The following is a 56,287-nucleotide window of genomic DNA, read 5'->3' on the forward strand; positions in this document are numbered from 1 at the left end:
CGCGCCGCGGGGGGGCGGGGGGGCCCCCCCCCCCCCCCCCCGGGGGCGCCCGGCAGGGGCCGGCCCGAGTCGGCCCCTGCCGGGCTCCCGGGGTGTCGCACGGTCAGACGATGCCGAACAGGAGACCGGCGCCGAGCACCACCAGTGAGGTGAGCGCGGCCCACTTGACGGTGAACCTGGTGTGGTCGCCGAACTCGACCTTCGCCATGCCGACGAGGACGTAGACGGCCGGGACGAGCGGGGACGACATGTGCAGGGGCTGCCCGACCAGGGAGGCGCGGGCGATCTCCAGCGGGGAGACGCCGTGGGCCGCACCGGCCTCGGCGAGCACCGGGACGACACCGAAGTAGAAGCCGTCGTTCGACATGAAGTACGTCAGCGGGATGCTCAGGACGCCGGTGACGATCGCCATGTGCGGGCCCATGCCCTCGGGGATGGCGCCGACGAGCCAGTCGGCCATGTGCTCGACCATGCCCGTGCCGGAGAGGACGCCGGTGAAGACGGCGGCGGCGAAGACCATGCCGGAGACGTTGAGGACGTTGTCGGCGTGGGCGGCGATGCGGGCCCGCTGGTCGGGCATGTGGGGGAAGTTGACGGTGAGCGCGAGGGCGGCGCCGAGCAGGAACAGCACCGGGATCGGCATCAATTCCATGATCATCGCGGTGATCAGGGCGATGGTGAGGCCCGCGTTGAACCAGTACAGCCGGGGGCGCAGGGTGGGCCGGTCGGGGTCCAGGCCCTTGAAGCCCCCGTCCACGTCCTCTTCCTCGTTCCCCGCGTCCGTGCCCGTCCCGCTGCCCGCACCCGCGTCCCCGTCCGCACCTGCGCCCGTGCCCGCTCCGCCGGAGCCCTTGCGGATGCGGTCCCCGCCGGCTCCCGCCCCGACGAGCACGGCCTCCGGCTCGGTGACCGTTTCGGTGGCCGGCACCTCGTCGAGGGTGAGCGTGCCGAGCCGCTTGCGCTCGCGCCGGCCGAGCACGACGGCGAGGAGCAGCACGGCGGCCAGTCCGACGCCGAGCGCCGGGATCATCGGGACGAAGATGTCGCCCGCGTCGAGCTTGAGCGCGGTGGCGGCGCGGGCGGTGGGGCCGCCCCAGGGAAGGGTGTTCATGACGCCGTTGGCGGTGGCGGCGACACCGGTCATCACGACCAGGCTCATCCTGAGGCGCTTGTAGAGCGGATACATCGCCGAGACGGTGATCATGAACGTGGTGGAGCCGTCGCCGTCGAGCGAGACGATCGCGGCGAGCACCGCCGTGCCGACGACGATCCGCATCGGGTCGGCCTTGCAGAAGCGCAGGATGCCCCGCACGATCGGGTCGAAGAGGCCGACGTCGATCATCACGCCGAAGTAGACGATGGCGAACATCAGCATCGCGGCGGTCGGGGCCAGGTTGCCGACGCCGTCGATGACGTAGTCGCCGAGCTTCGCGCCCTGTCCGACGGCGACGCAGAACAGCGCGGGGATCAGCACCAACGCCGCGATCGGCGACATCTTCTTCGTCATGATCAGGGCCAGAAAGGTCGCAATCATGGCGAAGCCGAGGATTGTCAGCATGTGGGATACCTATCGCTCACCCTTGAACTCCCGCCGAAGTCGGCGGTGCGGATGACGTTAGGGCGCGTCTCGCAGCGTCGACAAGAGGCAGACGTGCGAGCAATACGAGCAAAACCCCAGGTCAACGCGGTGGCCACCCGATGAGCGCAACCCGGCCCCGCCCTCGCGGCTCGGTCCGGGAGCCGCGCTCAGTCCAGGAGCCGCGCCAGGTAGGCCCGCAGTAGGATGCGGGTCTCGGCGACGATGGCCGGATCGCCCGACGGGTCGCTGCGGAACGCGAGCCGGAGGACGGCGTCGGCGGCCTCGACGCAGACCAGGATGGTGCGGAGCAGCACCTCGTCGGGGGCACGGCCGAGGTGCCCGGCGAGCAGTTCGGCGAGCCGCCCCGCGACCCGGCGGTTGGCGTCGCCCGCGGGGTCGTCGACGGGGGCCGGCGCGCCGAAGTCGACGAGGGCGAATCCGGCCACGGACCGCTTCATGGCCAGGTACTCGTCCAGGACGGCGTCGATGGCGCTGCGCCAGTCGGTGGTGGGGATGGTGACCAGGCGGGCGGTGACGCGTTCGGCGTAGCTGTCCAGGTTGCGACGGGCCAGTGCGTCGGTCAGCGCGCGCTTGTTGGAGAAGAAGCGGTAGACGGAGCCGATGGGCACTTCGGCGCGCACGGCCACGGCCCGGGTGGACAGTTGCTCGTAGCCGGTCTCGTCGAGGAGTTCGGCGCAGGCGTCGAGTATCCGGGCGAGACGTTCGGCGCTGCGCTGCTGCACGGGGGCGCGGCGGAGGTTCGTGTTGGCATGGGGCACGGGCTCCATGATGCCGTGGGTCTCCTCTGCGACGGGTGGTCGGCCGGGGTCGGTTCTCACACGATGAGCAACGAGAGCCCTCCGACGGTGTACATGATCATCAGGAGCAGCAGCGGGAGCTGCCCCGCGACGGCACGGCCGGGCGGGAAGAGGCGCACGGACCGGTCGTGGGCGGCGATGACGCCGAGGACGTGGCCGAGGACGATCGCGACGACCTGGAGCGTGGCGACGCCGCCGGGGCCCAGGGGCGGATCGGGCGGGGCGGGGCCGTCGGTGCCGAATGCCATCATGACGGTACGTGGACCCTCGGTGACGAAGAGTGTGAAGTAGTGGGCGACGAGATAGCCGAGGGCGATCGGGACGAGCGAGTGCGCGAAGGAGGTGAGCGGACGGCGGAGCCGGCCGGATATCAGCCGGACGGCCCCGGCGCACAGGGCGTAGAGGGTGGCGACGAGGGCGACGGCGGCCAGGAGTCCGAGCGTGGCCGCGGTGGTGCGGCCCAGGGGTGAGGTCTGGACGGTGGCGATCCAGGAGGGGGCGTCGGAGAAACCGTCGTAGGCGGTGGAGCCGAGCATGACGCAGACGGTGGCGACGAGTCCGGGCAGCTGCGGGGTGGCGTCGAGACCGTTGAACGGCGAACGGAGCACCAGCCGACCGTCGGCGGGACGGCGGCCGAGCGGGGAGAGCCGGGCGAGCAGGCCGGAGTAGACCTCGAAGGCGTCCGCGTGGTCGAACCACCCTGCGCCGTGCCGGGCGGCGCCCGCGAGCTGGACGGTGGCGTGGAGGCCGAGGAGGAGCAGGAGGGCGGTGGCCGACGCGGGGTCGGGGGCGACGAGTTCGAGCCAGGTGAAGGCGAGGAGCCCGGCCGCGGCGGGCCACAGCCCGAGCCGGGCGGGAGGGGGGCGCCCCTCGTCGGGGTCGCGGCCGAGCACGCGGCAGGCGACGAGGTGGACGGTGCGCAGCGGGTTGACCAGCCGCCAGACGGGGCCCAGGAGGAGCGAGGCGGGGACCAGCCCGACCCAGAGGAGCACGTACACGGCACCGGGGGCCGGGTTGCGTTCCGGGTCGTCCGGGCCGAGAAGGAGGTGGAGCACGACGAACAGCCCGGCGGCGAGCCCCAGGGCGCGCAGGGCGGTACGGGTGGGGCGGGCGTCGGCGAGTCGCTGGACGGCGGCCGGGACCGGGAGGCCCGCCCGGTCCCCGCGGAACCGGGAGGTGGACCAGAGCAGGCCGAGCGCGAGGAAGGAGACGAAGAGCGCGGCGAAGGCTCCGGCGAAGGCGTAGAAGGGGGACAGCGGCAGGTCGTGCTGGGCGCCGATGCCGTGGGCGAGGGCGTTCACCGTACGACGAGCTGGGTCAGGAGCAGGTCGGACTCGTGCGTCTCGACCTCGAAGAGCCCGCTGCGGTCGGCGGTGAGGGTCAGGGTGACGGTGCGCCCCGCGGGGAGCCGGGCCTCCTTGTCGTAGCCGTGGATGTGGAGGGTGTCGGCGCGGTCGCTGCGGACGCGCAGTTGGACGGTTCCGCCCTTCCTGACCTCGGTGCGGCCGGGGGCGGGGTCGACCCTGCCGTGGGAGACGACGATCTCCAGGACCGTGTCGGGGCGGGGTGTGGCGGCGGGCTTCGGAGAGGCGGTGGGCTTCGGAGAGGTGGCGAGGGAGGCGGCGGCCTGGACGGGGGCGCCGTTCACGGCCCAGGCGGTGTGGTCGTCGGCGTAGAGCCGGACGGTGAGGCCGGTGCCGCCGCCCGCGCCGCGGACGAGGGAGGCGGGGAGGTGGTACCAGGAGCCGTAGACGCGTGCGAGGGGGTGCCCGTCGAGGAACAGGCGGGCGTGGCCGCGCCCGAGGAGGGCGGCGCCGCCCACGCTGTCCGGGGTGAATCTGAAGTTCCGTACGGAGAGGCGGACGTTCCACCCGTCCTCGGAGTCCGGCCGTACGGCGACCGTCACGGCGGGGGCGCCCTCGGCGTCGACCTCGCGCAGCCGGTTGCCCGAGCCGTCCTCGGTGGTGAGCAGCTGGCCGGTGTCGCCGTCGGCCTGCTCGTGGCTCGTGCCGGGTTTGTGGTGGGTGGTGGCCCGCCCGCCACAGGCACTCGCCCCGAGGACGAGGGTGCCCGCGGTGAGCACGGTGACGGCCGTGACGACCGGCCGGGCGGCCCGCAGCCGCCTGCGAAGACGCTTCACTCTCCGTCTCCTTCCGGGGTCCGTGACGCTTCCGCGGTCCGTGCCGTCTCCGGGTTTTCCGTCGTTTCGGGCTCTCCGCCCCCTTCGCCGTGCCGGGCGGTGGCGATCACGGCCCACACCACCCAGATCACACCGAGGAGTCCCCGCACCCAGGCCGGACTCAGCGGAATCCACGGGATCATGAACACGGCCTTGTCGACGGCGTCGAGCAGCGTGAGGGCGCCCAGCACCACCGTGGTCCACCCCAGCCACGGCCGTTCGCGCCGCAGCACGAGCCCGGTCCCGGTCCACCACACCCCGGTCAGCAGCAGCGCCAGCGCGGGCACGTGGGAGGAGGCGAGCCCCGTCGTCGAACCGGCGACGTCCAGCACGAGGCCGATCGCCCCGAGCACCGTGACGGCGGTGGCGAACCGGCTGCCCCGCAGTCTGCGCCACCACAGCACCCCGCCGACCAGCGCGAGCACCGCGGCGATCGCCAGCGCCACCTGTGTCTCGATGCGCTCGATGCCCCGCGCGCCGTACCAGTCGCAACCGGCCGGCAGCCGCCGCGCCTGCACGTCGTAGTCGGCACAGACCAGCAGTTGGGCCAGTTTGACCGGTTCGCCGACGAGCCGGTCGCTGCCGCCGGACACGGCACCGCGCTCGGCGCCGCAGGTGGGCAGGGTGCGCGGGGACGACGCGCCGGTGTCCGCCTGCCAGCAGTTGCCGCCGCCCTGGCCGTCCCACCAGACGTCGGTGCGGTTGGGCCGGGAGTTGCCCGCCCTGTCCTTGCCGAGGTGGTTGCCCGCGTACCGGTTGTGGTGGGAGGTGTCGGTCTGCCTGGACAACGTCTCCTCGCCCCGGATGAAGGCGGGGACGGCGGTCAGGTAGAAGGCGGTGCGCCGGTGCCCGTAGATCCAGTTGTTCTCGTACAGGTTCCAGTTGCCGCCCGCGGTGATGATCCCGGAGCCGGGCGGCATGGAGATCTGCGGGCAGACGACGCCCTCCTCGTAGCCCCGGTCCACGGGCGGCCCGGCGCAGGTGCCGTCGGCGACGTACCGGTAGTAGTCGGCGTTGTTGTCGTGGATCAGGTTGCGCTCGAAGCGGGCGTGGTTCTGCGGCAGTCCGGGGTGGCCGGGGAAGGCGCTGTCCATCGAGGCGCCGCCCATGTTGTGGTCGAACTCGTTGTCGTGGACGTACACGGAGTCGCCCGCGGTGCCCGAATAGCCGACCATGTTGTGGTGGCTGCGGCAGCCGGTGATCTCGATCGCGTAGCGCGGCACGTCGTAGCCGTGCCGGTCGTTGATGTTCGACGCGCTGCCGGGGTAGATGCCGGAGTCGCCGTTGCCGTACGACTCGCAGTTCTTGTACAGCCCGTGGTCGCTCGCGAAGGTCAGGAAGCCGTACTCGTCGTTCCACCGGGTGAGGACGTCGTCGATGACGAAGCCGTCCTGCGCCAGGACGTACAGGGAGTTGAAGGTGGTGCGCTGGGCGGTGAAGTTCTTGAAGTAGACGCCGTCGGACCTGTCCGCGCGGATCGCGTTGAGCTTCTGGTACTTGGCGTCGATCACCACGTCCGTGCGTTCGGCGCCCGTGCCCTCGATCTGGAGGTTCTTCTTGCCGAGGATCGCCACCAGGTTCTGGTTGTGCGGGCACCGCGCCTGCTGGGCGTACGACAGGATCTGGTAGCCGAGCTTGGAGTCGGGGGCCTTCAGCCGGGCGCACTCCCCCGCCGGTGCGGGCAGCGAGGGCTCCTCCTCGTACAGGCCGGGCAGGATCGCGATGTTCATGCCCGGCCCGTCGACCGCGTCGACGGCCTGTTGCAGATGGCGGAAGCCGGACTTCAGGCAGCGGTCGAAGAGTTTCAGGTTCCGGGCCCGCAGCCCGGCCGGGAAGCCCGCCACCCGGCGCTCGAAGTCCGCCCGGTCGCCCTTGCAGACCAGCAGATCGGGTTCGCCCGTGCGGTGCACGGGAACACTCCCGGTTCCGTCGGGCAGTTCGACCGGACGTTCCTCGTGCGCCTGCGCGGCGGGGGCCGCGAGAAGGGCGGCCGCGAGCGCCACCAGAACCACCAGAAGTCTTCGTGTCCACGACATGTGCGGGAGAGTAGAGCATTGCTCAACTTTTGAAACCCCCCTGTGCGTCACGAATGCCGTTGACGCACCCCGATTCAATTCCTACGGTTGTCCATAGGATTTCTTCGGCACCGGGAGCGCGGATGAGCGGCATCGAGCAGGCGAGGAAGACGGCGGAGGCGCTTGATTACTCCGCCGGTTTCGGCAATCAGCACAGCTCGGAGGCGGTGACAGGAGCGTTGCCGCACGGCCGCAACTCCCCCCAGCGCGCGCCCCTCGGGCTCTACGCGGAGCAGTTGAGCGGCTCCGCCTTCACCGAGCCGCGCGCCCACAACCGCCGTTCCTGGCTCTACCGGATCCGTCCCTCGGCCGCCCATCCGCCGTTCGCCCGGATCGACAACGGCGCCCTGCGCACCGCCCCGTTCACCGAGTCCGTGCCCGACCCCAACCGGCTGCGCTGGGACCCGCTCCCCGAGCCCGCCGCCGGGACGGACTTCCTGGCCGGCCTGTGGACCCTCGGCGGCAACGGCGACGCGACGCAGCGCACCGGCATGGCCGTGCACCTCTACAGCGCCAACACGTCCATGACGGACCGGGTGTTCAGCGACGCGGACGGCGAGCTGCTGATCGTCCCGGAGCGGGGCGGCCTGCTGCTCCGCACCGAAATGGGCCTGCTGCGCGCCGAACCGGGGCACGTGGCGCTGATCCCGCGCGGTGTCCGGTTCCGCGTGGAGCTGCTCGACGCCACCGCCCGGGGCTACGTCTGCGAGAACTACGGCCAGCCGTTCGCCCTGCCCGACCTCGGCCCGATCGGCGCCAACGGCCTGGCGAACGCCCGGGACTTCCTCGCCCCCGTCGCCGCGTACGAGGACGACGACCGCCCGGTCGAGGTGATCAACAAGTTCTGCGGGAACCTCTGGTCCGCGACCTACGACCACTCCCCGCTCGATGTCGTCGCCTGGCACGGCAACCACACCCCGTACGTCTACGACCTGCGCCGCTTCAACGTCATCGGCTCGATCAGCTACGACCACCCGGACCCGTCGATCTTCACGGTGCTGACCTCGCCGTCCGACACCCCCGGTCTGGCCGGGGTCGACTTCGTCGTCTTCGCGCCGCGCTGGCTGGTCGGCGAGGACACCTTCCGGCCGCCGTACTTCCACCGCAACGTGATGAGCGAGTACATGGGCCTGATCGAGGGCGCGTACGACGCGAAGACGGCCGGCAGGGGCGGCTTCGTGCCGGGCGGCGGCTCGCTCCACAACATGATGTCGGCGCACGGCCCGGACCGGGAGACCTTCGACCGGGCCAGCGAGGCGGAGCTGAAGCCGCAGAAGATCGACGACGGCCTGGCCTTCATGTTCGAGACCCGCTGGCCGGTGACGGCGACCGCGCAGGCGGCGACGGCCGGTCATCTGCAGCACGGCTACGACGACGTGTGGCAGGGTCTGAGCCGCAACTTCAGGCCGTAGCCCGGCCCCGCGTCGGCGCGTCCGCCGTGTCGCAGTACGGAGAGACCAGGTGACCCAGGTGCCCCAGATGCCCAAGACGCCCCCGGGGCCGGCCTTCGCCCCCGACTCGTTGGTCCTGAACCGCAAGCTGCCGCTGTGGTACCAGGTCTCGCAGTCGTTGCGCGCCTCGATACTCGGCCGGTCCCAGGACGCGTCGGCGCGGCTGCCCACCGAGGAACAGCTCGCCGCGCACTACGGCGTCAGCGTCCTGACGATGCGCCAGGCGCTCAAGGAGCTGGAGACGGAGGGGCTGATCAGCAGGCACCGGCGGCGCGGCACGTTCATCGAGCCGCGCGCCCGCCGGGTGTCGCCGGTCCGGCTGCTCGGCTCGATCGACGCGATCGTGGCCCAGCAGTCGGGCGAGCGGACCGAGGTCCTCGGGCACGGCCCGGTCGCCGTGCCCGGGGACCTCTGCGAGTACTTCCCCGGCTGCGCGGAGGTGGTCGGCTACCGTCGGCTGCGCCACGACGAGAACGACGACGAGCCCACCAACTGGGCGGAGAACATGGTGCATCCCGAGGTCGCGGCCCGTCTCGACGTCGCCGACCTCGAACGCTGGCCGATGACCAAGGTGCTGCGCGACCGGGTCGGCGTCCGGATCGCGCGCATCACCGACACCGTCGAGGCCCGTCTCGCCGACCCGCCCACCGCCGAGCTCCTGCGGGTGCCGCTGCTGAGCCCGATCCTGTTCTACACGGGCGTGACGTACGACGAGAGCGGCCGGGTGGTCGACGTGGCGCGGATCCGGTACCGGGGCGACCGCTTCTCCTTCTCGGTCACCCTGGAGGCCCACTGAAGCCCCTTGCCGCGAGGCGGGACCGCTCCGCACGGGCGCGGCTACGATGCCGGGGAAGGCGGCGGGCGTGGCGACGGGGAGGGCGGCACGGTGGCAGCACGGGCGGCGGGCGGCTTTGGCGACGGCCAGGACGCGGACGCCCCGCTCCTCGACGACCTCATGCCCTGGTCCGTACGGCCGTTGCGCACCGGGCGCCCCTGGGTCCTCGCCCCCGACGCCGCCTCGCTCAGGGCTCGCTGGGAGCGGCTGGTGCGGGCCCCGGCCGACGAGCGCGAACGGTTGTTCCGGATCACCCGCTCCCGTGATCCGCGGACCTCGGTGGCGGCGCTGCCGGGACAGGCCACCGGCACCGGCCGGTTCGCCCGCGAGGACGGGCCGTGCCCCGAGCCGGTGCGGATCGCGCACGGCCCGTTCGACCAGCAGTGGCTGCTGCCCGACCACCGGCTGCTCGATGCCGCCCGCCCCGAGCTGTGGCGGGTCGCCGACGGGCACCAGCTGTTCGTCGTGGAGCACGGGTGCGTGCCCCGGGACCCCGGCCCCGCCCTGTCCGTGACGGCGCTGCTCCCGGACGGCCACTCCCCCGCCGGTCGGCCGGGCCGGATCCGTCCGCTGTACCGGCGGCCCGACGGCCTCGAACCCAACCTGGCCCCGGGGCTGCTCGCGCTGCTGCGAGGGCACCACGGGGAATCGGTCACCGCGGAAACCGTGCTGGCGTGGGTGCTCGCGGCGGCCCGTCCCTCGCCCGCCGGATGCGTGGTGCCGCTGCCCGCCGACACCGCGCGCTGGTCGGCCGGGGTGGAGCTGGGGCGGGAGTTGGCGCGGCTGCAGCTGCGGGGCGCACGGGGCGGGGAGCGCCCGCGGCTGCCGGGCGGGCGGCGCCCCTATGTGCGGGCCGCGGTCCCGGCCGTACCGGCCGCGCCGAAGTACGACCCGGACACGGAGACGCTCGTGCTGGGCACCGGCCGCATCTCGCCCGTGCCCGCCGGGGCCTGGGAGTTCCGGGTGGGCGGGGTCCGGATGCTGGAGCTGTGGTTCGGGCGCCGCGCGGCGCCCGGCGCACCGGACACGGACGGCCTGGAGGCGATCCGGCCCCGGGCCTGGCCCCAGGAGTGGACCTCGGAGCTGCTGGAGCTGATCGCCCTGCTCGCCCTGCTGGCCGAACTCCGCCCCCGGCAGGAGGGCCTGGACGTCGGCCCGCCGGTCACGGCCGCCGCTCTGCGGAGGGCGGGGGTCCTGCCGGTCCCGGCCGCCGCGCGTCGGCCCGCGTCCGTGCTGGGCCATCAGGAGGAGGGTCCGGAGGGGCAGTTCGCACTGCTGTGACCCGGCCTCCGGCGGTCGCGGTGTCCGGAGCCGGACCGGTGGGCCCGCCGGGCCCGTCGGCGGAAAGAGCCCGGCCGCCGCCGGGGAACTACCGGTCGAACGAGTCCAGCACCCGGGCGAGCGCCCGGTCGAAGACCCCCTCCAGATCGATCGGCCCGGAGTCCTCGGCGAATCCCGCCGCCATCCGCGGATACTTCCCGGTGGCGATCTGGCTGATCAGATAGTTCGTGCGCGCGGCGTGCTCCTGCTCCTCGGACCAGGGCAGCGACCGGCTGCGCTCCGCCGTGGCGATCTCGTTGGCCACATAGGTGGTGACCACACCGTTGACCATGGCGATGAGTTCCATCTTCTCGCCGAACCGCGCGTCGACGCCGTCCAGAAGGCTGAGCGTGTACTCCAGATACCGCAACGCGTTCGGGCTGAAGCCGTACACGGGTGACATCAGCCGGGGCACCCAGGTGTGGCGATGCATCATCGCGCGGGCCTGATGGGCCAGTGCGACCAGATCGGCGCGCCAGTCGCCGGACGGTTCCGGGTACTCGTAATCGGCGCTGACCGCGTCGAGCATCAGCTCGTACAGGTCCTCCTTGCGCGGCACGTAGTTGTAGAGCGACATCGTGCCGCAGCCGAGCTCCGCCGCGACCTTCCGCATGGAGACCGCGTCGAAGCCGTCCGCATCGGCGATACGGACGGCAGCCGCCGCGATGTCGGCGCGGCTGAACGCGGGCCGGGGCCCACGGCCCGCACGCTCGGGGCGCGCCCAGATCACTTCGGGTACAGCGGGTCGCCCCACCATCGATCATCACCTCGCCCCCCATCGTAGTTACGTACACCGTACGTAGTGCGGTACGGTGGCCGCATGACAACTACGTACGCTGTACTTAGTGAAGGTCTGGAGAAGCGCTACGGCGATGTCCACGCGCTGCGGGGGCTCGATCTCGCGGTCGCCGAGGGCACCGTCTGCGGAGTGCTGGGGCCGAACGGGGCGGGGAAGACCACCGCGGTCCGGGTGCTCACCACGTTGACGGCACCGGACGCCGGGAGCGCCCGGGTCGCCGGTCACGACGTGGTGCGCGCGGCGGCGGCGGTGCGCGCGGCGATCGGCGTCACCGGGCAGAACGCCTCGGTCGACGGCGAGCTGTCCGGCCGGCAGAACCTGCGGCTCTTCGCGAAGCTGCTCCGGTTCCGCGGCGACGCGGTGCGCACCCGCGCGGACGAGCTTCTGGAGCGCTTCGAGCTGACGGAGGCCGCAGACCGCCCGGCCCGCACCTACTCGGGCGGCATGCGCCGCCGCCTCGATCTCGCCGTCAGTCTGCTGACCCGCCCCCGGGTGCTGTTCCTGGACGAGCCGACCACCGGACTCGACCCGCACAGCCGCAACCAGATCTGGGCGGCCGTACGGGAACTGGCCGGCCAGGGCACGACCGTCCTGCTCACCACGCAGTATCTGGAGGAGGCCGACCAGCTGGCCGACGACATCGTGCTGATCGACCGGGGCCGGGCCGCCCATCGCGGCACCCCGGCCGAGCTGAAGGCCCGCATCGGCAGCTACGCGGAAGTCGTCGTCTCCCATGAATCGGCGCTGGTCCCGGCGGCAGCCGTCCTCGATCAGCTCACCGGCGCCGAACCGCTGCTCGACCACGAGCGCCGCACCGTGGGCACCGTCGCGACCGACGCCACGCTCACCCTCCCCCGTATCGTCCGCGAACTCGACGCGGCGGGCGTACCGCTGGTCGACGCGAGCCTGCGCCCACCGACGCTCGACGAGGTCTTCCTCCGCCTGACCGGCCGCGACGACGGCCGCACGCCCCCGGCCCCGACCCCGGCCCCGCCCCCGAAGGAGACGGCAGCATGAGCAGCACGACCCCGCGCGTCACCCCCGCCACGAGCACCCCGGTCGCCGACGGCCTGGCCATGCTGGGCCGTCACCTCCAGCGGATCAAGGCGGCCCCGGGCGTGATGATCCTGACCCAGACCATGCCGATCACGATGCTGCTCTTCTTCGGGTACGTCTTCGGCAGCGCCCTGGCCGTGCCCGGCCGGGAGTACCGCGCGTTCCTGGTGCCGGGGCTGCTGGCGGCGACGGCCGCGAACGGCATCATGGTCGGAATGTTCCAGTCGGCGCAGGACTGCGGGCGCGGGGTGATGGACCGGTTCCGCACGCTGCCGATGAGCCGGCCCGCCGTGCCCTTCGGCCAGACCGCGGCCGACCTGCTGACCACGGCCGTCGGCATGGTTCCGCTGATCCTGGTGGGGCTCGCGGTCGGCTGGCGGATCGAGGGCGGACCGCTCGCCGCACTGGGCGCCTTCGGGCTGCTGCTGCTCTTCCGCTTCGCCACGTCCTGGGTGGGCTGCTGGCTGGGACTGCTGATCCGCAACGAGGAGATCGCCGGGCAGGTGGGCAGCGCCACCTTCGTCCTGCCGCTGCTGTCGAGCGCGTACATCCCGACCGACAACCTGCCGGGGTGGCTGCGGACGGTCGCGGAGTGGAACCCGATCAGCGCCATGGCGTCGGCGACCCGCGATCTGTTCGGCAACGTGACCCCGGCCTCCGACGCCGCCTGGCCGGTCGCCCATCCGGTGGCCGGGACGCTCCTCTGGTCGGTGCTGCTGCTCGCGGTGTTCGTGCCGCTGTCCGTACGGCGCTACGCGCGCGGCGGCGAGTGACGGGAGGCGGTGACGGCACCCGGCGCGGGCACGACGATCACGCGCGGGGACGGATGGCGGTCTCGTCACGACAGTCCCGCGCGCGGGCACGAACGGCCTGCCGGCCCTGCCCGGACGGGTGGGGCGCGGGTCCGCCCCGATGCCGGGTGAACATGACGAAGCGCCGCTGCCGGCCCCGGGGATGACGGGAGGGTCGACAGCAGCGCGGAGCCGGGACAGTGTGTTCGTTCACCGCCCCGGGGGGAGAGAGGCCCGGATGACGGACCTCGGCCGGGGAGTCCGGGCCGAGGGCCGACGGGTGGTCATACGGGCCGTCGGGTCAGCGGTGACTTCCGAAGAGCGAACGCCTCAGTCGTCGCAACGGGGCGAAGAGCGACACCCGCGCGCTCTTGCTCCGACGGCGGTGAGCGGCGTCGCGCGAGGTGATCTCGCGCATCAGCAGCGTCGCCTCCGCGGCCTCCCGGTGCGGAACGGCGGGTCCGCCGAGCACCGCGAGATGGCGGTCGAGGCGCGAACTCGTCGCACCGCTCCCGCATGTGATGGCAGGCACACGCGGCCTGCTCCGCATCGCTATCTGTTCCATGTCACTCCCCACCCGTACGAGGGCACCCGCCCCGGGCAGGTTAACCCTATCGCCCCGCGACGACACTCGTGTATCCCGGCCACAGGATTGCGCACACATGTACGGGGGTTGACACCGCCCCCCGGATCCCTTCGCGCCGGGGCGAGTTGGGCGCGAAGTGATCCGGTCCCGTCCGGTGGCCGGGGCGACCCGCCGGACGAAGGCCCCGGCGGGCGGGGTCTCCTGCCCGTCGAACGGCCGACGGGCCCGGCGGGTGCGCGGAGGGGCTGAATCAGGCCGCCGAGGTGAGAACGGGCAGGTAGCCGCCCGACTGTCCGGCGGCGGTGGGGTGGTAGGACTCGCCGATGTTCAGCCAGTTGACGCTGTGCAGCCAGGAGCTCCCGGAGCAGATCTCGTGGCCGGTGAACTTCCCCGCAACGTCGGCGAAGGCGAATCCGTGGTCGGCGGCGCGCTTGGCGGTCGCCGCGTTGAGGTAGTCGGACGCCGAGTTGATCGCGGTGCGCACCTTGTCGCTCAGACCGACGGCGCAGCTGCCGCCGATCTGGTAGAAGCGCGGGTAGCCGAGTACGACGACCCGGGCGGACGGCGCCTTGGCGCGGATCGCCGAGTACACCGAGTCGAGGTTGCCGGGCAGGGTGGTGTCCACGTAGCTGCGGGCCGTGGCGATCCGGTCGAGGCAGGTGGCCTCCGACTGGAGCACACAGGTGAGCATGACGTCGGCGAAGCCCGCGTCGTTGCCGCCGATGGAGATCGAGACGAGGTCGGTCGAGGAGCCGAGGGGGCCGAGCTGATTGGCCTTCACATCCCCCGTGCGGGCGCCCGAGCAGGCGGTGAAGGCGAAGGAGGCGGGCGCGTTCGCGGCGGCCCAGAGGGCGGGGTACGCCTTGCTGCTGCGCTTGCAGGAGCCGCTGGCGCTGTCGTAGCTGCCGGCCCCGACGCCCGAGGAGTACGAGTCTCCGAGAGCGACGTAGTCGACGGCCTGGACGGACGGGGCGGCGAGGGCGGTGGCCGCACCGGTCAGGGCGAGCACGGCACCGAGCAGGAGTGAGGACGAGAACGCCGCGAGTCGGGACATCTTCATGGAACCTCCCGTGGACCGACGGGCGGGATCTCCACCCGGTCTGCCGAGTCCGTGGTAGCAGCACCCGCACCTCTACCGGAAGTGGGCATGCCAAGTTGCTCCAACGAGTTCTCCCGTGCGCCCCCTTGAGACCGCGTCATGTCCGCGCCCTCCTTCGTGGGAGGGATTCGCGGGAGGGAACGGCGAAGGGCGCGGCGAGGTGCCGAAACCCGGGTGCACCCGCGGTCCCCGTGCCGGATCATGGCGCCATGTCCGCCAACCCCGAGTCCGCCCTGCCGATCCGGCTCACCGTCGACGACAGCGATTCCCCGTCCGACGTCGTCGACGCGCTGTTCCTGGGCCGTTTCGCGACGGGCGAGCAGCCGTACTCGCACAGCTCCTCCCTGGAACGCGTCAGGGCCGGGGCCACCCTGCTGCCCCCGGCCGCCAAGGTGCTGCGCGCCGCCCGCGACGACGACCGCAGCGCCACGCTCGCCGAGGGCGACGGCTGGACGCTGCTCGTCTCCCGCTGGAGCCGCGGCGCCGACGTCACCGTCACCGCGACCAGCCCGGAGCTGGCGCGGGAGATCCTCGACCGGGCGACGGACGGCGCCCTGGACGAACCGGAACCCCAGCCGGAGAACGTGACGATGGGCTTCTGGTACGTCTCCCCGCGCCGCGGCCCGCACCGCACCACCCGGCAGATCGCCGCCGGCACCTGGGACGAGGTCCGCGGCAACTACACGGCTCCGGTGGCCCGTGCCATGGACCGGCTGATGAAGATCACGCCCGAGGACGTCGCGGGCCGGCTGCTCCTGCTGCACGGCCCTCCGGGCACCGGCAAGACGTCCGCGCTGCGCACCCTCGCGCGCTCGTGGCGGGACTGGTGCCAGGTGGACTGCGTGCTCGACCCGGAACGGCTCTTCAACGACGTCGGCTATCTGATGGACATCGCGATCGGTGAGGACGACGGCACGGCGAAGGGCCGGTGGCGGCTGCTCCTGCTGGAGGACTGCGACGAGTTGATCCGCGGCGAGGCCAAGCACACCGCAGGCCAGGCGCTGTCCCGGCTGCTGAACCTCACCGACGGGCTGCTGGGCCAGGGCCGCAACGTACTGGTGGGGGTCACCACCAACGAGGACCTGGAACGGCTCCATCCGGCCGTGGTCAGGCCCGGCCGCTGCCTCGCCAGGATCGAGGTGGGCGCGCTGACCCGTGATGAGTCGGTGGCCTGGCTCGGCACGGAGGAGGGACTCGGCCGGGAGGGCGCGACGCTCGCCGAGCTGTACGCCCTGCGCCGCGGCGGCGGTCCGGCGTCGGTGCCGAAGCAGGACTCCGGGGCGGACGCGGGCCTGTACCTCTGAGCCCCGCGCCGGGCCGGGACGGCGCCCGGCCCGGAGCCGAACCGGCCACCGTCCCGGCCCTGTTCGGACCCGGCACCGTCCGGGCCGGCACCATTCGCGCCCGAAGCCGCTCGGGCCCGGTGCCTCCGGCGGGCTTCACCGCGCCTCCGGGCCGGGGTCAGCGCGTGTACGCCGCCCGTACCGCGTCCTGCACCAGGGACAGCGCCTCGTCCCGGGGCAGGCCCAGCCGCCGCGCGTGCTCCGCGTACGCCTGTGCCGCGGCCGCCGCGTGCCGGTCCGCCGCGTCACCGGCGGCGGCGACGAACGTGCCGTTGCGCCCACGGGTCTCGATCACCCCGTCGGCCTCCAGCGCGCGGTACGCCTTCGCGACGGTGTTCGCGGCAAGGCCGAGCTCCTCGGCGAAGCCGCGCACCGTCGGGAGTCTGAAGCCGACGGGGAGCGCGCCGGAGCGGGCCAGCTCGGAGATCTGCGTGCGCAGTTGCTCGTACGGGGCGATGCCGGAGTCCGGGTCAAGGACGATCTTCAAAGTCACGTCCCGATTCTCCCCCACACCACTGCCGCCACCGCTGGAAATTCAGGGGCGGACATCGACTCCCCGCACGTAGCGTCCGGTTCATGACTGTCATCGTTCGCGACTTCCTGCCCGCCGACGCGGAGGACTGGGTACGGATCCGGCGTGCCGCGCTTCCCTTCATGGTGACGACGCCCGAGCACGTCGTCCACGAGCTGACCCGCGCCCACCCCGACAAGCGCTACCGGCTGCTGGTGGCCGAGGAGGACGGGGAGCTCATCGGCACCGCGCAGGTCGGCCTCGCGTACGACAGCCCCGATCCCGGCCAGGGGTTCTGCAATCCGTACACCCACCCGGAGCACACCGGGCGCGGGGCGGGCGCGCTGCTGCTGAGAACGGCCGAGGAGCACCTGGCCCGGGAGGGCGCGACCGCGGTCTACACCTGGGTGCTCGACGCCCCGGCGAACCGGGCCTTCGCCGAGAAGCGCGGCTACGCGCCGAGCCGTTCGGCGCACTTCCTCCGTCTCGGCCTGGCGGACGGATCGCTGCCGCCCCGTCAGGAGGTCCCGGCGGGGGTGGAGCTGCGCACCGCCGCGGACTTCGCGGACGATCCGCGCCCGCTCTTCGAGCTGGACGCCGAGACCGCGGCCGACGAGCCCAGCGACACCCCGTCGGAGCTGACCGACTACGAGGACTGGCTCGACCACACCTGGAACGTCCCCCTGCTCGACCGCGAGCTGACCACGGTCGCGGTGGTCGACGGGGAGGCGGCGGCGTTCAGCCTCGCGGAGACCGACGGTCTGACCCGGTACATGTCCGGGATGACCGGCACCCGCCGGGCGTACCGCAACCGGGGCCTGGCCAGGCTCGCCAAGAACGACTCGCTGCACCGGGCCCGCGCCGCCGGGTACACGGACGCGTACACCGGCAACGACACGGCGAACGGCCCGATGCTGGCGGTCAACCGGTGGCTCGGCTACGAGGTCTGTGCAACGGAGGTGCGGTATGTCCGCGACCTCGGCTGAGACCGCGCTGACAGTTGCCCTGGTGAAGGCCGGGCGGACCAAGATCCGGTATCCGGCGGAGCTGGTCCGCGACGACGGCGTCCGGGTGACGGTGCGCGCGCCCTGGGCGGCGCCGGGAGTGCGCGACTTCGGCTTCGTGCGGTTCGAGCCGGGCGACGTGTTCACCGAGCACTACTGGCGCGACCGGTGGTACGCGGTGAAGGAGGTCCGTTCCGGCACGGGCGGGCTCAAGGGCTGGTACTGCGACGTCACCCGCCCCGCCGTCCTGCGGGACGGGCAGCTCCTGGTGGAGGACCTGGACCTCGACCTGTGGGTGTCGGCGGACGGCACGTCCGTACTGCGGCTGGACGAGGACGAGTTCGAGGAAAGCGGTCTCGCCGGACGCGACCCGGCGGCGGCCGGCGCGGCCCGCCGGGCACTGGACGAACTGGAACACCTGGCCCGCACGGAGGGGCTCGCGTCGCTGCTGGTCTGAAGCCGTCGCTGCCGGTCCGAGGCCCCGGAAGCCCGGTACCGCGCCCCGGCCGACGGCAGGCAGGCCGGGCCTCGGCCGACGGGCCGACCGGGGTCCCGGCCCCGAGCCCGGCCGGGCGGGCCCGGTCACTCGCGGCGCCATGCCCAGGCATCCGCGTACGGCTCCGGTTCCGCCGGGGCCGGGCGGGGCTCCCGGTGGTCTCCGGCGACCAGCTCCACCTCGTACCCCGCGGCGTCCTCCAGATAGGCGGCGACGTGCCCGTCGCCGCCCGCGTGCGGATAGCGGTCCGCGAAGAGCGGTCGCCAGCCGTGCTCCGGTGCCCTTGCCACCAGGGCGTCGAGGGTGGCCCGGTCCCGGACGTGGAACGCGAGGTGGTTGAGCCCGGGGCGGCGGCGGTCGTGCGGCTCCGGGAGCAGGTCGGGCGACTGCTCGACGACCACGTAGCTCTCGCCGCGCCGCCAGCTCCGCCCGTGCTCCCAGCGCTGGTACGGGACGTGGCCCAGCTCGCCGAGGAGCCAGCCCCACCCCCGCTCGGCCACCGCCAGATCGGGCACCCACAGCTCGATGTGGTGCAGCCCGCCGGTGCCGGCCCGGCCGACCGGCAGCGGAACGGCCCGGTCCACGCCGTGCGGCCGGTACGCCACGGAGTCGCCGTCCTCGTGCCAGTGGATCAGGAAGCGCTCCCCCGCGCGGTACCCGTCGAGCCCCGCCCGGCAGTAGGCGACGATGTCGTCCGGAAGGTCGTCCAGCGGGAACCACGTCAGCTCGGAGCACTTGTCCGGCTCACGGTTGTACGGTTCGCGGCCGGGGTCGTACTCCGCCTCGAAGAACCAGCCCGTCCTGGGGGTGCCGCCGGGGCCCCGGTGCTGCATGACCAGGGCCACCCGCAGCTCGTCCGGGTCGAGTTCCAGCCCGATCTCCTCGGCGGCCTCCCGGACCATCGCCTCGCGGACGTCCTCGCCGTCCTCGACGTGCCCGGACGGGCCGTTGAACAGCCCGTCCGCGTACCCCGTGTTGGCGCGGCGGGCGAGCAGGACCTCGGAACCCCGGCGGAGGATCAGGTGCACGTCGACGACCTCGGTGTGCCGGTACGACGGCACGGCGCGGGCCACCAGGGCGTAGCGCTCGTCGTGGACCCGCTTGCCCCAGAGGTCCGGATCGTCGGAGAGCCGTTCGTGGTGGACGCGTTCGGTGAATTCCGAGAGCAGTCCGGTCAGGCTCTCGGCGGAGAGCCCGACGCCGTTCCAGACCCCTTCGATCAGGATCAGCCGGCCGCCGGGCCGCAGCAGGCCGAACCAGTGGCGCAGCGCCGCCGCCGGGTCGGGCAGCAGCCACACCACGTGCCTGGCCATGATCACGTCGAACTGCCGTCTGCCGACCGGCGGTCGGGCCGCGTCCCCGAGGAGCACCCCGGTCCCCGTCCCGGCGAGCTTGGCCCGCGCCTGCTCCACCATGCGCGGGGACCGGTCGAGGGCCGTGACCCGGTGGCCCTGCCCGGCGACGAGGAGGGAGAGGCTTCCGGTGCCGCACCCCAGGTCGAGCACCTCGGAACGCTCTTCGGGCAGCCAGCTCTCCATCCGTCGCGCCCAGGCGTGCCGGACCACCGGGTCGAGCAGACCGTGGTCGGGTTCCTCGTCGAAGGAGTCGGCCGCGGAGTCCCAGTCGATCGTCGTCATGGGTCGATCGTGCCAGCCGCCACCGACAACGGCGCCCCTCCGGACGGATCGCGGTCGGCTCGCGGTGGTGAATCCGGGCGCACGGGCCGTCCGCGCGGCGCCCACCGGCTCGCGGCGGTACGGGGGAGCGCCGCCGGACGGTTCCCAGGGGTGTTTCGAAAGTGGCGTCGTCCGCCCGGAGAGCGCCCCCGGAGGGCGCCCCCGACCGGGCAGGACTTTCGGAATACTTAGCCGACGACCGAGGCGCAGGTGGTGGGGGTGGCGTGCGCCGGGTCGAGGGCGTTCACCACCTCGTGGTAGGCGATCCGGTCGACGGTGCCGACCGCCACGTGCTCGGAGAGGTCGAGCGGGCACAGGTCCTGGAGCAGGACGTTGCGTACGTCCGGCCCGTCCAGGAACTGCGTGCGGTACGGGGTCACGACCTCGTCGTACCTGGTCGCGATGACGGTGTACTTCACGCCCGGCACGGTGTCGCCACCCGCGTTGAGCCTGGTCATGAACGGGGAGCCCGCCACCTGGTCGGCGAGGCCGGGGGTGTGGGCGTTCAGCAGGTCCTCGGCCCCGGGGAAGTACGGCAGCAGCTTCGTCAGTCCCAGGAGGGTGGTGCCGTGGTTGTCGGGGGCGATCCCGACCAGGGCGTTCACCTTCGCGGCGCCGCCGAGGAACTTCAGGTAGTAGTTCGGCATCATGCCGCCCTGGGAGTGGCCGACGAGGTCGACCTCGGGGGCGCCGGTGGAGGCGAGCACCTTGTCGACGAAGGCGGCGAGCTGGCCGGCCGACTCGTCGATCGGGCCGAGGCCGTTGAAGACCGGCACGCCGGGCAGTTGGCCGTAGTCGAGCGAGTAGACGCAGTAGCCCCGGTTGACGAGGTAGGGCGCGAGGACCAGCCAGTTGTCGATGGAGTTCCCGAAGGTTCCGTGGACCAGGACGACCGGGCGGGGGTGGGCTGCGGAGGGCTTGCAGGAGTAGTCGTTCCAGCCGCGGGACGTGGCCGTGGCGGCGGTGGGGGCGGCTGCGGCCGCAGTGGCCGTGGAGGTGGCGACTGCGGCGACGGCGAGAAGCAGTGCGGCGAGGGTCCTCCGCGCGCGCGGAGTGCGCGACGCACGGTTCCGGGGCAGCATCGTGTGGTCTCCTTGCGGCTCAGGGGAGTTTCGATGTCTGGTGCACCCTGCGGCCCGGACCACAAGTTCTGACGCTGAATCTGCTTGCTCCGAGCCAAATTACGCGTGGGTAAGGCGGCGTGGGAAGTTACGCGTCGGTAAAAAGTGTCGGCATGTCAGCCCCGGCGGGACGAAACGGTACGGACGGCCCGGCCCGCGCTCCGTCGCCCCGCCCGGCCCCGTGGTCCGCCATCCGGCCCAGCCCCGACTGCACGAACGGCCGATGCCCCGGAACGTGGGGGCATGACTTTCGTCGACGAGGTGAAGAACGCCGTCACTCCACGGGCCGCGCTGCTCGTCATCGGTGTGCTCGGGCTGCAGTTGCTGTTCATCGCGTCCTACGTCGGGGCGCTGCACAAGCCGAAACCGACGGACGTGCCCTTCGGTGTCGTCGCGCCCCAGCAGATGTCCGCCCGGCTCACGGCCGAGCTGAAGAATCTCCCCGGCGGTCCGCTGGACCCCCGCCCGGTCGCCGACGCGGCCACGGCCCGCAGGCAGATCCTCGACCGCGAGATCGACGGCGCCCTGGTCGTGAACCCCACCGGCACCACCGACACCCTCCTCGTCGCCTCCGGCGGCGGCAAGGCCATGGCCGACACGCTGACGCGGATCGTCACCGAGGTGGACCGGGCGCAGCAGCGCACGGTGCGCACCGTGGACCTGGCCCCCGTCTCCGACCAGGACTTCAACGGGATCTCGTCCTTCTACCTCGTCGTGGGCTGGTGCGTGGGCGGCTACCTCTGCGCCTCGATCCTCGCGATCAGCGCGGGCGCCAAGCCCGCCAACCGTCGGCGTGCGGTGATCCGGACCGGTGTCATGGCGCTGTACTCGATCGTGGGAGGGATCGGCGGCGCGCTCATCATCGGCCCGATCCTCGGCGCCCTGCCGGGAAGTTTCTGGAGCCTGTCGGGGCTGGGGGCGCTGACCGTCTTCGCGGTCGGCATGCTCACGCTCGCCCTGCAGGCCCTCACCGGCATCGTCGGTATCGGTCTGGCCGTCCTGATCGTGGTGATCGCGGGCAACCCGAGCGCCGGCGGCGCCTTCCCGCTGCCGATGCTCCCGGACTTCTGGCGGGCCATCGGCCCGGCCCTGCCGCCCGGGGCGGGTACCTGGGTGGCGCGCTCGATCGCCTACTTCCACGGCAACACGATCACCGGCCCCCTGCTGGTGCTCTCCGCGTGGGCGGTGGCGGGCACGATCGTCACCCTCCTGGTCGCCATGCGCCGCACCCCGGAGGAACTCACCGGCGACCACCCCGCCATCGGCTCGACCGTCGACTGACCCGGCCGCGCCCCGCCCCCGCCTCCCCCGGCCGGTCCCCGGGCCGCTGTCAAACCCCTCCCCCGCCCCGGGTACTGTCCGCTTGTTCGAGTCGAGCCCCTGGTCGGGGGCGGTGTGCGGGAGGGATGTCATGAGCGGTGCGGGCCGGGCCGGGGACAGGTGGAAGCCGAGCAACGAGGAGCGCGGGGAGCTCGCGGGCCGGTGGTGGCAGTGGGCCCTGTCCGCGCCCGACGACCGCAGCCCGGTCAAGGACACGACGGGCGAACACGCCGCCTGGAACCAGCCGGACGACTTCTGGTTCCTGGCCGGCACCTACGGCGGACGGGTGGTGCGGCGCTGTGCGATCCCCTCGGACCGGCCGGCCTTCTTCCCCGTGCTCAACATGCAGCACCCCCGGTCGTACTCGCGAGTGCCCCTGTCCCTGTCGGTGGTGGAGGCCACGGCGTCGCTCAACAGCGTCCCGCTGCCGCTGCACGAGTTCTCCGCGTCGTTCCGGACGGGATCGACCCAGCGTTACGCGTGGGGTGTCTGGGGCGACTTCCCGCCGCTGACCCCCGGCGAGTACGTGCTGGAGATCAGGGCCAGGGCCACGAGCGGCTTCTGGGTCGACACGACCTACCACCTGGAGTCGAAGGCCCCCTGATCCACCGAACGACCCCTAGGCATGACAAGTACATGCCGTCATGCTGGAGCAACCCCGTGACCCACGAGGAGAACGGGCTCAACTGCCTTACGTATCCCGGAGGTTGCTCGTGCGTCGCCGATTCGCCGCTCCGCTCGCCGCGGTGGCCCTGTCGCTCCCGCTCGCCCTGCTCCCCGCCGCGTCCGCCTCGGCCGCCCCCGCGGACAAGCCCCAGGTCCTCAGCTCCTGGACCCAGACGAGCCTGTCCAGCTACAACGCCTGGAACACGGCCCGCAACAACCAGGGCGCCTGGGCCGCGTACGGTTTCGACTGGTCGACGGACTACTGCAGCAGTTCCCCCGACAACCCGTTCGGCTTCCCCTTCCAGAAGGCCTGCGCCCGCCACGACTTCGGCTACCGCAACTACAAGGCCGCAGGCACCTTCGCCGCCAACAAGTCACGCATCGACTCCGCTTTCTACGCGGACCTCAAGCGCGTGTGCGCCGCCTACTCCGGCACGAAGCTCACCGCGTGCAACAGCACCGCGTGGACGTACTACCACGCCGTGGACATCTTCGGCGTGGCCCCGGCGAAGACCGTCTGACCACCGCTCTCCCGCGGGCACGGCCGGCCTCCCCCACGAGGTCGCCCGTGCCCGTACGGCTGTCGCCCCCGGCAGGGAGGCTCGGCGGAGCGGGCGGCGCTGCTTCCGAAACACGCCCTCGACTGCCGTCCGCCGTTGCACTCGCATCGTTCCGCCGAGCGAGCGCACTCTCCGAATGCTTCCATAGTTTCCCAACGCACATCCCCGGCAAGGGCTCTGATGGGCCATCATCGAAATCGGGTGGCACAAGCCGGGCACGCGGTGCCCGCACCACACGGAGGAGGCGCGGAGTGCGTAGTCGGGTGCGCGCGACGGACGGGCGGCAGCTGGTGGTGGAGCGCCTGGGGGATCCCCGGGGCAGGCCGGTCTTCCTGATGCACGGAATGCCCGGCAGCAGACTTGGTCCTGCTCCGCGCGGCATGGTGCTGTACCAGCGCAAGACTCAGCTGATCACCTACGACCGGCCGGGCTACGGCGACTCCGACCGGCTTCCGGGCCGCTGTGTCGCCGACGCCGTTCAGGACGTACGGGCCATCGCGGACCACCTCGGTCTGGAACGGTTCGCCGTGGTGGGGCGGTCCGGCGGCGCCCCGCACGCCCTGGCCTGCGCGGCGCTGATGCCCGACCGGGTGACCCGTACGGCCGCGCTGGTCGGACTGGCCCCCTGGGACGCCGACGGGCTCGACTGGTTCGACGGGATGGCCGCCTCCAACGTGCTGGCCTACTCCACGGCGGCAGCCGATCCGGACGGACTCGCGGAGTCGTTCATCTCGCGGTCGGCGGTGATCAGGAAGAACCCCGTCCGGCTCATCGACGAGCTGCGCCAGGAGCTGACCGACTCCGACCGCATGGTGGTCAACGACGCCGGGGTCCGCACCATGCTGCTGCGCAACTACCGTGAGGGGCTGCGCACTTCGGCCTGGGGATGGATCGACGACGCGCTCGCGTTCAGTAATCCGTGGGGGTTCGACCCCGCGGACATCACGGGCCCCGTGATGCTGTGGCACGGCGAGAAGGACGTGTTCTCGCCGGTGGGCCACTCGCGCTGGCTGGCCGAACGCATCCCGAACTCCACCGTCGTGGTGGAACCGGCGGCGGCACACTTCGACGCCCTGCACGCACTGCCCAGGATCCTGAACTGGTTGCTGGAACCGCCGACCGGCTGATCGGCGGTCCGGGAGCGTCCGGCCGGGGCCGGACGCTCCCCCGCGCCTACACCGCCGTCGGTTCCAGCTCGCGCTCGAACCGGCGCTCGTCCCGGGCGATCCGGGTCATCGGGTGCTCGTCGCCGAGCTGCCGGGACAGCTCCTCGACCGTCTCGCTCCTCAGCCGCAGCGCCTCGTCCTTGCGGCCCAGCGCGTCGAGCGTGACCGCCATGTTCGACGTCATGGCCAGGGTCTCCGGGTGGTGTGCGCCCAGGACCCGGCGCAGCTGGCCGGACACCTTCTCCTCGGTCTCCAGCACCAGTTCGAGATCGCCTCTCTCCGCTGTCGCGTTGGCCAGGTTCATCACGCAGAACAGGGTGTTGGGATGCTCCGGCCCGTACACCTCGCGCATCGCGGCGACCGCCCGGGTCAGTACCCGCACCGCCTCCTCCGACGTGCCGACGCCCGACTGGTAGACCCCGAGGTTGTTCAGCGCGGCCAGGGTGTAGGGGTGCTTCTCCCCCGGCACCTTCATGTACTGGTCGACGACCTCCTGGGCGGTGTCCCTGGCCTCGGTCGTCTCGCCGGCCGCGTACAGGTCGGCCGCCATGTTGAGGTCGCAGGCCAGCGACTCCGGGTTGGCGGAGGTGTACTTGGCCCGGTACCTGCTCCGGGTGGCCACCGTCAGCCTGCGGGCGTCCTCCAGTCTGCCCGCGCGGCGCAGCGACACGGCCAGGCTCTTCGCCGCGCTCAGCGTGCCGGGGAAGGCCCGGCCCAGCGTGGCCTTGTAGCTGTCGTACGTGCGGCTGAGGATGCCGACCGAGTCCTCGTACCGCCCGACGTCCCGCAGGTCCCGGGCCAGGTTCATGGCCGAGGAGAGGCTGTAGGGGTGTTCCGCGCCGAGCACCTCGACGCGCCGGTCGAAGACGTCCTGGTCGATCTCGCGGGCCTTGGCGTACTGCCCGATGGAGCGCAGGGTGAACGCCAGGTTGTTGGCCGCCGCCAGGGTCCTCGGGTGCGATTCGTGGAAGATCTGGTTGAACCCCTCGGTGGCTTCGGTGGCCAGCTCGATCGCCCTGGTGTACTCGCCGAGCGTGCCCAGGTCCGTCGCCAGGCTGCTGGTGCTCATGTACGTGTGCGGGTGCTCCGGGCCGAGGACCTCGCGCTGGGTGGCCAGGGTGATCTCGTCGAGTTCCCTCGCCTCCACGTAACGGCCGCGCGAGCGGTAGATGTTGGAGAGGTGGAAGCAGAGGTAGAGGTACTGGATGTCCCGCTCCCCCAGCGTCTCCCGCCAGATCTCGCGCAGGTCCTCGCAGAGGGTGGTGGCGGTCCTGAAGTCACCTCGCTTCCAGAGGTAGCGGACCCGGTCGATCAGCAGCCTGCGGGCCTCGGGCTCCTTGCAGTTGCGCGCGTCGGACGGGCCGAGGTGCGGCCAGATGGTGGCGAACTGCGGCCAGGTCGACGGGTTGTCGATCGGCTCGTCGTCGTCGGGCCGGGCCCCCGCCAGGATGCGGTGCACGGCGTGCCGGGCGTCCTGCTGCTCCTGCTCGCTGAGCTGTGCCCGGATGACCGCCTGGACGAGCCGGTGCACCTGGATGGAGTTGGAGACCTGGTCGACCTTGGCGAGGGCGAACCGGCCGATCTCCCGGATGACCCGGCCCAGCACCAGCTTCTCCTGGAGCGAGGCGTCGTACGGCTTCAGCGCCTCGATCATCTCCTTGCTGTACAGGAGGTTCCCCGAGATGGGCTCGGGTGCGAAGAAGGCGCAGAGCTGGAGCAGCCGCACCGCGGCGGGCGAGCGCTCCTTGAGCCGTTGGATGGAGATGTTCCAGGTCGCGGCGACCGGCTCCGGGTAACCGGCCGGCTGGTTGAGTGCCAGGACCTCGGGGGCCTGCTGGGCCAGCTGCTCCAGATAGGTGTCGATCGGGGTGGCGGTCTCCGCGATCCAGGCCGCCGCCTGCTCGACGGCCAGCGGCAGGTCGCCGACGGCGGTGGCCACCTGGGCGGCGTCCTCGTCGCTCAGTCCGGGAGCCCGGCGCTGGAGGTGCTCGATGGACTCCTCGCGCAGGAAGACGTCGACGGGCAGCGCGTCGCCGTGCTGGGACCACGCCTGGTTGCGCGAGGTGACCAGGATGTGGCCGGACCCGCCCTGCGGGAAGTAGCGCCGGAGCCGTTCGGGATCGTCGGCGTTGTCGAAGACCAGTAGCCAGCGGTCCGAGGGCACACCGCGCCGCAGCAGGTCGACCGCCTCCTGGGAGGCCGCCGCCATGTCGTCACCGCCCTGGGCGCCCAGCCGGACGGCGAGCTCGGCCAGGGAGGCCACCACGTCGTCGGTCTGCTCCGACGATATCCACCAGACCAGGTCGTAGTCGGCCATGAAGCGGTGCACGTACTCCAGGGCGACCTGGGTCTTGCCGACGCCGCCCAGTCCGTACAGGGTCTGCGGCTGCGGCAGCACGACGGCCATGCCGCCGCCGAGCTGGTCGCGCATCCGCTCCAGGACCAGGGAGCGGCCGGTGAAGCCGGGGTTGCGCGGCGGCGCGTTCCAGATCCGGGGGACGGTGCCGGGGAAGCGCGGGCCGGGCGACACGGAGTCGGTGAGCTGCACGGGCCGGTCCAGGGCGCGCAGCAGGGCCGCGGTGGCGTGCACCTCGTCGAGCCGGAAGAGGTCGACGGGGTTGCGGTCGATGTAGGGCGCGGACAGGCGTACGTCGCCGACCCTGAGCGGCAGCAGATGGCGCCGGCCGCCGCCGGGGTCCTCCGCGACGGCCCGGTCCCAGAGGTTCACCGCGCGCTGGGACTTGAGATAGGCGCTGGAGAGCAGCACCACGGTGCGGGCCGCGTTCTCGGGGGTCGCCGGTTCCGGGATGTCCCGTTCGGCGGACACGTCGCGCGGGACGACGCGGAACCCGGCCCTGGTGAGCACGGACTCGATCCAGTCGGCCCACATCCGGTTCTCCGCCACGTAGCTGAGGAAGAGGTCGGCGGGCAGGGCCGGCCTGCGCCGGGTGAAGGCGTCCCGGATGCGCAGCCGCACCTCTTCGCCGACCGGCGGCATCGAGGTGATCTGCTGGTCGGTGATGACGGCGGTGAGCCGTTCGAAGGCGGAGAGCAGCGAGTTGGTGAGACCGGCCTCGTCGCCGAAGGTCGCGAGGGTCTCCTCGTACGCGTAGTAGGGGCGGTAGGGGATCTCCACCGCGCCCCAGTAGGCGGTGAGTTCGTCCCCGGACAGGTCGCGCGGCAGCCGGTCGAACTTCAGCCGGGCCAGGGCGCGTCCGGCGTCCGCCTTCTCCTTCTCGCCCTCGTCGATGCGCATCGGGACGGGGAAGATGGAAATGGGACGGCCGGTGTAGCGCTCGGAGATCTGCCGGGCCACGGAGGCGGCGCCGTCGATGGACTGGTCGCTGAGCGTGAAGCAGTCGACGAGGACGTCGGGGAGGTGGACGGTGCAGATGTCGGCGATGTCGCTGAGGCCGGTACGGCTGTCGATGAGGACGTAGTCGTAGTTGGCCTTCATGTCGTCGCGCAGGGCGTCGAAGAAGTGGCCGCCGCCGAGCCGGTCGTAGAAGTTGTCCCAGTCGAAGGTGGAGACGGTCGCGGAGTACTCGCGGTTCTGCCGTCCGGCGGACACGAAGTCGAGGGTGCCGCCCTGCGGGAACTCCCAGCCGAGCGCCTCGGGGGTGAGGGAGACGGCGTGCGGCTGGATGCGGGCGTAGTCCCGGTGCCAGTCGTCGGCGCGCTGGACGGGGCTGGTCGCGGCCCACGCGTACTCGGTGATCAGATCGATGACGCCGGTGGTGGCACCGAGGGTGGACGGGTCGAGGAAGGGGTGGAAGAACCGGTGGAGTCCCGGCGCCTCCAGGTCCCAGTCGACGGCCAGTACCCGTTTGCCGTTGGCGGCGAGTATCCAGGCGGTGTTGGCCAGGGCCATGGTGCGCCCGGTGCCGCCCTTGTACGAGTAGAAGGTGACGATGCGCCCGTCACGACCGGCCGTCATCCGTGTCCTCCGCATCCGTCGCAGGGTCGTGTGTCTCGGGGATGTAGTTCGTCTGTGCCATGGGCCCCAGCAGCCGGGTCCGTTCGCTGCGCCTGTCGCCGGTGGCGGGCGGATACACCGCCGCGTGTCTCAGGTACTGCTGGGCCGCCACCTCGACCACCTGCGGCAGGAGCTGCCCGAACGCCTCCATGCTGGGCACGCCCCTGGCCGCGGCGCGGCAGTAGGCGCGCCCCTGGCGCATCTTGGTCGGCATGGTCTGTTCGAGCTTCTCGGTCAGCTCGGCCTCGACCGCCATGCTCTGCTGGTCCTCGCGGCTCCACGGCACGACCATCGTGACCCAGGGCCGGTTCTCGGCGTCGAAGGCGGCGAGCCGCCTGCGCCGGTCCTCGTCCTGCAGGGCCCAGCGGTCGACGAGCAGGATCTCGGGCCTGCTGGGCCCCTGTTTGCCCTCCCCGTGCCCCACCTCCTCGTCGAAGGAGGAGATGGTGGCCTGGTAGTTGAGGGAGCGCACCAGGTCCTCGGCGACATAGGCCAACGGGCGGGCGGCGGCGGGGTGGTAGGGGTTCCAGTCCTGCGGGTTGTCGCCGTAGTAGTCGGCGATGCGCCCCGCGGGCAGGTCGTGCCGGGTGGGGGCGGCTATGGTCACCTGCATGGGGCGGGGGCCGCCGACCACGCTGTTCGGCGGGCCGAAGGCGCTGGGGGCCAGCCGGTAGTCGACCGGGCGGCCGGTGCCGATCCTTATGGTGTCGGCGACGTTGACGATGCGCTTGGCGAGCTCGTACACCGCGCGCTCGTACTCCTCGGCGAAGAGCCTGAGCTTGATGAGTCCGTACAGTCCGTCACTGACGTAACGGTCCCCGAAGTCGCGGTGGTTGAACTGTAACCGCTCGGCGGGGCCCGGGAGCTGGCTCGGCGGAACCGGCACCCAGAGCGCCGGGACGATCGCCTCGGCCGGCTGGTTGGAGCGGGCCCGGTGGTGGATGGCGCGCTGGGCGAAGGCGTACCACTCCTTGCCGCACATCTCACTGGCGAAGTAGCGCGGCGAGAACAGCGGAACGAACACCCGGCAGGTGGCGAGCACCTCGCCGAGCCGCTCCGACCAGCCCTCGCCGGATCGTATCTCCCGGTCGATGAACCCCGCGGGCGCGCCCGCGGGCAGATCCGTCATGGCCAGCACGTGGTCACAGAGATCCTTGAAGAGGCGTTCGACCCACATGTCGGGGTCCGTGCCACCGCCGTACCCCGGTGTGTGGGCGTAACTCAAGAAGAAGTACGGCCGATGGTCCGCCGCTCGCTGCTGCGTCATCGCGTGCACACGACCCCCGTCCTGTGTGAGCACCCGCACCCGAGACGTGAAGCGAATGCGAGCGAATTCATCATTCCGGAGCGGAGGTTGCTCCACCCCCATGGCGTTCGGTCATTCAACGCCGGTTTTCAGTCATACGTTCCCGGGTTCGGCCGATCATTTCCTTGATCGAATTCGGTCTGCGGTTCTTCCTCCCAGTTGTCCCCTGTGTGCCGACACCCCTGATCGAACCGGAATTCGACCCTCAGATCTCTTTTCGCATCAGATCCAGCAGCCGTTTCCCGCCGACGGTCGGCTCGGCGGCACCTTCCAGCGTGTCGAGGGCTTCCGGTACGCCCTCCAGACAGCGCGGCTCGAATGCGCCCAACGCCATCCGCTCATAGGTGTCGGCCAACAACCGGGAAAACGGAACTGGTTCTTCCTGCCAAGGCATTCGATGTTCCCAGGAGCCGTCCGCCGCGTAAAGATCCGTGACGTCGACAAGCGCCTGGAATTCCGCCCTCCGGAATCCCCGCAGCAGCGCGAACGCCAGTTCCTCTGCGCCGCCGTCCACGGAGATCCCCAGTGCGCCGTGTCCGTGCCGCCCCACGGCGGGCTCGGCCGGGTCCAGACCCGTGAGGGGCGTGAGGGTGGTGAGGCGGTCGGCCATCTCCGCGGCCCGTGCGGGGTCCTTCGCCCCGATCAGGGTCCAGGCGTCGAGGATCCTGGCCTCCAGGGCGGCGGCGGCCCGGTCGTCGAGGGGGTCCGCCACGGGCACGGGGAAGCACGCGCGGAACGGGTCGGCGTCGTCGAGCACCGGGCCGGTGGCCGCACCGGGGAGCGCGATCCGGCGCAACGGCCGCCAGCCCGGACCGGGTTCCTCCGGTCGTACGATCCGCCGCTCGGCCCCGCCGTCCTCGTCCGGCCGGACGAGGAAGCCGTCCTCGGTGGCCCGCACCACGGCCGTGCCGTGCTCCCCCGCGTCCGCGACGCGCAGCCCGCCCAGGCCGGGCAGGAAGAGCCCGCCGTCCGAGAGGTCCACCCGCACGGGCAGGTCGAGGCCGCCCCGCACGACGGCCGCCGCGAGGTACGCCGACAGCCGACGCGCCACCCGTACGGCGCCGGAGCGCTCGTGGACCGGCCCCAGCGCCCGGAGCAGCCAGCTGCGGGTGTACGGGAGGGCCAGCACCTCGTCCAGGGCGCGGGCGCCCTCCTCGGACGCCTCGACGGCGGCGGCGAGCTCCCATGCGGCCTCCCACTCCGCACCGCCGCGCCGGCCGATGTCGGCGTTCAGCCGGGCGAGCAGGGTGCGGGTGAGGTCCAGCTGGGCGGCGGCCAGCTCGGCGGGGCCGGTCACCGCGGGCGCGACGAGCTCCGCCGCCGTACGGGCCTCGACGCCGCGCACCAGGGCGGCAAGGTCGGTGCAGTACACCGAGGGGTTGTCGAACCCGCCGGTCGGCCCCTCGGAGCGGTACCTGTGGGTGTACAGGCCGCCTCCGCAGGTGCGCACCACGGGGCAGCGGCGGCAGGTCTCGCCGACCCCGGCCAGCCCGAGCTGGCGGGCCCGCACCCCGGGGTGGCCGGCCACCTCGTCGAGGGTGTGGGCGAAGACGTCGAACCCGGTGGCCGCGGCGCCCTCGTAGGCGCTCTTGAGCGAGTCGACCTGCTCCAGCCGGCCGTCGGTCTCGACGACGACGAGGTCCGTCGGGGCGAGCCCCAGGGACTCGGTGAGGCTGGGGCCGCCGCTCAGCGTGGACAGCACCGACGAGAAGAGCCGCACCGGCACCGGGCGCCCCTGCTCCTGCCAGCGGTCGAAGACCGCGAGGAGCCAGTCGGCGTAGGCGGTGGGCGAGCCGTTCGGACGCAGCGGCGGGTCGTCCCAGGTGGCGTGCGGGAGCAGGAAGTCGATGAGCGGCGGCTCGAGTTCGGTCAGCGCGTCGAGGACCGCGTGCGGGTCGTTGCGGATGTCGACGGTGCACAGGAGGCCGAGGTCGAGGTGGCGGTAGCGCTCCTGGTGGAGCAGTTCGACGGCCTTGAGGACCAGGGGGTGGCTGCTGCGGCCGTCGGCGTAGCGGCGGTGCCGGTCGTTGGCGGCCCGGTCGCCGTCGAGGGAGATACCGACCCGGACGCCGAATTCGTCGAAGAGGTCGAGGTAGCGGGGACTGAGCTGGAGCCCATTGGTGTGGATGCGGAGGTCGAGTTCCGCGACGCCGTCGAAGGCGGAGGTGAGTTCCTCGCAGACCCGTCGCAGTCGCGCGGGGCCCGCCAGCAGGGGCTCCCCTCCGTGCAGGATCACTGACACGGAGGGCAGTGCATGTGTCTTGGCATGCTCGGCCAAGCGTTGAGCAGTCCGGAAAATGACATCATCAGAGATGGTTCTGGGTTGGGTTTGCCAGCTCTGATCTGCATGTTCATAGACATAGCAATGGTCACAGGCAAGATCGCACCTGCTGTGAACCTTGAGAACGACTTCGCGGAAAGGGACCAGGGGTCCTGTCATTCCACCAGTCTAGCCAGCCCGAAGGGGTGCTCGGGGCTTTGGCTCAGGGCGCCGCGAGGCATGCGGCGCGTCGTTTCAGAGCGCCGAGTTGAAGGTCGACACCTTGGTGGGGCGACCGTTCGACGCGGCGTGCACACGGCCGACCTTCCGGGCAGCGGCGCTGCCGCGGACGTCGATCTCGGCGAGCGGCACCCGGCTCTTCTTCGCAACGGCGAAGGAGGGGGAGGATTCAGTGGTGTTCACGGCGGTCCTTGAGGGGATTTGTTCCGATGGAATGTTTCCAGACAGGAATACAGCAAGGGTATCTGCACCATTGCAGTGCCTGGCGGCACGACTTTACTCTCATGACCTCCGTTGGCAACTGAGGGCGTCCACTTGGGACAAGAGCGTTGCACAAGGTCTTCCAGGGCCGAACGGAACCACTGGCTCCGCCATTGAGGTGACGACAAAACTGCAGACGGGAGTGAACATGACGGCGCTTCCCGGGCCGCTTCAGAGCATGGTCTTCAGGAACGCCGACCTACCGGCGCTCTTTCACCATACGGACGAGATCGCCATCGCGAGCCAGCGGGAGGCCGTGAACACCACTCGCATTCAACTGATCCTGCTGGTCGTGGGTGCCGCACCGGCCGCGGTCCCGTGGCGCGCGACCCTGGGTGACACGTTTCAACTCGCCGACGCCGCAGGCGTGTTGGCCTACCTGGGTGTCCTGATCACGACGTACCTCGCCGCCCGGCGCAAAGCAAAGTCGCAATGGCAACTCAATCGCTCGGCGGCAGAGTTCATCAAGTCGATGTGCTGGCGCTACTCGGTGCACGGGGCGCCTTTCGACACCGGCACCCAGCACCCGGAGGCGGTGTTCGCCAATCGCCTCGAAGAAGGGCTCCAGGAGCTCCGGAAAGTGGGCTGGGCCGACCCCCGCGACCTGACGGCGGATTCCGGCGGGCTCATCACCGAGTCCATGCGCGAGTTGCGGGGGAAAGCATTCACCGTACGTAAAGAGACGTACGTGCGGGATCGACTTATTGAGCAGAGAAGTTGGTACCGCAGGCGTCAGGAAGTCTCGCGGCGGGCCACCCTCGTCTGGTCGACCACCATTGCCGTGCTGACTGCGCTCGCCCTGGTCTTCGCCCTGCTGAGGATGTTCTCCGTCACCCAGTCCTTCGCCCTGACGGGAGTGCTGTCGTCGGCGGCGGCCGCCTGTCTGGCGTGGAACGAGATGCGCAGGCACCACCCGCTGATCTCGGCGCACTCGCTGGTCGAACAGGACCTGGAGGCGATGCAGGTGGCGATGGAGACCACGCTGACCGAGCGTCAGTGGTCGCGGGCGGTCTTCGAGACCGAGCGCATCGTCTCCCCGCAGCACACCGACTGGCTCGCCCGGCACCAGATGTGACGGGCCGCCGGTGGGCGCGGACGGCCGCGCCCACCGGTCGGTTCCGTCCACCGGTCAGCCGCGCTCCACGCCCTCGCGCCAGATCACCGTGACGGGACGGCCCAGGCTGCGGGCGTACGTCACGATGTCGCCCGTGCCGCCGAGGCCGCGGGCGGGCCGGCCGTCCCACACCGCGAGCAGCCGGTCGCAGTGGTCGGCGATGTACGCGCCCGCGGCGTAGTACGCCTCGTCGGTGGAGTGCGGGTAGTCGAGCCGGACCTCCCGGACCGCCCGGTCCTTGAGGGCCCGGTAGCGGGCGAGTTCGGCGGCGTCGGCGAAGGAGGACTCGTAGTCGCCGCTGGGGATGACCACGGTCAGCTCCGCGCCGCGGGACAGGGCGATGTCGGCGAAGAGCTGGTCGGCCCCCACCGCCAGACTGGAGAAGGCCTCCAGGGAGCCCTCCAGATCACAGAGGGCCGCCCGCAGCCCGGCGAGCACATGGGCGTGGGCCTCCTGCGGAATGCTGCGATGACCGGTCACTCCGATGCGTTTCACGGACCTGGAACCCCCTGAGGTGTCTGCCGGGGGCCCGGCCCGGAGGGGGTCCCCCGGGCGGTACGGCATCCGCCCCCGTGTGCTCCTGCGTGACCGACCTGTACCCCACATCCTCTCAAAAGCCGCGGGGTGTGCGGGAGCCCCCGCCCAGCATTCGGGCAGGGGCTCCACTTCGGCCGACCGTGCGTCCGAGGGTCGGACCGGGGTGCCGGGACGTCAGTAGACGCTGACCCCGTACGCGCTGAGCGCCTCGGTGACCGGCTGGAAGTACGTCGTGCCGCCGTAGGTGCAGTCGCCGCTGCCGCCGGAGGTGAGGCCGATCGCCCTGGAGCCGGAGTAGAGCGGGCCGCCCGAGTCGCCGGGCTCCGCGCAGACGTTGGTCTTGATCATGCCGTAGACGATGTCGCCGCCGCCGTAGTTGACCGTGGCGTCGAGGCCCGTGACGGAGCCGCTGTGGATGCCGGTGGTGGAGCCGCGGCGGGTGACGGACATGCCGACCGTGGCGTTGGCCGCGCTGGTGATGTCGACGCTGCCGACGGTGCCCGGGTGGGCGACCGAGGTGTTGTCGTACCGGACCAGGCCGTAGTCGTTGGTCGGGAAGCTGGAGCCGACCGTCGGGCCGATCTTCGTCGTCTTGGCGGAGGTGGTGTACCAGGGCGGGTTGCCGTCGGTGCAGTGACCGGCGGTCAGGAAGTAGTAGGTGGTGCCGCTGCGGACGTTGAAGCCGAGGGAGCAGCGCCAGCTGGTGGCGTAGATGGCGTCGCCACCGGCGACCAGTTTGCTGAACTTCCCGGGGGTGCGTTCGATCTTCAGGGCGCCGGCGTTGACCCCGGCGGTCTTCTTGATGTGCGCGATCTCGGCCTGCGAGACCGTGCTGTCGGCGGTGACCACGACCTTGCCGGTCGCCGGGTCGACGTTCCAGGCGGTGCCCGCCACGTCGGCGCCGAGCACGGCGTCGCTCGCGGCGGAGAGCTGCTTCGCGCTGAAGGTGGTGACGGTGTCGGCCTGGGCGCTGGGGACGGCGAGTGCGGCGACGGCGACGAGGCCCGCGGCGACGGCTACGGCCCTGGTGCGTCTCGCGGTGCCGCTGAGGGGGGCGGTGCGCTTGATCCTCACTTTTCATTCCTCCAAAAGGAAATCGGGGGTCCGCCTGTGGGGTGGCGGGACCTGTGAGGCGCAGTCGTTCGCACGGCACGGACCCGCGGTGCGGACATGCCGTGTTCCTGACAAGCGCTGTCCCGGAAGTATTCAAGGCGCTCAACTTGTGGCGCAAGAGGGCCCCATGGCCTGAACCTGTCATGTCTCGCACGTGTACCCCGGCGCCACTCGGGGCACCGGGGTACCGCCCTGGGGAGGTGATGACTCGTCAGTCGTCGACGCGGTTGCGCTCCCCCGCCTCGACGGCGACGGAGAGGGTGTTGCCGGGCGGCGGGAAGGGGCAGATGAAGTGGTCCGCGAAGGCGCAGGGCGGCAGCAGCGCCCGGTTGAGGTCGACCGTCACACTGCCGTCATCGGCCGGGGCGGCGGGCCGCAGGAAGCGGAATCGGTAACTGCTCCTGCCGCTGGTGGCGTCGGCGAAGACGGCCCAGAGCGAGCCGTCGGCCTCGACCGCCACCTGCAGGGTGTGCTCCGTTCCGTCGATCTCGAAGGCGACCTCGCCGGCGAGTCCGAGCCCGCGCTCGACCCCGTCGGCGTTCTCGACCCGGACCGTGCGGGAGGTGCCGTAGGGGCGGAAGGTGCCCGACAGCACCCAGCGGGCGTCGTACGGGGTGGCCTCGATGGTCCGGAAGGCGCGCCGTGCGGCGGAGTCCGGATCGAAGTCCCGTACCGCCCACAGTCCTTCGCGGCTCAGCACGACCAGCCGCCGCCCGCCGTGCGCGACGCGGGAGCCGTCGATGGGTCCCCGGTCGGCGGTGAGGCGCACCCGGCCGGTGAAGGGCTCGCCGTCGACGGTCAGCCCGTCCTCGGCGGTGGCGTCGAGCACCACCGCGTCGCCGTCCTCCCGCCACTGCCCGGGAATCCCGGGGATGCGCCCCTCCGGGTGGTCGGAGAGCCAGTGGGTGCCGGTGAGGGAGAGGGGGCCGTACGGTTCGGCGACCGCGGCGGTGCGCTTCTCGTGCCAGTGCTTCCAGTCCTGCGCCGCCTGCTCGAAGCCGTGCGGCTGTTGTGCGTCCGTGCTCATGCGGTCAACCCTTCCACACCGGTTCGGCGAGCCCGAGGCCCGGCCGCAGTGCGGGCCCGGTGCGTTCCGGGCCGCCCGGCCCTCGCCGGGGTCACCGAGGGCGGCGAGGGCCACCAGACGGCGGGACGGTTCAGCAGTCGCAGCCGCAGTCACAGCTGCAGCAGTCGCCGCATTTGCTGCAACAGTCGCAGCAGTCACAGCAATCACTGCAGTTGCCGCAGTCGCACTGGTTGCAGAGCCCTTCGCGGCGCCGGCCGGTCCACGGATCCTCGAACGTCCCGCAGCACATCTGGCAGGTGCAGGCCATGCCCGCCCACACCAGGCAGCCCATGATCAGGCCGCGCCGGTCGCGCGGCGGCTCGGGCGGCTGCGCGGGCCCACCGGGGCCGCCCGGGTTCGTCGGCGCATACGGGTTGCCCGGCGGCGGCCCGAACGCCCCGGCCGGTCCGGCGTCCGGCGGAACCGTTCCGTCCAGGAGCACCGCGCCCGCCTGGTGCGAGCACGCCGTGGAGCCGAACGCCCGGTCCACCGACTGCTGCAGCTCGTGGGCCAGCAGCACGTGGGCCAGCTTGCCGTTGGTGAATTCGGCGTCGCGCAGGGCCAGTCGTACGCCGTGCAGCGCGTCGTCGCACAGCCGGCGCGCCTCGGCGCGCGAGGTGCCGGTCGCGGTGAGCGGGTTCCAGGCACCCGACGCGGCGTCGGCCTCCTGGTCCTCCACGGCGTCCAGCAGATGCGCCAGGCGTCCGAAGAGCCGACCCGCCTCGGCGAGCGGCTCCGCGTTCTGCGGCTTGCCCGCGAGCACCGCGGTGTGGGCGAAGGCCGCCGCGGTGGCGGTCTCGGTGGGCTCGGTGACGGTGAGCAGCGAGGTGCCGGGGCCGGCGGTCAGCTCGATGCCGGTCTGCCGGTCGACGGCGTCGACGAGCAGCGCCGTGTCGAAGCCGAGCTGCGCGCCGGTGCGTGCGCCGGCCCGGTCCCAGCCCGCCGCGACCCGGCGGGCCGCCGCGGCAACCGGGCGGCGCCTCAACAGGCCGTCCCCGTCGGCGACGTGGTCCCGGACCTTCGCCGAGGCCAGCACCAGCGAGACGGCGGCGGCCAGCCTGGCGCCCTCGCCGCGGGCGACCGGGGCGGTCCGCATGGCGCGCAGCGGGCAGGGACCCGCGGTACGGCGCCATCCGGTGGTGCGTTCCGCCTGAGCCTCCGTCAGGACGGAGACGATCAGCCCGTCATAGTTCGTAACGATCCGGGCGAATTGCCCGTGATCGGAGCGAAGTGCGAGACAGAGCCCGCAGAGATGGGCCATCCATTCGGTCCTGAGCCCCTCGGACAACCGGTGGGCACAGGGCCTGACGATTCCGAACACGACGATCCCCCGAGAGTTTTCCGCCTTCGCGCCGGGTCGTGCGACCGCGCGACGTGCATCGTACCGAGCACCCCGTTCACCCGTACGTCCCTCATGTCACCCGTACGGGCTGGGGCATCATATTTTCTTTCTTTCACTCCCTTTATACGGGAGGAACCCTGACGAAACGCCACATCTTCTGCATCAGTACCGTCACGAACGCTCTGCGCGCCGACTATCCACTTGGCGCACGATCCGCATCATGGACGACCATAGGGATACGAAAGAGATGCGGAACATCACGGAACCGCGGTGAGAGGAGGCGTCCATGGGATCGGTGCGCAAGGCAAGTGCCTGGCTGGGCCTCGTGGAGGACAACGACGAGCGGTACTACGACGACGAGTACACCGAGGGCCCCCAGACCGGGGCGGCCCAGGTCTGGGTGACCGACCCCCGGGTGCAGATCGCGTCCGAGGCGGCCGAGGAGACGGGCCGCCGGATCGCCACCGTCACCCCGGACAGCTTCCGGGACGCGCGGGCCATCGGCGAGCTCTTCCGGGACGGCGTTCCCGTGATCGTCAACCTCACGGCCATGGACCCCACCGACGCCAAGCGCGTCGTGGACTTCGCGGCCGGCCTCACCTTCGGCCTGCGCGGCTCGATCGAGCGTGTGGCCACCCGGGTCTTCCTGCTGACCCCGGCCGACACCCAGGTGGTCAGCGGCGAAGCCGTCGGCCGGCCGGCCGACGGCTTCTTCAACCAGAGCTGAGCAGGGCGCTCGCCGGGCCGCTCCCGCGCCCCTTCCGGCAGCCCCCCGCCGGTCCCGGCACCGGTGCCGTTCGCCCAGATCACGCCGACCCGCCCCGGCCGGAGGGCCCAGGGTCCGCCCGGTGGATCAGGGCCTGCCCGGCGGATCAGGGTCTAGCGGAACGCGTCGAGGCCGGTGAGTGCCTTGCCCAGCACCAGCTGGTGCATCTCCACGGTTCCCTCATAGGTGAGCACCGACTCCAGATTCGTCGCGTGGCGCATGACCGGGTACTCCAGCGAGATCCCGTTGGCGCCGAGAATCGTGCGCGAAGTGCGGCAGATCTCGATCGCCTCCCGCACGTTGTTGAGCTTTCCGAAACTGACCTGCTCCGGGCGGAGCCTCCCCGCGTCCATCCGCCGGCCCAGATGGTGGGCGAGCAGGATGCCCTTGTGCAGCTCCACGGCCATGTCCGCCAGCTTGGCCTGGGTGAGCTGGAAGCCGCCGATCGGCCGGTCGAACTGCTCCCGGGTCCTCGCGTACTCCAGGGCCGCCTCGAAGCTGGCACGCGCCGCACCCATGGCTCCCCAGACGATGCCGTAGCGGGCATGGCCGAGACAGCTGAGCGGGCCGCGCAGACCGGTGACGCCGGGAAGCACGGCGTCGGCGGGCAGCCGCACCTCGTCGAGGATCAGTTCGCTGGTGACCGAGGCACGCAGGGACCACTTGTGCCGGATCTCGGGCGCCGAGAAGCCCGGGGCATCGGTCGGCACGACGAATCCGCGGATCCCGCCGCCCGGCCCTCCCTCGTCGGTCTGCGCCCAGATCACGGCGACCCCGGCGACCGAACCGTTGGTGATCCACATCTTGCGGCCGGTGAGCACCCAGTCCTCGCCGTCCCGCTTGGCGTGGGTGCGCATCCCGGCCGGGTCGGAGCCGTGGTCGGGCTCGGTGAGGCCGAAGCAGCCGATGATCTCGCCGGCCGCCATGGCCGGCAGCCATTGCTGCCGCTGCTCCTCGGAGCCGTAGCGGTGGATGGCGTACATCGCCAGCGAGCCCTGCACGGAGACCAGGGAGCGGATGCCCGAGTCCGCCGCCTCCAGCTCCAGGCACGCCAGTCCGTACTGGACGGCGGTGGCGCCCGCACAGCCGTAGCCCTGAAGGGACATGCCGAGCGCGCCGAGCGAACCGAGTTCGCGGGCCAGTTCGCGGATGCCGGGCAGTTCGCCGTTCTCGTACCACTCGGCGATGTGCGGCAGTACGCGGTCGGTGGCCCAGCTCCGGACGGTGTCGCGGATCGCGAGGTCCTCGGCGCCGAGCAGGTCGTCGATGCCGAGGGGGTCGGCGGGGTCGAAGGGCGGGAGCTTCGAGGACTCGGTGGTGGACATGAGGTCGCCTCCGTCGGCTCGCACGATGCTAAAACTAGCGGTGTTAGTTATGGCGTCGCACCGACGTTACGGCTCAGTGCGCCGCCCGTCCAGAGCCGGTCGCCCCGGCGGGTCGGCGCCGGGCGGGCCGGGGTATCGGACGCGGCGCGCGGTCCACGGCGGACACCTCGCGCGCCGTGCGGGAGTCGCGCGCGCCGTCCGCTTCGGCCCGCGGGGCCTCGTACGCGCCGTCCGCCCCGGCCGGCGCCGTGTGCTCCATCCCCCGCGGCAGCCGCAGCGCGGCAAGTGCCCCGAGCAGCAGCAGGGCCGCGCTGACCAGCAGCGTGACGTGCAGCCCGGAGACGAAGGCGTGCCGGGCGGTGGTGCGCAGCACCGCGCCCAGCGGTCCGTCCAGCCGGTCCGCCACCTGGTACGCCTCGCCCAGGGAGTGGGTGGCCGCGACACGGGCCCAGGACGGGACGCCCTTGCCGGGAAGCTCCGAGAGGCCGGGGGTGTAGGCGGCGTTCATGACGCTGCCGAGCAGGGCGATCCCCATGCCCGCGCCCAGCTGGTACGAGGTCTCGCCGATCGCGGCCGCGCCGCCCGCGCGGTCGGCCGGGGCCTCGCTGAGCATGGATTCGTACGCCCCGAAGAGCGTGGTCTGCAGTCCGAAGCCGAGGGCGACGAAGGCCGTGGTCAGCAGCGCGGGCCGGTCGTGCTGCCCCATGGCGGTCAGGGCCAGCACGGACAGGGCGGTGAGCACGAAGCCCCAGCCGACCATCCGGCGCGGGCCGAGGCGGCGCAGGGTGTGCGAGCCAAAGGCGCCCGCGACCATGGCCGCGAGGGTGAGGGGCAGCAGCCGCAGGCCGGTGTCCAGCGGGCTCAGGCCCAGTACGAGCTGGAGGTACTGCACGGCTATGAGCTCCAGCCCGACCAGGGCCAGCATGGCGATGACGATGCAGCCCACCGAGGTGGAGAAGGCGGGCCTGGAGAACAGCCCGATGTCGATCAGCGGGTGCGCGCGCCGCTTCTGGCGGCGCACGAACGCGACGAGCAGGGCGGCCCCGAGCAGCAGCGGGGCGAGCGTGGCCGCGCCCAGCACCTCGCCGGTGCCCGCGCGCTTGACCCCGAGGACCACCCCGAGCACTCCGGCCGCGGCCATCAGCGCGCCCAGCACGTCCCACGGGCCGTCGTCGCTGCCGCGCGACTCGGGCAGCAGCAGGCGGCCGACCGGCAGCACGAGCGCCATCAGCGGAACGTTGATCAGGAAGACCGAGCCCCACCAGAAGTGCTCGACGAGGAAGCCGCCGACGACCGGTCCGGTGGCGGCGCCCACGGCGGCGACGGCGGTCCAGATGCCGATCGCCACGGCCCGTTCGCGCCGGTCGGGGAAGACCTGCCGGAGGATGGACAGCGTCGCGGGCATGATCATCGCGCCGCCGACGCCGAGCAGGGCCCGCGCCGCTATGAGCACCCCGGGGCTGTCCGCCAGGGCGGCGACCGCGGAGGCCGCCCCGAAGAGCGCGTAGCCGAGCAGCAGGATGCGGCGGCGGCCGACCCGGTCCCCGAGGGTGCCGAAGAGAACCAGCAGCGAGGCACAGACCAGCGGGTAGGCGTCGACGATCCAGAGCAGGGCGACGGCGCTGGGGCGCAGGTCCTCGGTGACGGCGGGGACGGCGACGTGGAGCACGGTCGAGTCGAGCGCCACGAGCAGGAGGCTGAGGCAGAGAACGACAAGGACGACCCATCGATTGGCACCGTCGGCTGCTGGGCGCAGCCGGAATCGGGCTGTGGTCGTCCCGGACATGCATGTACCTCCAAAGGTCCCTCGCGCTCGGCAGGCCAACCGGGGTGACAGGGGTTCGCTGTCCCTCATGGCCCGGCATCGACGGGCGAGTGATCCGTCAGCGTACGCGAGTTCGGCGCCCTCACGCGTGGCCCACTTCATACCCCGTCGGCCTGCGGGGTGTGGCGTACACCACGCCTCCCCGCCGCCCGGACCTGCACGGACGCGCCCCGCGCCCGGCACAGGACGGTACCCGCAGACCCCCGGGAAGCGTCCGGCGGGCCCACGGCGGGCGCGGTCGGTGACCGTCCCGGCACCGTCCGTTTCGCCCTCCTCGGGGCCGGAGAAATTCATACCGGCGCCTCCTGTGCTTTTCTGCCCGCAGCCAAACACCCTTCCGAAATGCGTGCGAAATCAATAGCGCGGAGATCCGCCGAAACGCTTCCGCCGATCAGGAAATAAGGCCCTTCCGAGACATAGCCCACATCACATCGTCATCACGAAGAGACCGGATCGCCCTGGTCGCGCGCTAACTCGCTGTAACGTCGATTGGGTGCGTACCGACATCTTTGCCCGGCTGGACCGGGAGCCGGAGCCGCCGAAGATAGAGCCGCCGCGGATGAGCCGTCACCGCATCGCTCTCTTCGGCGGGACGTTGGCGTTCTATCTCGCCATCGTCGTCGCCGTCCTGGTCTCGTCCTGGCTGGTGGCCCTGGACTGGAAGGTCATGCTCTTCCGGCCCTATCAGCAGTGGCCGGAAATCCACGCCTTCCTCGACTACTACATCGTGCTCGGCCAGCGCGGCCCCACCGCCACCATGGTCGCCTGCTGGCTCGGCTGGCGCTCCTGGCGGCAGCACACGCTGCGCCCGCTGCTGACGCTGGGCGCGGCGCTGCTGCTGCTCAACGTCTCGGTCGGCGCGGTCAAGATCGGCCTGGGGCGTCTCGGCCCGCACTACGCGACCCAGATCGGCTCCGCCGAACTCTTCGCCGGCGGTGACATATTTCCCTCGGGCCACACCGCCAACGCGGTCGTGACCTGGGGAATCCTCGCCTATCTGGCCACCACCCCGCGTGCCCGGCGCTATCTGTCGGCCATGTCGGCCATCGTCTCGCTCGGCGTCGGCCTCACCACCGTCTACCTCGGTACGCACTGGCTCAGCGACGTCCTGCTGGGCTGGGCCGCAGGACTGCTGATCATGCTGGGCCTGCCCTGGGTCGAGCCGCTGATCACCCGGGCCGAGGCGTGGATCTTCGCCCAGCGCGAGAACCTGCGCGGACGCGGCCCCGTTCCTTCCGTGCCCGTCGCGGCCGGAGGCCCCCGGGCCCTGCCGCTCCCGCACCGGGAGGACGACGCCGTGGTGGAGGACCCGGCGCTGGAGCCGGCCGTCGCGGCGGCGGGCGGCTCGGGCACCCGCTCGCGCCCCCACCCCGTGCACCCGTCGCACCCCTCGCACCTGGTGCGTTCGGAGCGGTCCCCGCTCACGCCGACCGGCAGCCGGCGCCCGCCGCACGCCGACCGCACGCCGCGCGGCGGCACGAGCCCGGCCCGCCCGGTGGCCGGCGGCTGAGGCCCCGGAGGCGGGGCCGGTACGCACCGCTCCCCCGCCGGACATGAGGAGGGCCCCCGCCCCGGTGGGGGCCCTCCTCATGTCCGGGTCCGGGCCGGCGGGAGCCTCAGCCCACCCAGCAGCGGGTGACGACGGCGTCGTCGACCTCGAAGTTGATCCGTCCGCTCCGGAACTCCATGGTGATGATCGCGCCCGGCGGCAGGGATCTGACGGTGTCCCAGCCATGACTGCGGGCCCGCCGTTCGGCCGCGTCGGCGGCGAGGCCGACATACGCACCGGGCGAGTCGTCGGGCTGGACGAAGGGGGTCGGTATGGGTGCCATGCCTCTCACCGTAGGCGGCCCGGGACCCGGACGGAAGCCGGGAGCCGACCGCCGCGCGGCACCCCCGCGTCCCTCGCCGGTCACGCTTGTGTCACAGGATCACGACACGCGCACTGCCCCGATCGCCGCACCCGAAACACACGCCCCGGGGCCGGACGGACAGTAATCACACAGAGCCGGAAATAATCACGCGGAAGTCCTGGAAACGAGACGGAATAACCCGTTCGAGCCATCTTGAATTTCCGCACCCAATGGTCTGCGTAAATGAGCATGCCACCGGGAATTCACGCTTCCTTATGGCACCCTTATCCTTTGGTCACAATATTCGCGTCGCGGCACGGAGACGGCCGTCGGCCACCCCTATAGAGGTCGGCCGTCGCCCTCCGCATGGGGCGCTCGCCCGGAGCGGCCACCTGCGGCGGGACTCAGTCCAGAGCCCTGGACAGCCGGTCCCGGGCGGTCCTGATCGCCTCCTCGAACTCCGGCGGCTCGACGACCTCGAAGTCGAAACCCAGCATCATGACGTGGACGACCAGCACGTCCATGTTCGCCGCCCCGGTGCGCAGCAGGCAGTTGTCGGCGTCGATCGCCTCCAGGGTTCCGGAGAACGGCGAGGTCTTCTCGGCCGCACGCTCGATCCCCACTTTCAGCCGGACCACCGCGTGCGTGGCGTACGCGGTGGTGGAGAGCCCCTCGGAGACATAGGCGGCCAGATCCTCGGCCGGTGGGTCGCGGGGGACGAACCGCGGGCCGTGCGGTGGCGTGGGCGTGATCCGGTCCGCGCGGAACGTACGCCAGGCCGCGCGGTCCAGGTCCCAGGCGACGAGGTACCAGCGGCGCTCGGCGCACACCAGCCGGTGCGGTTCGACGGTGCGGCGCGAGGCGGAACCGGCGTGGTCGCGGTACGCGAAGCGCAGCCGTTCGCCGTCCCGGCAGGCCGCGGCGAGCTCGGTCAGGACGGCCGGATCGGCGGCGGAGGCACCGGGGTCGCGGAACAGCGGCACGGTGAAGGAGTTCAGCGCGTTCACCCGGCGCCGGAGCCGGTTCGGCAGCACCTGTTCGAGCTTGGCCAGCGCGCGTACGGAGGTCTCGCCGATGCCCTCGACGCCGTTGCCCGCGGCCGTGCGCAGGGCGACGGCCACGGCGACGGCCTCGTCGTCGTCGAGGAGCAACGGCGGCAGCTGGGCCCCGGCACCGAGCTGGTAGCCGCCACCGGTGCCGGGGCTGGCGTTGACCGGATAGCCCAGCTCGCGCAGCTTGTCGATGTCGCGCCGGACGGTGCGCGGCGTGACCCCGAGCCGTTCGGCGAGATCGGCCCCGGACCAGTCGCGGTGTGCCTGGAGCAGCGAGAGCAGGCGCAGCAGTCGTGCCGAGGTCTCCAACATGGGGCGAGTCTGCCAGGGCGGCGGACGGCCCGGGTCTGCGGACGGCTATCGAGCGGCCGCGGCCCGCGCCGGGGCCGGGTCGAGGCGTACGCAGAGGTCGTTGTCGCTCGAGTAGCAGGGGGTGGCCCGGACCCCCTCCCCGGCGGGGCGGGCCGGGTAGACGAAGATCTTCTTCCGGTCCCAGACGTCGTCGAGGATGCGGGAGATCCGCACTCCGTCGGCCGGATCGCCGTCCCCGGTCGCCGGGATCAGCCAGAGCGTCCACAGCTGCTGCCCGGTGAGGTTCCCGTCGGCCAGCCGCTCCACGGGGAGCGTGAAGGCGAAGGTGCCGTCCTGTCCGGTGACCGGTGCCCGCAGGACCCGGCCGTCCGCGCCGGACAGCCTCGCCTCGACCCGGGCGTCGGCGCCGAGCCCCGTCCCGTACAGCGTGCCCTCGACGGTCATCGCGCCGCCGTCGAGGGTGACCGGCCCGGCCTCGGCGTGCGGTGCGCGGAGCCAGCAGCGCACCGCGAGCCGGCCGTCGAGCGTCGGGTACGGGATGCGGACCGCGATCCGTCCGGCCGCCGGGACACGGTCGACGAGCAGCCGCAGATCCCTGGTCCCGGGCCGGACGGCCACCGCCTCGTCGTCGTCCGCGTCCGGCTCCCGCAGATGGACGTCCCAGCGGCCCTCGGCGGATTCCGTGCCGCCCGGCAGCACCGCGCGCAGCCGTCCGTCGTGCAGCGGGCTCAGCGCCAGCCGTACGGTCCCGCCCGCGCCCTTGGCGCCGCGCAGCCGGAGGAGGAGTTCGGGCAGTTCGCCGTCCTCGTCCCGGCGGCGGTCGAGGTCGAAGGTGATCCCGCCGTCGGGGCCCACCCGGCAGTCGGCCCGGGGGGTGCGGTGGGTCGTGGCGGCGGTCATGCGGAGTTCCCCCGGCGGATCACGGCGGCTGCCTTGTAGCGCAGGGCGTACGCCCCGTCGAGCACCGTGCCCCGGGCTCGGTGCAGTGCGGTGCTCATCGCGCCGTGCGAGCGGTCGCGCGGGCCCCGGGCGGCGAGTTCGGCGAAGAGCCGTTCGTGGCGTTCGGCGATCCGTGCCGGGTCGAACCGCCGCGAGGCGGCCAGGGCGGCGCGCCCCGCCCGGTGCCGGGCCTCGTCGTCGTCGATCAGCCCGAGCAGCGCCCGGGTCACTGCCGCCGGGTCGCCGACCGGCACCAGCCGTCCGTCGGTGCCGTCGTCGATGATCTCGCGGGGGCCGTGCGGGCAGTCGGTGGCGACGACCGGCAGTCCGCAGCGCATCGCCTCGACGATGGTCATGCCGAAGGACTCGCGGTCCGAGGTGACCGCGGCGATCGACCCCTTGGGCCATTCGGCCTCCAGTGGATTGACCGGGCCCATCAGGAACACGTGGTCGTGCAGACCGAGTTCGTCGACGAGCGCGACCAGCGTCTCCCGTTCGTTCCCGGTGGCGTCGCCGCCGCCGTAGATGCGCAGCCGCCAGTCCGGGCGGGCGGCCACCACGTCGGCGAAGGCCCGCACGAGCAGGTCGTACCGCTTGACCCGGTGCAGCCGGCCCGCGGCGATCACCCATTTGTGGTCGCCGTCGGCGGGTGCGACCGTCGGCGCGGGCACGCTGTTGGGGATGGCCTCGATCCGTACGCCGGGCAGCTTGAGCCCGGTCCGGTAGGCGCGGGCGTCGGCCTCGGTGACGGTGGTGATCGCGTCGAGCAGGGCGTAGCGGTGCCCGATCTCGCGGCGCAGCCGGTAGCCGTGGCTGTCGAGGGTGAGGTGTTCCTGCCCGATCCGGACCGGGCCGCGCCGGGTCTGCCTGCTGATCTGCACGTTGAGTCCCGGTCTGGTGCCGACCACGACGTCCGCGTCCAGGGAGCGCAGATGCTCCGCCACCCGTGCGTCGGTCAGCCTGCTGTACTGCCGGTACCTGCTGTCGCCGCGCGGGAACACCGTTGCGGGGCGGGCGTGCTCGGCTGCGTCGCCGTCGTACGTCGGGCTCTCCTTCCGCAGGTCCACGAGGTGGCTCAGGCGCACGCCCCGGGGCGCGCCCAGGACGGGGTCGTCGCGGTGCCGGAAGACCGACACGATCTCGATGTCGTGGTGCCCGGCCAGCTCCTCGGCGAGGTTGAACGTCGTCCGGATCGTGCCTCCGACTCCGTAGGCGTTGTGGAGCAGGAAAGAAATGTGCATGGAACGCCGTATCTCCTGGTTCAACTGGCCAGCGGCAGGCTGCACTTGCCATGACGGCACGGGGCGACCGGAGGTTCATTCCGGATGGAGACGAGTTTCGGCCAGTTGTCAACTCGCCGGTTTTCCCGCTTTGTCGATGTATCGGCCTGCTGGACTGTCGCCGAGTCGACCACATCGCCGTACACCCCACCAGGGCGAATCGGGGGCAAGTGTCCTGTCGGACGCCGGGATTCACCCTCTGTGGCGGATGGTTCGATTACGTTCCCTTTCTCGCGTGACCCCGGCCACGGATCTCCCGTTGTCATCTTCATGAGCCGGGAACCGCCCGGCGCACGCACCGAGTTCGAGGAGCCACCCGTGCCGCGCATGCTCGACGTCAGCGAGGACGTACGCGCCGAGATCGGCGACGCCGAAGCCGACCGGCTGCTCGTCGGCGACAGCACCCCCGGCAGTTACGACTGCACCTCCTGCCGCACCCCCGGGGACTCCGAGCAGGAACGCACCAGCACGGTGCTGTTCGTCGGCGACGAGACCGCAGTGCTCGCCTTCGCCCACGCCACGTGCATCCCCTCCCAGGTCGTCCAGGTCGCCGAGGAGCAGCTGCAGGGTGCCGTACGCAGCATCACCGGCGGCGAGGCGGAGCAGCCGCAGTACCTTCCCGTCGAACAGGCCGTGCTCGGGATCACCAGCGGCCTCGTCCTGATCGACGACGAGCTCCACCCGGCCCTCGTCGTCGAACCGACCGGCGCGATCGCCCGGCCGGGCACGGACGGCAGCCGGGGCGACGAGTTCCTCCAGCTGCTGCTGGAGCAGGGTTTCCACCCGGCCCCCCGGATGGACCAGGTGCCCGCCGTCCTGCACGGCTGGTCGGTCCTGCTCGCCATGGGCAAGCTGCACGCCGTGCTCCAGCCGGGCGCCGACGGCGGCGCCCCGGTGGCCTGGTGGCAGGCGCACGCCCCGCTCCAGGTCACCGAGGGCTGGCGGGCCGCGGCCAACAAGTCGCAGACCGTCCTCGTCTTCGCCGCCCCGGCGGGGTCGATCGGCCAGCAGCCCCGCGAGGACCTGCTGCGCGACGCGCTGGACAAGGCCGCGGCCGACGGGCTCCTGGTCGCCGCCGCGATGCCGCTGGCCGGGACCTGACCGTGGCCGACCGGTCCTCGCGCCCGCGGCGAACCGCTATTTCTCCGCCGCGCCCGCATCCGACGGAGACCGAGGTCGTTGGCACGTACGTGCACTCATACGACTCCTCACACCAGCGCCCGAGCCCGATCCCTGCCATGCGCCCCACGCAGGACTCCTCGGGTGGTCAGTCCCACACCCCGATCTACGACGCGCTGTACTCCGAGTACCGCCGTTCGTTCCGGGCGCTGCCGGGTGACCGGAGCGGCGAGGAGAATCTCGGCTTCATGGCCTTCGGCACCGGGCTCTTCGGCAGCCGTCTCCCGTCGAGCGGCCGCTCCGGCCACACCCCCGGTTTCTCCACCGGGCTGTCCGTGACCGGCGGGTCCACCGGCCCCGGTGCCACCGGCACCCGCGGCGGCACCGGGTCCTGGCAGCGGGTGGGCCGGCACTCCGGGCGCACCCAGCCGGCCGCGCTGCCGCCCGGCTCGCGAGGGGCCTGACGCATGACGGAGCCCCGGACGGTCTCGGGTCCGAGACCGTCCGGGGCTCCGTCATGCGCCCGTGTCGGTTACTTGTTGCGGCCGCGCTTCTCGCGGACCCGCACCGAGATGTGGATCGGGGTGCCCTCGAAGCCGAACTCCTCACGCAGTCGGCGCTCGATGAACCGGCGGTAACCGTGCTCCAGGAAACCCGAGGCGAACAGCACGAAGCGCGGCGGCTTGGTGCCCGCCTGGGTGCCGAACAGGATGCGGGGCTGCTTGCCGCCGCGGACGGGGTGCGGGTGGGAGGCGACGACCTCGCCGAGGAAGGCGTTCAGCCGGCCGGTGGGGACGCGGGTCTCCCAGCCGGCGAGGGCCGTCTCGATCGCCGGGACCAGCTTCTCCATGTGGCGGCCGGTGACGGCCGAGACATTGACCCGCGGGGCCCAGGAGACCTGCGCGAGCTCCGTCTCGATCTCGCGCTCCAGGTAGTAGCGGCGCTCCTCGTCGAGGGTGTCCCACTTGTTGTACGCGATCACCATGGCGCGCCCGGCCTCCACGGCCATGGTGATGATGCGCTGGTCCTGGACGCTGATGGACTCGCCGGCGTCGATCAGGACGACGGCGACCTCGGCCTTCTCCACGGCGGCGGCGGTGCGCAGGGAGGCGTAGTAGTCCGCGCCCTCCTGGAGGTGGACGCGGCGGCGGATGCCGGCCGTGTCGATGAACTTCCAGGTGATGCCGCCGAGCTGGATCAGCTCGTCGACCGGGTCACGGGTGGTGCCCGCCAGCTCGTTGACGACGACGCGGTCCTCGTTCGCCACCTTGTTCAGCAGCGAGGACTTGCCGACGTTCGGGCGGCCGATGAGCGCGATCCGGCGCGGGCCGCCGACCGCGGTGCCGAAGCGCTGCGCCGGAGCCTCGGGAAGCGCTTCGAGCACGGCGTCGAGCAGGTCGCCGGTGCCACGGCCGTGCAGCGAGGAGACCGGGTGCGGCTCGCCGAGGCCCAGCGACCAGAGCGCGGCGGCGTCCGCCTCGCCGCTCTGCCCGTCGACCTTGTTGGCGCACAGCACGACGGGCTTGCCGGCCCGGCGCAGCAGCTTGACGACGGCCTCGTCGGTGTCGGTCGCGCCGACGGTCGAGTCGACCACGAAGACGACCGCGTCGGCGGCCTCGATGGCGTACTCGGCCTGGGCGGCGACGGAGGCGTCGATGCCCAGCACGTCCTGCTCCCAGCCGCCGGTGTCGACGACCTTGAAGCGGCGGCCCGCCCACTCGGCCTCGTAGGTGACGCGGTCGCGGGTGACGCCGGGCTTGTCCTCGACGACCGCCTCGCGGCGGCCGATGATCCTGTTGACCAATGTCGACTTGCCGACGTTGGGACGGCCGACGACGGCGAGCACGGGCAGCGGTCCGTGACCGGCCTCGTCGATCGCGCCCTCGACCTCCTCGAGGTCGAAGCCCTCCTCCGCGGCGAGCTCCATGAACTCCGCGTACTCGGCGTCGCCAAGCGCTCCGTGCTCGTGGTCCGAGCCGTCGGAGTGAATCTGGTCGTTCATGAAGTCCGTTCCTCTTTGCATCATCGATGGGTCGCGGTCACGCGGCCCACTACTCAAGTCTTAACTCAACGCCCGGTGAAACGCCTGGCCTCGTCCAGGTGGGCGGTCAGCCGCGCCTGGATCCGTACCGTCGCCTCGTTCAGCGCCTTGCGTGTGCGCCGCCCGCTGCCGTCACCGGCTTCGAATGCGGCTCCGAAGACGACGTCGACCCGGCTGCGCAGCGGCGGCAGTGCCGATATCAACCGCCCGCGCCGCTCGGTGCTTCCCAGGACGGCCACGGGCACGATCGACGCCCCGGTGCGCACCGCGAAGTACGCGAGCCCGGCGCGCAGGGAGGCGAAGTCGCCCTCGCCCCTGGTGCCCTCGGGGAAGATCCCGAGTGCCCCGCCGTTCTCCAGCACGCCCAGGGCCTGGGTGACGGCGGTGCGGTCGGCGGTCGTGCGGTCCACCTTCAGCTGCCCGATTCCGCGGAGGAACGGGTCGAGCGGGCCGACGAACGCCTCTTTCTTGATCAGGAAGTGGACGGGCCGGGGCGCGGTGCCCATCAGCATCGGACCGTCGATGTTGTGGGAGTGGTTCACCGCGAGTATGACGGGTCCGGAGGCCGGCACCCGCCACGCACCGAGGACGCGGGGCTTCCACAGCCCGTACATCAGCCCGATGCCGATCCCGCGTCCGACCGCCGCGCCGCGCGGTGAGGGCGAGCCCGGGGTGGCTCGGCTCACTTCGCGGCCCGCTTCTCCTCGACGAGGGTGACGACACACTCGATGACCTGCTGAAGGGTCAGCTCGGTGGTGTCCACCTCGACCGCGTCGTCCGCCTTGGCGAGCGGGGAGGTCTTGCGGCCGGAGTCGGCCGCGTCCCGCTTGATCAGCGCTTCCTTGGTGGCGGCGAGGTCGGAGCCCTTGATCTCCCCGCTGCGCCGGGCGGCGCGCGCCTCCGGCGAGGCGGTGAGGAAGATCTTCAGGTCGGCGTCGGGCAGCACGGTGGTGCCGATGTCCCGACCCTCGACGACTATGCCCCGGTCGGCCGCGGCGGCGATGGTGCGCTGGAGCTCGGTGATCCTGGTGCGCACCTCGGGGACGGCGCTGACGGCGCTGACCCTGGAGGTGACCTCCTGGGTGCGGATCGGGCCCGAGGCGTCCTCGCCGTCGACGGTGATCGTCGGGGCGGCCGGGTCCGTGCCGGAGACGATGACCGGCTTGGCGGCGGCGGTCGCCACTTCCTTCGCGTCCTGCACGTCGATGCCGTTGTTCAGCATCCACCAGGTGATCGCCCGGTACTGGGCGCCGGTGTCCAGGTAGCTCAGGCCGAGCTGGGCCGCGACGGCCTTGGACGTGCTCGACTTGCCGGTGCCGGAGGGCCCGTCGATGGCGACGATCACTGCGGCCGGGGCCGTACGGGTTTCCACGGTGGTGGACACCTTCCTGGTACACGGGAGCGGGCGGGAGGACGGGGGCGCGCGCGTGCGTCCGCCCCGCACAAGGTTACCGAGTGTCGGGGCGGGGCTCTGCACCCCTGTGGACAACGCCCTCCCGCCCCGCCGCCCCGGGCCTACTGCCGTATCGACCAGCCCCGCTCGCGCAGGGCCGCGCTCAGTCCGGGGGCCGCGCTCGGCTCGACCATCAGCTGGACCAGACCGGCCTGCTGCCCGGTGGCGTGCTCGATGCGGACGTCCTCGACGTTGACCCCGGCCCGTTCCGCGTCGGCGAAGATCCGGGCCAGTTCGCCCGGCCGGTCGCTGATGAGCACGGCCACGATCTCGTACGCGGCGGGCGCGCTGCCGTGCTTGCCGGGCACCCTGACCCGGCCCGCGTTGCCGCGGCGCAGGACGTCCTCGATGCCTCGGGCGCCCTCCCGGCGCCTGTCGCCGTCACCGGATTCGAGGCCGCGCAGCGCCCGTACCGTCTCGTCCAGGTCGGCGGCGACCCCGGCCAGCACGTCGGCGACCGGGCCGGGGTTGGCGGAGAGGATCTCCACCCACATCCGGGGGTCGGAGGCGGCGATCCGGGTGACGTCCCTGATGCCCTGGCCGCAGAGGCGCACGGCGGACTCCTCGGCCTCCTCCAGCCGGGCGGCGACCATCGACGAGATCAGCTGCGGGGTGTGCGAGACCAGGGCGACGGCGCGGTCGTGGGCGTCGGCGTCCATCACGACCGGGACGGCCCGGCAGAGGGCGACCAGCTCCAGGGCGAGGTTGAGGACCTCGGTGTCGGTGTCCCGGGTCGGGGTGAGGACCCAGGGGCGGCCCTCGAACAGGTCCGCGGTGGCGGCGAGGGGGCCGGACCGCTCCTTGCCCGCCATGGGGTGGGTGCCGATGTAGGGCGTGAGGTCGAGGCCGAGGGCCTCCAGTTCGCGGCGCGGGCCGCCCTTGACGCTGGCGACGTCGAGGTAGCCGCGCGCGACGCCGTCCCGCAGGGCGGTGGCCAGCACCGGGGCCACGTGGGCGGGCGGCACGGCGACGATCGCCAGGTCGACGCGGCCCTCGGGGGCCTCGTCCGTGCCCGCGCCGAGCGCGGCGGCGGTGCGGGCCGATCCGGGGTCGTGGTCGGCCAGGTGGACCTGGATCCCGCGCCCGGCGAGGGCGAGCGCTGCGGAGGTGCCGACCAGGCCCGTTCCGATGACGAGGACGGTTCTCACTGGGCGATGTCCTTGCGGAGTGCGGCGGTGGCGCCGAGGTACACGTGCGCGATCTCGGACTTGGAAAGGTACGTCTCCACGTGGGCCAGGACGCGCACCACCCGGGGCATGGCCCCCGTGATGTCCAGCTCCTGGGCGCAGATCAGCGGTACGTCGACGATACCCAGCGCTCGGGCCGCGGCAGCCGGGAAATCGCTGTGCAGGTCGGGGGTGGCGGTGAACCAGATGCTGATGAGGTCGTCCGCGACGAATCCGTTGCGTTCGAGGACGGCGGTGAGCAGGGCGCCGACCTGCTCCCCCATGTGTCCGGGCTCGTCCCGTTCCAGTTGGACGGCTCCGCGGACCGCTCGTACCGCCACGTCGTGCTCCTCGGTTCCTCGTGCCGTGTCGCGCCTGCTGTCCGCCTGCGTGATCCCTGCCCGGCCAGCCTAGAGGGGCGGCGGGGGCCGCGGGCCCGGGTGCTCTGTCCGTGAGACGGGCCGCGCGCCCCGCCGCCCCGGCCCCGCCCTTCCGGAGGGACGATTCATCGACAATGCCGGTCGGAACCGGGACTCCTGCCGCTCGGGCGGCCCGGCCGCCCCCGACCGTGCGCACCGCGAAATCCCCGGCACGACGCGCCTCCCGCCCCGTACCCTCACCCGCATGATCACCCCTGGTCCCGAGGCCCTCGTACGCGACCACACGGTCTACTCCTGTGTGATGGGCTCACGCGCCTTCGGGCTCGCCACGGAGGGGAGCGACACCGACCTGCGCGGGGTCTTCCTCGCGCCGACCCCGCTGTTCTGGCGGTTCGACAAGCCGCCGACCCATGTCGAGGGACCGGCGCCGGAGCAGTTCTCCTGGGAGCTGGAGCGCTTCTGCGAACTGGCCCTGCGCGCCAACCCCAACGTGCTGGAGTGCCTGCACTCACCGCTGGTGGAGCACGTCGACGCCGTGGGCCGCGAGCTCCTCTCGCTGCGCGACGCGTTCCTCTCCCGGCTGGTCCATCAGACCTTCGTGCGCTACGCGGTGGGCCAGCGCCGGAAGCTGGAGGCGGACGTCCGGCAGCACGGGGCCCCGCGCTGGAAGCACGCCATGCATCTGCTGCGGCTGCTGGCGAGCGTCCGGGACCTGCTGCGCACGGGCGAGCTCACGATCGAGGTGGGCGCGGCCCGGGAGGAGCTGCTGGCGGTGAAGCGGGGCGAGGTGTCCTGGGCGGAGGTGGAACGCCGCATGAACCGCCTGGTCGAGGAGAACGACGGGGCGGTGGCCGGCTCGCCCCTGCCGCCCGGACCGGACCGGGCCCGGGTGGAGGACTTCCTGGTCCGTTCCCGCCGGGCCGCCGCGTACTGGCCCGGCGGGAACACGGCATGAGACCCGGCGGGGGAAGCGCGCCGCAGGGCCCGGCGGGCACCGCGGCTACGACACCCGCCCCGCCGGCCGGGCGCGCACCACGAGGTCGTGCAGTGCGTCGAACCCGTCGGCCGCGTCGGGGAGCCGTGACGTCGCCTGCGCCTCGTCGAGCACCGCGTGCAGTGCCTCGACCTCCCCGGACACCGCCGCCCCGTCCACACCCTCCGCTCCCCCGTGCTCGGCCTCGGCCTTGGCCGCGATCAGATCGGGCAGCCGGGCCGGGGCGGCCACCTCCCCGAGGAGCGTCGGCAGGTGCGCCAGCACCTCGCCGCTGCGCATCAGGTGGATGCCGGTGAGCAGCGCCCGGAAGGTGTACAGCAGCGGTTTCAGCTCGCTGGTCCTCTCGAAGAGCCGCCACTGGGTGCTGGCGAATCCCCGGTAGTGGTGGGCGTGGTTGCGGGTGAGCACCCCGGGGGCCAGGGCCACCAGCTCCGCGTGCGGGCCGCTCGTGTGCACGACGAGCGGCGAGAGCAGCTGCTCCAGCACGTAGCCGTTGGGCTTCAGCATCAGCCGGACGAACTTCCGCAGGTCATGGGTGACGAGATCCATCTCGACGCCGTCCCGCTCCCACATCCGCGAGCGGGTCTCCTCGGGCCGGCGCAGCCCGAGGAGGTCCTCCGCGGGCAGGAGATGGGCCCCCCGAAGGTCCACATCCGAGTCCCGGGACGGGAATCCGTAGAGGTGCGCCCCGGAGACCGTGGCGAACAGCAGCGGGTGACGTTCCCCGGCGAGGACCGGGCCGAGGTCCATGACCGGCAGTCCGGCCTCCTGGAGGGGCGTCGTTTCCGTACTCATGGCTCAAGCGTCCCAGAGCGCCCCCAGCGCCAGCAGGTCGCTCCGGTACTCGATCCGCTCCGACCACTCCTTGGGCCAGGCCCCCGCCCCCAGGTGCGCGCCGGCGAACGCTCCGGTCAGGCAGCCGAGGGAGTCCGAGTCGCCCCGGGTGCAGGCGGCGCGGCGGAGCGCGGTGACGGGGTCCTCGGGGAAGAGGAGGAAGCAGTGCAGGGCCGTGGCGAGGGCCTCCTCCGCCACCCAGCCGTCGCCGGTCCGCTCGCAGGGGTCGGTCTCCGGGGAGGGGTCGCGCAGTGCGTCCTGGACGCGGGCCAGGGCGGCGAGGCACTCCTCCCAGCCGCGCCGGATGTACAGCTCGGGCGAGGAGTCGCCCGCGTACCGCCAGAGGTCGCCGAGCCAGCGGGTGGGGTAGCGGCCGCTGTTCTCGTACGCGTAGCTGCGCAGCTGTCCGATCAGTCCCGTCGGCTCCGTCCCCTGTGCCAGCAGGTGCACGGCACGGGCGGTCAGGTCGGAGGCGGCGAGCGCGGTCGGGTGGCCGTGGGTGAGGGCGGCCTGCAACTGGGCCGCGCCGGAGCGCTGTTCGTCGCTCAGTCCGGGGGCGAGTCCGATCGGCGCGACCCGCATGTTGGCGCCGCAGCCCTTGGAGCCGGTCTGGCTGGCCTCCTGCCAGAGCCGGTCGCTGTCGAGCAGGCGGCAGGCGGTCATGCAGGTGCGGCCGGGGGCGCGGTTGTTGTCGGGCGAGTGGTACCAGTCGACGAACTCCTCGCGCACCGGCCGGGCCAGCCGCAGCGGGGTGAGCAGTCCGCGGTCCATGGCGGTGCGCAGGCCCCGTCCCAGGGCCAGGGTCATCTGGGTGTCGTCGGTGACGTACGCCGGCTTCGGCAGCCGCATCGCGCGCCACGGCCCGCACTTGGCGAGGATCGACGGGACGTTGTTGAACTCGGTCGGGAAGCCCAGGGCGTCGCCGAGCGCGAGCCCGGTCAGTGCGCCGGTGGCGGCCTGTTTGGTGATGGTCCGGGTCACGATCACGTGCTTCTTCCTTCCGGTCTCAGGAGGGGAGGGTGCAGGGCGGTGGCGGCACCCGCCCGGTAGAGCGCGGCCGGTTTTCCCCGGCCGCCGGTACGGCGCGGCGGTCCCTCCACGGCCTGGACGAAGCCGGGCGTGGCGAGGACCTTGCGCCGGAAGTTGGGCCGGTCCAGCTCCACGCCCCAGACCGTCTCGTACACCTGCTGGAGTTCCCCCAGGGTGAATTCGGGCGGGCAGAAGGCGGTGGCGAGGCAGGTGTACTCCAGCTTGGCGCCGATCCGGTCGTGGGCGTCGGCGA

General features: G+C 72.2%; 50 protein-coding genes and 1 pseudogene (1 of these 51 cut by a window edge). 18 read left to right on the plus strand and 33 right to left on the minus strand.

The features are described 5' to 3' along the window. Positions 1–103 precede the first annotated feature (103 nt). The 5 genes from ACWCXX_RS25420 to ACWCXX_RS25440 all read right to left on the minus strand — a co-directional run bounded on the left by ACWCXX_RS25420 (position 104) and on the right by ACWCXX_RS25440 (position 6,612). Positions 104–1,558: a CitMHS family transporter gene (locus tag ACWCXX_RS25420; RefSeq protein WP_451130978.1), complete on the minus strand. Its 1,455-nt coding sequence runs from the start codon at positions 1,556–1,558 to the stop codon at positions 104–106. Positions 1,559–1,746: 188 nt separating this feature from the next. Next, the gene (locus ACWCXX_RS25425) at positions 1,747–2,367 is read right to left on the minus strand and encodes a TetR family transcriptional regulator (protein ID WP_451130980.1); all 621 of its coding nucleotides are present in this window, start codon (positions 2,365–2,367) and stop codon (positions 1,747–1,749) included. 47 nt (positions 2,368–2,414) lie between these two features. Next, positions 2,415–3,698 carry a hypothetical protein gene (locus ACWCXX_RS25430; protein WP_451130982.1) on the minus strand — a complete coding sequence of 428 codons (1,284 nt, stop codon included), beginning with the start codon at positions 3,696–3,698 and terminating at the stop codon, positions 2,415–2,417. Then, positions 3,695–4,516, minus strand: coding sequence for a hypothetical protein (locus ACWCXX_RS25435; protein ID WP_451131111.1), 822 nt, complete (start codon positions 4,514–4,516; stop codon positions 3,695–3,697). Before ACWCXX_RS25435 ends, ACWCXX_RS25430 begins: the two co-directional genes overlap by 4 nt. 17 nt (positions 4,517–4,533) lie before the next feature. Further along, a complete protein-coding gene (locus tag ACWCXX_RS25440; RefSeq protein ID WP_451130984.1) occupies positions 4,534–6,612 on the minus strand; it encodes a right-handed parallel beta-helix repeat-containing protein in 2,079 nt (692 codons plus the stop codon). A gap of 122 nt (positions 6,613–6,734) precedes the next feature. Between ACWCXX_RS25440 and hmgA the strand changes: the two genes are divergently transcribed. From hmgA to ACWCXX_RS25455, 3 genes are all read left to right on the plus strand, one after another. Beyond that, the gene (hmgA, locus tag ACWCXX_RS25445; RefSeq protein WP_451130986.1) at positions 6,735–8,063 is read left to right on the plus strand and encodes a homogentisate 1,2-dioxygenase; all 1,329 of its coding nucleotides are present in this window, start codon (positions 6,735–6,737) and stop codon (positions 8,061–8,063) included. A gap of 67 nt (positions 8,064–8,130) precedes the next feature. After that, the gene (locus tag ACWCXX_RS25450; RefSeq protein ID WP_451130988.1) at positions 8,131–8,898 is read left to right on the plus strand and encodes a GntR family transcriptional regulator; all 768 of its coding nucleotides are present in this window, start codon (positions 8,131–8,133) and stop codon (positions 8,896–8,898) included. Positions 8,899–8,988: 90 nt separating this feature from the next. Continuing rightward, positions 8,989–10,218, plus strand: a complete 1,230-nt coding sequence (locus ACWCXX_RS25455) for a type ISP restriction/modification enzyme (protein ID WP_451130990.1) — start codon at positions 8,989–8,991, stop codon at positions 10,216–10,218. An 88-nt stretch (positions 10,219–10,306) separates the two neighbouring features. On the opposite strand, the gene ACWCXX_RS25460 is transcribed toward ACWCXX_RS25455, so the two are convergent. Next, a complete protein-coding gene (locus ACWCXX_RS25460; RefSeq protein ID WP_451130992.1) occupies positions 10,307–11,014 on the minus strand; it encodes a TetR/AcrR family transcriptional regulator C-terminal domain-containing protein in 708 nt (235 codons plus the stop codon). A 63-nt stretch (positions 11,015–11,077) separates the two neighbouring features. Here ACWCXX_RS25460 and ACWCXX_RS25465 point away from each other — a divergent pair, with 63 nt between their 5' ends. Both ACWCXX_RS25465 and ACWCXX_RS25470 read left to right on the plus strand, forming a co-directional pair. Further along, positions 11,078–12,073 (plus strand): ATP-binding cassette domain-containing protein, encoded by a 996-nt coding sequence (locus ACWCXX_RS25465; RefSeq protein WP_451130994.1) that lies wholly within the window; start codon positions 11,078–11,080, stop codon positions 12,071–12,073. Beyond that, positions 12,070–12,885, plus strand: a complete 816-nt coding sequence (locus ACWCXX_RS25470; RefSeq protein WP_451130996.1) for an ABC transporter permease — start codon at positions 12,070–12,072, stop codon at positions 12,883–12,885. Before ACWCXX_RS25465 ends, ACWCXX_RS25470 begins: the two co-directional genes overlap by 4 nt. 319 nt (positions 12,886–13,204) lie before the next feature. On the opposite strand, the gene ACWCXX_RS25475 is transcribed toward ACWCXX_RS25470, so the two are convergent. Beyond that, positions 13,205–13,468, minus strand: coding sequence for a hypothetical protein (locus ACWCXX_RS25475; RefSeq protein WP_451130998.1), 264 nt, complete (start codon positions 13,466–13,468; stop codon positions 13,205–13,207). Positions 13,469–13,739: 271 nt separating this feature from the next. Then, a complete protein-coding gene (locus ACWCXX_RS25480) occupies positions 13,740–14,549 on the minus strand; it encodes an SGNH/GDSL hydrolase family protein (RefSeq protein WP_451131000.1) in 810 nt (269 codons plus the stop codon). A gap of 213 nt (positions 14,550–14,762) precedes the next feature. On the opposite strand from ACWCXX_RS25480, the pseudogene ACWCXX_RS25485 reads away from it, so the two are divergent. Beyond that, positions 14,763–15,892: pseudogene (locus ACWCXX_RS25485) on the plus strand (DUF5925 domain-containing protein). A 157-nt stretch (positions 15,893–16,049) separates the two neighbouring features. On the opposite strand, the gene ACWCXX_RS25490 reads toward ACWCXX_RS25485, so the two are convergent. Beyond that, positions 16,050–16,424 carry a GntR family transcriptional regulator gene (locus tag ACWCXX_RS25490; RefSeq protein ID WP_451131002.1) on the minus strand — a complete coding sequence of 125 codons (375 nt, stop codon included), beginning with the start codon at positions 16,422–16,424 and terminating at the stop codon, positions 16,050–16,052. An 83-nt stretch (positions 16,425–16,507) separates the two neighbouring features. Between ACWCXX_RS25490 and ACWCXX_RS25495 the strand changes: the two genes are divergently transcribed. Further along, positions 16,508–17,428, plus strand: coding sequence for a GNAT family N-acetyltransferase (locus ACWCXX_RS25495; protein ID WP_451131004.1), 921 nt, complete (start codon positions 16,508–16,510; stop codon positions 17,426–17,428). Further along, positions 17,409–17,903: a DUF402 domain-containing protein gene (locus ACWCXX_RS25500; RefSeq protein WP_451131006.1), complete on the plus strand. Its 495-nt coding sequence runs from the start codon at positions 17,409–17,411 to the stop codon at positions 17,901–17,903. The genes ACWCXX_RS25495 and ACWCXX_RS25500 overlap by 20 nt, the downstream gene beginning before the upstream one ends. Before the next feature lie 125 nt (positions 17,904–18,028). Here ACWCXX_RS25500 and ACWCXX_RS25505 read toward each other — a convergent pair whose 3' ends face one another. Together ACWCXX_RS25505 and ACWCXX_RS25510 are read right to left on the minus strand one after the other, a co-directional pair. After that, positions 18,029–19,579, minus strand: coding sequence for a methyltransferase domain-containing protein (locus tag ACWCXX_RS25505; RefSeq protein ID WP_451131008.1), 1,551 nt, complete (start codon positions 19,577–19,579; stop codon positions 18,029–18,031). A gap of 227 nt (positions 19,580–19,806) precedes the next feature. Then, positions 19,807–20,700 carry an esterase/lipase family protein gene (locus tag ACWCXX_RS25510; RefSeq protein ID WP_451131010.1) on the minus strand — a complete coding sequence of 298 codons (894 nt, stop codon included), beginning with the start codon at positions 20,698–20,700 and terminating at the stop codon, positions 19,807–19,809. Positions 20,701–20,982: 282 nt separating this feature from the next. On the opposite strand from ACWCXX_RS25510, the gene ACWCXX_RS25515 reads away from it, so the two are divergent. From ACWCXX_RS25515 to ACWCXX_RS25530, 4 genes are all read left to right on the plus strand, one after another. Continuing rightward, positions 20,983–22,020, plus strand: a complete 1,038-nt coding sequence (locus ACWCXX_RS25515; RefSeq protein ID WP_451131012.1) for a DUF3533 domain-containing protein — start codon at positions 20,983–20,985, stop codon at positions 22,018–22,020. A gap of 130 nt (positions 22,021–22,150) precedes the next feature. Continuing rightward, positions 22,151–22,663 carry a hypothetical protein gene (locus ACWCXX_RS25520; protein ID WP_451131014.1) on the plus strand — a complete coding sequence of 171 codons (513 nt, stop codon included), beginning with the start codon at positions 22,151–22,153 and terminating at the stop codon, positions 22,661–22,663. A gap of 109 nt (positions 22,664–22,772) precedes the next feature. Beyond that, positions 22,773–23,246, plus strand: coding sequence for a phospholipase (locus ACWCXX_RS25525; protein WP_451131016.1), 474 nt, complete (start codon positions 22,773–22,775; stop codon positions 23,244–23,246). Positions 23,247–23,536: 290 nt separating this feature from the next. Further along, a complete protein-coding gene (locus tag ACWCXX_RS25530; protein WP_451131018.1) occupies positions 23,537–24,412 on the plus strand; it encodes an alpha/beta fold hydrolase in 876 nt (291 codons plus the stop codon). Positions 24,413–24,458: 46 nt separating this feature from the next. On the opposite strand, the gene fxsT is transcribed toward ACWCXX_RS25530, so the two are convergent. The 4 genes from fxsT to fxsA form a co-directional block, all read right to left on the minus strand. After that, positions 24,459–28,388: an FxSxx-COOH system tetratricopeptide repeat protein gene (gene fxsT / locus ACWCXX_RS25535; RefSeq protein ID WP_451131020.1), complete on the minus strand. Its 3,930-nt coding sequence runs from the start codon at positions 28,386–28,388 to the stop codon at positions 24,459–24,461. Then, positions 28,372–29,694, minus strand: a complete 1,323-nt coding sequence (gene fsxC, locus ACWCXX_RS25540) for an FxsC protein (protein WP_451131022.1) — start codon at positions 29,692–29,694, stop codon at positions 28,372–28,374. The genes fxsT and fsxC overlap by 17 nt, the downstream gene beginning before the upstream one ends. A gap of 244 nt (positions 29,695–29,938) precedes the next feature. Continuing rightward, positions 29,939–32,173 carry a radical SAM/SPASM protein FxsBH, inactivated beta-hydroxylase extension form gene (gene fxsBH, locus ACWCXX_RS25545; protein WP_451131024.1) on the minus strand — a complete coding sequence of 745 codons (2,235 nt, stop codon included), beginning with the start codon at positions 32,171–32,173 and terminating at the stop codon, positions 29,939–29,941. 75 nt (positions 32,174–32,248) lie between these two features. Then, entirely contained in the window at positions 32,249–32,416 is a 168-nt protein-coding gene (gene fxsA, locus ACWCXX_RS25550) for an FxSxx-COOH cyclophane-containing RiPP peptide (RefSeq protein WP_451131026.1), read from the minus strand. A gap of 226 nt (positions 32,417–32,642) precedes the next feature. On the opposite strand from fxsA, the gene ACWCXX_RS25555 reads away from it, so the two are divergent. Further along, positions 32,643–33,569: a DUF4231 domain-containing protein gene (locus ACWCXX_RS25555; protein WP_451131028.1), complete on the plus strand. Its 927-nt coding sequence runs from the start codon at positions 32,643–32,645 to the stop codon at positions 33,567–33,569. Between the two features lie 54 nt (positions 33,570–33,623). Here the strand turns inward: ACWCXX_RS25555 and ACWCXX_RS25560 are convergent, their stop codons facing one another. The 4 genes from ACWCXX_RS25560 to ACWCXX_RS25575 all read right to left on the minus strand — a co-directional run bounded on the left by ACWCXX_RS25560 (position 33,624) and on the right by ACWCXX_RS25575 (position 37,645). Next, positions 33,624–34,103 carry a hypothetical protein gene (locus ACWCXX_RS25560; protein WP_451131030.1) on the minus strand — a complete coding sequence of 160 codons (480 nt, stop codon included), beginning with the start codon at positions 34,101–34,103 and terminating at the stop codon, positions 33,624–33,626. A 216-nt stretch (positions 34,104–34,319) separates the two neighbouring features. Continuing rightward, complete coding sequence (locus ACWCXX_RS25565) at positions 34,320–35,219, minus strand: S1 family peptidase (RefSeq protein WP_451131032.1); 900 nt, start codon at positions 35,217–35,219, stop codon at positions 34,320–34,322. Between the two features lie 250 nt (positions 35,220–35,469). Next, positions 35,470–36,285, minus strand: coding sequence for a DUF1684 domain-containing protein (locus tag ACWCXX_RS25570; protein ID WP_451131034.1), 816 nt, complete (start codon positions 36,283–36,285; stop codon positions 35,470–35,472). A 130-nt stretch (positions 36,286–36,415) separates the two neighbouring features. Next, a complete protein-coding gene (locus ACWCXX_RS25575) occupies positions 36,416–37,645 on the minus strand; it encodes a DUF5685 family protein (RefSeq protein ID WP_451131036.1) in 1,230 nt (409 codons plus the stop codon). 307 nt (positions 37,646–37,952) lie between these two features. Here ACWCXX_RS25575 and ACWCXX_RS25580 point away from each other — a divergent pair, with 307 nt between their 5' ends. Next, positions 37,953–38,393: a cell division protein SepF gene (locus ACWCXX_RS25580; RefSeq protein WP_451131038.1), complete on the plus strand. Its 441-nt coding sequence runs from the start codon at positions 37,953–37,955 to the stop codon at positions 38,391–38,393. A 152-nt stretch (positions 38,394–38,545) separates the two neighbouring features. On the opposite strand, the gene ACWCXX_RS25585 is transcribed toward ACWCXX_RS25580, so the two are convergent. Both ACWCXX_RS25585 and ACWCXX_RS25590 read right to left on the minus strand, forming a co-directional pair. Beyond that, positions 38,546–39,757: an acyl-CoA dehydrogenase family protein gene (locus ACWCXX_RS25585; protein WP_451131040.1), complete on the minus strand. Its 1,212-nt coding sequence runs from the start codon at positions 39,755–39,757 to the stop codon at positions 38,546–38,548. Between the two features lie 73 nt (positions 39,758–39,830). Further along, positions 39,831–41,543, minus strand: a complete 1,713-nt coding sequence (locus ACWCXX_RS25590; protein ID WP_451131042.1) for an MFS transporter — start codon at positions 41,541–41,543, stop codon at positions 39,831–39,833. Positions 41,544–42,075: 532 nt separating this feature from the next. Between ACWCXX_RS25590 and ACWCXX_RS25595 the strand changes: the two genes are divergently transcribed. Then, positions 42,076–43,092 carry a phosphatase PAP2 family protein gene (locus tag ACWCXX_RS25595; RefSeq protein WP_451131044.1) on the plus strand — a complete coding sequence of 339 codons (1,017 nt, stop codon included), beginning with the start codon at positions 42,076–42,078 and terminating at the stop codon, positions 43,090–43,092. A gap of 106 nt (positions 43,093–43,198) precedes the next feature. Here ACWCXX_RS25595 and ACWCXX_RS25600 read toward each other — a convergent pair whose 3' ends face one another. From ACWCXX_RS25600 to ACWCXX_RS25615, 4 genes are all read right to left on the minus strand, one after another. Then, positions 43,199–43,414, minus strand: coding sequence for an I78 family peptidase inhibitor (locus tag ACWCXX_RS25600; RefSeq protein WP_451131046.1), 216 nt, complete (start codon positions 43,412–43,414; stop codon positions 43,199–43,201). Between the two features lie 425 nt (positions 43,415–43,839). Then, on the minus strand, positions 43,840–44,799 hold the full coding sequence (locus ACWCXX_RS25605; protein ID WP_451131048.1) for a helix-turn-helix transcriptional regulator: 960 nt from the start codon (positions 44,797–44,799) through the stop codon (positions 43,840–43,842). Positions 44,800–44,844: 45 nt separating this feature from the next. Then, the gene (locus tag ACWCXX_RS25610) at positions 44,845–45,699 is read right to left on the minus strand and encodes a transferase (RefSeq protein ID WP_451131050.1); all 855 of its coding nucleotides are present in this window, start codon (positions 45,697–45,699) and stop codon (positions 44,845–44,847) included. Beyond that, a complete protein-coding gene (locus tag ACWCXX_RS25615) occupies positions 45,696–46,979 on the minus strand; it encodes a glycosyltransferase family 4 protein (protein WP_451131052.1) in 1,284 nt (427 codons plus the stop codon). The genes ACWCXX_RS25610 and ACWCXX_RS25615 overlap by 4 nt, the downstream gene beginning before the upstream one ends. A 357-nt stretch (positions 46,980–47,336) precedes the next feature. Here ACWCXX_RS25615 and ACWCXX_RS25620 point away from each other — a divergent pair, with 357 nt between their 5' ends. Beyond that, positions 47,337–48,119, plus strand: coding sequence for a hypothetical protein (locus tag ACWCXX_RS25620; RefSeq protein ID WP_451131113.1), 783 nt, complete (start codon positions 47,337–47,339; stop codon positions 48,117–48,119). 137 nt (positions 48,120–48,256) lie between these two features. Next, entirely contained in the window at positions 48,257–48,601 is a 345-nt protein-coding gene (locus ACWCXX_RS25625) for a hypothetical protein (protein ID WP_451131054.1), read from the plus strand. A 68-nt stretch (positions 48,602–48,669) separates the two neighbouring features. Here ACWCXX_RS25625 and der read toward each other — a convergent pair whose 3' ends face one another. From der to aroH, 5 genes are all read right to left on the minus strand, one after another. Then, positions 48,670–50,139 carry a ribosome biogenesis GTPase Der gene (der, locus tag ACWCXX_RS25630; protein ID WP_451131056.1) on the minus strand — a complete coding sequence of 490 codons (1,470 nt, stop codon included), beginning with the start codon at positions 50,137–50,139 and terminating at the stop codon, positions 48,670–48,672. Positions 50,140–50,204: 65 nt separating this feature from the next. Continuing rightward, positions 50,205–50,792: a lysophospholipid acyltransferase family protein gene (locus ACWCXX_RS25635; RefSeq protein ID WP_451131115.1), complete on the minus strand. Its 588-nt coding sequence runs from the start codon at positions 50,790–50,792 to the stop codon at positions 50,205–50,207. A gap of 68 nt (positions 50,793–50,860) precedes the next feature. Further along, the gene (cmk, locus tag ACWCXX_RS25640) at positions 50,861–51,562 is read right to left on the minus strand and encodes a (d)CMP kinase (protein WP_356932735.1); all 702 of its coding nucleotides are present in this window, start codon (positions 51,560–51,562) and stop codon (positions 50,861–50,863) included. Between the two features lie 131 nt (positions 51,563–51,693). Further along, entirely contained in the window at positions 51,694–52,779 is a 1,086-nt protein-coding gene (locus tag ACWCXX_RS25645) for a prephenate dehydrogenase (RefSeq protein WP_451131058.1), read from the minus strand. Then, positions 52,776–53,138, minus strand: coding sequence for a chorismate mutase (aroH, locus tag ACWCXX_RS25650; protein ID WP_451131060.1), 363 nt, complete (start codon positions 53,136–53,138; stop codon positions 52,776–52,778). Before aroH ends, ACWCXX_RS25645 begins: the two co-directional genes overlap by 4 nt. A gap of 283 nt (positions 53,139–53,421) precedes the next feature. Here aroH and ACWCXX_RS25655 point away from each other — a divergent pair, with 283 nt between their 5' ends. Next, a complete protein-coding gene (locus tag ACWCXX_RS25655; RefSeq protein WP_451131062.1) occupies positions 53,422–54,132 on the plus strand; it encodes a nucleotidyltransferase domain-containing protein in 711 nt (236 codons plus the stop codon). Between the two features lie 45 nt (positions 54,133–54,177). On the opposite strand, the gene ACWCXX_RS25660 is transcribed toward ACWCXX_RS25655, so the two are convergent. The 3 genes in view from ACWCXX_RS25660 to ACWCXX_RS25670 are tightly spaced (at most 3 nt apart) and all read right to left on the minus strand, a layout consistent with a single transcriptional unit that may run on beyond the window. Continuing rightward, positions 54,178–54,966, minus strand: coding sequence for a nucleotidyltransferase domain-containing protein (locus ACWCXX_RS25660; RefSeq protein ID WP_451131064.1), 789 nt, complete (start codon positions 54,964–54,966; stop codon positions 54,178–54,180). A 3-nt stretch (positions 54,967–54,969) separates the two neighbouring features. After that, positions 54,970–55,992, minus strand: coding sequence for an ADP-ribosylglycohydrolase family protein (locus tag ACWCXX_RS25665; RefSeq protein ID WP_451131066.1), 1,023 nt, complete (start codon positions 55,990–55,992; stop codon positions 54,970–54,972). Continuing rightward, positions 55,989–56,287 carry the 3' portion of an NUDIX hydrolase gene (locus ACWCXX_RS25670; protein WP_451131068.1) on the minus strand. It continues 487 nt past the right edge of the window, so the window shows 299 of its 786 coding nt (coding positions 488–786); its start codon lies beyond the right edge, outside the window; the stop codon is at positions 55,989–55,991. The genes ACWCXX_RS25665 and ACWCXX_RS25670 overlap by 4 nt, the downstream gene beginning before the upstream one ends.

Source organism: Streptomyces sp. NPDC001732 (assembly GCF_053596315.1).

Bases quoted from the DNA above. Each gene is read 5' to 3' on its own strand.
- ACWCXX_RS25480 (WP_451131000.1), bottom strand. From the start codon at position 14,549: ATGAAGATGTCCCGACTCGCGGCGTTCTCGTCCTCACTCCTGCTCGGT.
- ACWCXX_RS25605 (WP_451131048.1), bottom strand. From the start codon at position 44,799: ATGTTGGAGACCTCGGCACGACTGCTGCGCCTGCTCTCGCTGCTCCAG.
- ACWCXX_RS25635 (WP_451131115.1), bottom strand. From the start codon at position 50,792: ATGTACGGGCTGTGGAAGCCCCGCGTCCTCGGTGCGTGGCGGGTGCCG.
- ACWCXX_RS25500 (WP_451131006.1), top strand. From the start codon at position 17,409: ATGTCCGCGACCTCGGCTGAGACCGCGCTGACAGTTGCCCTGGTGAAG.
- hmgA (WP_451130986.1), top strand. From the start codon at position 6,735: ATGAGCGGCATCGAGCAGGCGAGGAAGACGGCGGAGGCGCTTGATTAC.
- ACWCXX_RS25440 (WP_451130984.1), bottom strand. From the start codon at position 6,612: ATGTCGTGGACACGAAGACTTCTGGTGGTTCTGGTGGCGCTCGCGGCC.
- ACWCXX_RS25470 (WP_451130996.1), top strand. From the start codon at position 12,070: ATGAGCAGCACGACCCCGCGCGTCACCCCCGCCACGAGCACCCCGGTC.
- ACWCXX_RS25505 (WP_451131008.1), bottom strand. From the start codon at position 19,579: ATGACGACGATCGACTGGGACTCCGCGGCCGACTCCTTCGACGAGGAA.
- der (WP_451131056.1), bottom strand. From the start codon at position 50,139: ATGAACGACCAGATTCACTCCGACGGCTCGGACCACGAGCACGGAGCG.
- ACWCXX_RS25420 (WP_451130978.1), bottom strand. From the start codon at position 1,558: ATGCTGACAATCCTCGGCTTCGCCATGATTGCGACCTTTCTGGCCCTG.
- ACWCXX_RS25495 (WP_451131004.1), top strand. From the start codon at position 16,508: ATGACTGTCATCGTTCGCGACTTCCTGCCCGCCGACGCGGAGGACTGG.
- ACWCXX_RS25460 (WP_451130992.1), bottom strand. From the start codon at position 11,014: ATGGTGGGGCGACCCGCTGTACCCGAAGTGATCTGGGCGCGCCCCGAG.
- ACWCXX_RS25510 (WP_451131010.1), bottom strand. From the start codon at position 20,700: ATGCTGCCCCGGAACCGTGCGTCGCGCACTCCGCGCGCGCGGAGGACC.
- ACWCXX_RS25585 (WP_451131040.1), bottom strand. From the start codon at position 39,757: ATGTCCACCACCGAGTCCTCGAAGCTCCCGCCCTTCGACCCCGCCGAC.
- fsxC (WP_451131022.1), bottom strand. From the start codon at position 29,694: ATGACGCAGCAGCGAGCGGCGGACCATCGGCCGTACTTCTTCTTGAGT.
- ACWCXX_RS25625 (WP_451131054.1), top strand. From the start codon at position 48,257: ATGCGCCCCACGCAGGACTCCTCGGGTGGTCAGTCCCACACCCCGATC.
- ACWCXX_RS25465 (WP_451130994.1), top strand. From the start codon at position 11,078: ATGACAACTACGTACGCTGTACTTAGTGAAGGTCTGGAGAAGCGCTAC.
- ACWCXX_RS25450 (WP_451130988.1), top strand. From the start codon at position 8,131: ATGCCCAAGACGCCCCCGGGGCCGGCCTTCGCCCCCGACTCGTTGGTC.
- fxsBH (WP_451131024.1), bottom strand. From the start codon at position 32,173: ATGACAGGACCCCTGGTCCCTTTCCGCGAAGTCGTTCTCAAGGTTCAC.
- ACWCXX_RS25655 (WP_451131062.1), top strand. From the start codon at position 53,422: ATGATCACCCCTGGTCCCGAGGCCCTCGTACGCGACCACACGGTCTAC.
- ACWCXX_RS25425 (WP_451130980.1), bottom strand. From the start codon at position 2,367: ATGGAGCCCGTGCCCCATGCCAACACGAACCTCCGCCGCGCCCCCGTG.
- ACWCXX_RS25615 (WP_451131052.1), bottom strand. From the start codon at position 46,979: ATGCACATTTCTTTCCTGCTCCACAACGCCTACGGAGTCGGAGGCACG.
- ACWCXX_RS25520 (WP_451131014.1), top strand. From the start codon at position 22,151: ATGAGCGGTGCGGGCCGGGCCGGGGACAGGTGGAAGCCGAGCAACGAG.
- ACWCXX_RS25600 (WP_451131046.1), bottom strand. From the start codon at position 43,414: ATGGCACCCATACCGACCCCCTTCGTCCAGCCCGACGACTCGCCCGGT.
- ACWCXX_RS25515 (WP_451131012.1), top strand. From the start codon at position 20,983: ATGACTTTCGTCGACGAGGTGAAGAACGCCGTCACTCCACGGGCCGCG.
- fxsT (WP_451131020.1), bottom strand. From the start codon at position 28,388: ATGACGGCCGGTCGTGACGGGCGCATCGTCACCTTCTACTCGTACAAG.
- ACWCXX_RS25660 (WP_451131064.1), bottom strand. From the start codon at position 54,966: ATGAGTACGGAAACGACGCCCCTCCAGGAGGCCGGACTGCCGGTCATG.
- ACWCXX_RS25555 (WP_451131028.1), top strand. From the start codon at position 32,643: ATGACGGCGCTTCCCGGGCCGCTTCAGAGCATGGTCTTCAGGAACGCC.
- ACWCXX_RS25580 (WP_451131038.1), top strand. From the start codon at position 37,953: ATGGGATCGGTGCGCAAGGCAAGTGCCTGGCTGGGCCTCGTGGAGGAC.
- ACWCXX_RS25590 (WP_451131042.1), bottom strand. From the start codon at position 41,543: ATGTCCGGGACGACCACAGCCCGATTCCGGCTGCGCCCAGCAGCCGAC.
- ACWCXX_RS25570 (WP_451131034.1), bottom strand. From the start codon at position 36,285: ATGAGCACGGACGCACAACAGCCGCACGGCTTCGAGCAGGCGGCGCAG.
- ACWCXX_RS25475 (WP_451130998.1), bottom strand. From the start codon at position 13,468: ATGGAACAGATAGCGATGCGGAGCAGGCCGCGTGTGCCTGCCATCACA.
- ACWCXX_RS25610 (WP_451131050.1), bottom strand. From the start codon at position 45,699: ATGACCGCCGCCACGACCCACCGCACCCCCCGGGCCGACTGCCGGGTG.